This window comes from Stenotrophomonas sp. NRRL B-14846, assembly GCF_050473585.1.
Taxonomy (GTDB): domain Bacteria; phylum Pseudomonadota; class Gammaproteobacteria; order Xanthomonadales; family Xanthomonadaceae; genus Stenotrophomonas.
Genome location: NZ_JBFLUN010000023.1, coordinates 408795 through 463760, shown reverse-complemented (window position 1 = coordinate 463760; position 54966 = coordinate 408795). Strand labels below are relative to the sequence as shown.

Sequence of the window (54966 nt, the reverse complement as noted above, 5' to 3'; positions counted from 1 at the left end):
TGGCCTCGGCGGTGCGCGTGCCCGACCACGGCAAGCGCGTGCCGTTCCGCTTCCTGAAAATCGCCGGCGATGCACGTCACACTCTGGGCGACTTCCTGGCCGAACGCAGCCGCCAGCGCGACCCGCATGCCGGCGAGGCCGTGTTCGAGAAGGACCGCCAGCGTTTCAGCCATGCGCCGCTGGTGATCGTGGTGGTCGCCAGCCCGCGCCCGGACCCGAAGGTGCCCGAACAGGAACAGCTGATGACCGCCGGCTGCGTCTGCTTCGCCCTGCTGCAGGCCGCGCAGGCGCTGGGCTTCGGCGCGCAGTGGCTGACCGCCTGGATGGCCTTCGATCCGGCCGTGCACGCCTATCTGGGGCTGTCCGAGGGCGAAGGCATTGCCGGTTTCATCCATATCGGCACGCCGAAGGCCGCCGTCCCCGAACGCGAGCGCCCCGACCCGGCGGCCCTGCTGCGCGACTGGACGCCGCCGGCATGACCCTGCCGGCTCCGCCGCCGTCGCTGTACCTGGTCGACGCCAGCATCTACGTGTTCCGCGCCTGGCACTCGCTGCCGGACCAGTTCCAGGACGCCCAGGGCTGGCCGACCAATGCAGTGCACGGCTTCGCCCGCTTCCTGCTGGACCTGCTGGAGCGCGAGCGCCCGCGGCACATCGCCATCGCCTTCGACGAAGCGCTCGACAGCGGCTTCCGCCACCGGCTGTATCCGGCCTACAAGGCCAATCGTGATCCGGCGCCGGAAGCGCTCAAGCGCCAGTTCGTGCATTGCAAGGCCCTGTGCGCGGCATTGGGCCTTGCGGTGCTGGCCCACCACGAATACGAGGCCGACGACCTGATCGGCAGCGCCCTGCACGTGCACCGCGGCAGCCATCGCGGGGTGATCATCTCCGCCGACAAGGACCTGTCGCAGTTGCTGCTCGACCACGACGAACAGTGGGACTACGCCCGCAACCAGCGCTGGGACGTGGCCGGCGTGAAGGCGCGGCACGGCGTGCACGCGCACCAGATCGCCGACTACCTGGCGCTGTGCGGCGATGCGGTGGACAACATTCCGGGTGTCAGTGGCGTCGGCAGCAAGTCCGCCGCCGTGCTGCTGGCCCACTTCGGCAGCATGGATGCGCTGTACGAACGCCTGGACGAAGTGCCATTCCTGCGCCTGCGCGGCGCTGCACAGATGGCAGTGCGCCTGCGCGAACAGCGCGAGCACGCCCAGCTCTGGCGCCAGCTGACCACCATCGCGCTGGACGCGCCGCTGGAGGGCAGCCAGCCCGGGCTGCTGCGCCAGGCAGCCGATCCGGAGCTGCTCGGTGGCCTGTGCCAGACCCTGCGCTTCGGCCCGATGACCCGCCGCCGGCTGTTCGATGCCGCTGGCGTGGCCGATCCCGTTCCCACTCCATCCTTTTCCAATTCCAGCGAGCCCGCATGAGCCAGCGCAACACCGAAGCCCCGCGCGTCGTCTATGAAGGCAAGTACCAGCGCATGCTGGTGCGCGGCACCTGGGAATACAGCGAACGTACCCATGCCGGTGGCCTGGCCGCGATCATCATCGCCGTCACCCCGGAGGACAAGGTGCTGTTCGTCGAGCAGTTCCGCGTACCGCTGCAGGCCCCCACCATCGAAATGCCGGCCGGCCTGGTCGGCGACATCGATGCGGGCGAATCGATCGAAGTCTCGGCCGTGCGCGAGCTGGAAGAAGAAACCGGCTGGACCGCCGACCACGCCGAAGTGCTGATGATCGGCCCGACGTCCTCCGGCGCCAGCAGCGAGAAGATTGCCTTCGTGCGTGCCACCGGCCTGCGCCGGATCGGCGAAGGTGGCGGCGATGACAGCGAAGACATCACCGTGCACGAGATTCCGCGCGCGCAGGCAGCGGCGTGGCTGGTGCAGAAGATGGGCGAAGGCTACGAGCTGGATGCCAAGCTGTGGGCCGGCCTGTGGATGATCGAGCACCACCTGGACGGGCGCCCGCGTGGCTGACGCCGGCCTGCACGCACTGCCGGCGCTGTTGGACGCTGACGATCCGGCGCTCTACACGGTCCACCAGCCGCAGGGCGCCTCGCCGTTCCTGCTGCTGGCCGACCACGCCGGCCAGCAGGTGCCGCGTGCCCTCGCCGGCCTGGGCTTGCCGCAGGCCGAACTGGACCGCCATATCGGCTGGGACATCGGCATTGCCGGCACCACCCGTGCACTGGCCGAACGTCTGGATGCCTGGGCGATCGAACAGACCTATTCGCGGCTGCTGATCGACTGCAACCGTCCGCTGGCCTCGCCGACGCTGATTCCGGAAGTAAGCGACCACACCGTGGTGCCGGGCAATGCCGGACTGTCAGTGGCGCAGCGGCAGCAGCGCATCGATGCGATCCACGCGCCGTACCACGCACGCATCGACGCGGAACTGGATGCCCGCCGTGAAGCCGGCCGCCCCACCCTGCTGGTGATGATGCACAGCTTCACCCCGGCGATGAACGGCATGCAGCGGCCGTGGCATGCCGGCGTGCTGTACCACCAGGACACGCGCTTTGCGCACGCACTGCTGCAGGCACTGCGCGACGAAGGCGACCTGGTGGTGGGTGACAACGAACCGTATTCGGTCAGCAGTACCAGCGACTATGCGGTGCCGGTGCATGGCGAAGGGCGCAACCTGGTGCATGTGGAACTGGAAATCCGCCAGGACCTGATCGCCGATGCCGCCGGGCAGCAGGCATGGGCGGAGCGGCTGGCGCGGATCTTCGCCGCGTTGCAGCCGCAGTTGCTGGCCTTGGCGTGATCCGATCCACGCATGGCGTGGATCTACCCAGGATCGGTAGTGCCGGCCGCTGGCCGGCAACGTCAGGGTAGTGAGATCAATGGGTTTGCCGGCCAGCGGCCGGCACTACCGCTACCGGTGCCGGGCGCAGGCCCAGCGCGATCACCACGCCGAACGCGGCGAACAGCGCGGCGCCGTACTGTGCATTGACCATGCCCTGCAGCGCATCAGGACTGGTTGCCGCCTGCGTGCCGCGCGCGGCGTTGGCCACCATCACCAGTACCGCCAGTCCCAACGCACCACCGATCTGCTGTGCGGTGGCGGCCATGCCGGACGCCACACCCTGCTGCGGCCCCGGCACGCCCTGCCCGGCCACGATCCACATCGCCGTCCAGCTCATGCCCTGGCCCACGCTGAGCACCACGATGCCCGGCAGCAGCGGCCAATAGCTGGCGCCATGCGGCATCGCCAGCGCCACCGCGCTGATGCCGATGGCACCGGCCGCGAAGCCCCAGGCCAGCACCTGCCGTGGCGAACGGCGCCGCAGCATGCGTTCGGCAATGCGGATGCCGAAGGTGCACACCAATGTCGGCAGCAGGAAGGCCAGGCCGGCCTGCAGCGGGCTCCAGCCATAGCCATCCTGGAAGTAGAGCGCCAGGAAGTAGTACTGCACGCCATAGCTGCTCATGAAGGCGAAGGTCAGGCCGAGAGCCGCGCGCAGGCCAGGCAGGCGCAGCAGCGCGAACTGCATCAGCGGGTCACGGCTGCGCTTTTCGATCTGTACGAACACCGTCAACAGTACGGCTGAAAGCAGCAGGCAGATGAGCGTGGCCCGCGCCGTCCAGCCCCACTCCGGGCCCTGCACCAGGGTGGTGACCAGCAGGCTGCCGCCGGCGGTGACGGTGAGGCAACCGGCCAGATCGAAGGAACGGCCCTGCACGCGCGGGCCATCGGCCGGCAACCATGCACCGGCTGCGACCGCACACGCCGTGGCCAACGGCACGATCACCGCCAGCACCGCCGGCCAGCCGAACGCCTGGGTCAGCACGCCACCGAGCAGCGTGCCCAGCGCCAGGCCGACCGCGCTGGCCATGCTCCAGATCGCCAGCGCGCGGTTACGCACCGGGCCTTCGGCGTACAGCGTGTTGATCAGCGCCAGCGTGGCCGGGAACAACAACGCGGCACCGACGCCCTGCGCCGCGCGCGCGATGATCAGCAGGGTGGCATTCGGCGCCAACGCACCGAGCAGCGACGCCAGCGCGAACAGCAGCATGCCCAGCCGGTAGAAGCGGCGGCGGCCGATCAGGTCGGCGGCGCGCCCGCCCAGCAGCAGGCTGCCGCCGAAGGCCACGGTGTAGGCACTGACCACCCATTGCAGCTGCTGCGCGTTGATCTGCAGCGCGCGGCCCATGTCGTGCAGGGCGACGAAAATGATGGTGGCGTCCAGGGCGATGATCAGCTGGGCGGTGGCCAACAGGGTCAGCGCCCAGCGCGGGTACTTGAGGGGAGGCATCGGCGGTCTGGCGCGGTGGGGAGCGCAGTCTCATTGATGCGGAGCCATCAATAAACCCCCTTCCAGCCATATCTGTCATGATTTTCGGCATGAATGGAACTTCGATGGACCTCAATGCGGTACGCATGCTGGTGCAGGTTGCCGAAGCCCGCAGTTTCACGGTGGCCGCCGGGCAGCTGGGCCTGAGCCAGTCCGGCCTGTCACGCGCGATCGGTCGGCTGGAGGCCACGCTGGGGGTGAAGCTGCTGCAGCGGAACACCCGCAACGTGGCGCTGACCCCGGATGGCCGCCAGTTCGTCGACCAGGTCGCGCCCCTGCTGTGTGGTTTCGAGGATGCCGAACGCCAGTTGGCCGACCGTCCCTGCACGCCCGCGGGCACCCTGAAGATCAGCGCGCCATCGATGTTCGGACGCAAGGTGCTGGTGCCGATGCTGGCGCCGTTGCTGCAACAGCATCCGCAGCTGCAGGTGGAAGCCGTGCTCAGCGACCGCCTGGTCGATCTGGTCGAGGAAGGCTTCGATGCCGCGCTGCGCACCGGCGTCATCGCCGACCAGCGCATCGTCGCGCGCCCCCTGCGTCCGCTGCGCTGGGTGACGGTGGCCAGCCCCGCCTATCTGGCGCGCTGTGGCGCACCGGACGATGTGGCCGCACTGCAGGACCACGCGTGCCTCGCGGTACGCAACCTGCGCAGTGGCCGGCTGGTGGACTGGCAGTTCCTGCAGGACGGACACCTGCGCGAGTTCACCCCACCGACGCGGATGGTGTTCGACAGCGGCGATCCGCTGGTGGAAGCGGCCATCGCCGGCATCGGCATCGTGCAGGTGATGGATTTCGCGGTGGCCGACGCGCTGGCCGATGGCCGCCTGCAGCGCGTGCTGCAGCCCTTCGAAGGCCGCAGCCGCGCGCTGTCGTTGATCTACCCGCCGTCGCGCCAGCACTCGCCGAAGCTGCAGGTGCTGGCCGACGCGTTGCTGGCCGGGGAGTGGTAGCGCCGGCCGCTGGCCGGCGCCTCCAGGAATCCAACCGTCTCAGGATTGCCAGCCAGCGGCCGGCACTACCGCAGCCAGGCGTGGCCTGGCTCTACTGATCAGTGCACCGAACCCGGTCTGGAGCAGAGCCCCCTTGTTGTTCAAGGGGGCGCGCCGACAGGCGCGGGGATAAGGTGGAATGCGTGGATAGTTTTGCCTCAAGCAAAACTGTCGGTGGCGCGCACCAGTGCGTCCACGTTTTCGGCTTCGAACGCCGAGTGGCCCGAGGCCGGGGTGATCTCCAGCTTCGCCTTCGGCCACACCTTGGTCAGGTCCCAGGCGTTGGCCAGCGGGCAGACCACGTCGTAACGACCGTGCACGATCACGCCCGGGATGTCGGCGATGCGGTGCGCATCGCGCAGCAGCTGGTCTTCCACTTCGAAGAAACCACCGTTGACGAAGTAGTGGTTCTCGATGCGGGCAAAGGCCAGGGCGAAGTGCGGGTCTTCGTGGCTGTTGATGAAGTCATCATCGACGTGCAGGAAGCTGGTCGCGCCTTCCCACACCGCCCACGCCTTGGCCGCTTCCAGGCGGGTGGTTTCGTCGTCGCTGGTCAGGCGGCGGTGGAAGGCCGAGATCAGGTCGTGGCGCTCGACGGCCGGAATCGGCTTCAGGTAGTGCTCCCACGCATCCGGGAACAGGCGGTTGGCGCCTTCCTGGTAGAACCATTCCAGCTCCCAGCGGCGCAGCATGAAGATGCCGCGCAGGACCAGTTCGGTCACGCGCTGCGGGTGGGTCTCGGCATAGGCCAGCGCCAGGGTCGAGCCCCAGCTGCCGCCGAACACCTGCCAGCGATCAACCTTCAGATGCTCACGCAGCTTCTCGATATCGGCGACGAGGTCCCAGGTGGTGTTGTCCACCAGGTCCGCGTGCGGGGTGGAACGGCCGGCGCCGCGCTGGTCGAACAGGATGATGCGGTACTTGGACGGGTCGTGGAACTGGCGCATCTTGTCGCTGCAACCACCACCCGGGCCACCGTGCAGCATCACCACCGGCTTGCCGTCCGGGTTGCCGCACTGTTCGAAGTACAGCGTGTGGCGGTCGTCGACCTTCAGGGTACCGACGTCGTAGGGGGTGATGGCGGGGTACAGCGTACGCATGCTTGCAGCTCCAGGGTGATGCCCTGCCGGGGCAGGAGAACCCCCATTCTAGGCCGGACGCCGGCCCAGGGTGATGCGGTCGCGCTGCTCCAGGTCCTGCACGGTCTGCACCTCCGCAAAACCCGCGGCGTCGAACAGCGCGCGGATCGCCGCGCCCTGGTCCCAACCATGCTCGATCAGCAGCCAACCGCCGGGCAGCAGGTGGGCCTGGCCGCCGTCGACGATGCGGCGGATGTCATCCAGCCCGTCCACGCCGGAGGCCAGTGCGGTGGCTGGTTCGAAGCGCAGGTCGCCCTGTGCCAGGTGCGGGTCGTCGCTGGCGATGTACGGCGGGTTGCTGGCGATCAGGTCGAACCGCGCGCCCTGCAGCGGCGCATACCAGTCGTGCCCGCCCTCGGCGAAGCGGACGTTGCGCAGTTCATGGCGGGCGGCATTGCGCGCGGCCACGGCCAGCGCGCCCGGGCTGGCATCGGTGGCCAGCACCTGCGCCTGTGGCCGCTCGCTGGCCAGCGCCAGCGCGATGGCGCCGCTGCCGGTGCCCAGGTCGGCCAGCCGCAGCGCACGGTCCTGCGGCAGGCGCTCCAGCGCCAGCTCGACCAGCAGTTCGGTCTCCGGGCGCGGGATCAACGTGGCCGGGTCGACGTCCAGGTCCAGCGTCCAGAAACCGCGGCGGCCGGTCAGGTAGGCCACCGGCTCGCCGGCTACGCGGCGGGCCAACAGCGCTTCGAAGGCGGCCTGGTCGGCGGCGGCGAGCGGATCGGTGGCATGCGCGAACAGCCAGCTGCGTGGGCGTTCCAGCACGTGCAGCAGCAGCAGCTCGGCCTCGTGGCGGGCTTCGACACCGCCGAGGCGGGCACTGGCCTCGGCCACGACCTGGCGCAGGGAGGGTTCGGGTTGGAAAGACATCCCGCAATTGTAGAGCCGAGCCCATGCTCGGCTGCTTCTGGCGCAGTCGAGCATGGCTCGACGCTACAGAAAGCTGCAATCCGTTCAGGTTCCGTCGAAGGGGATAAGGAGGGGCTATCGGCCCCATTCAGCCGTCCCGGAAGATTTTCCTTGTCACACAGGCAGTTGCAGGATGAAAGCGGCCGGGTTCAGTGCCTGCTCATCGGCTTTTGATAGTCTGCATCTATCAAATAGATGCAATCAATGGATTGTTCTTATCGCGAGCGAATCGGTAACCTAGCTCCTGTCGATTCACCCACTCCCCTTCACCAGAGGAAAAATGATGTCCCTCATCAACACCCAGATCCAGCCGTTCGAAGCCAACGCTTACCACAATGGCGAGTTCATCAAGGTTTCCGACAACAGCCTGAAGGGCCAGTGGTCCGTCCTGATCTTCATGCCGGCCGCCTTCACCTTCAACTGCCCGACCGAGATCGAAGACGCCGCTGACCACTACGCCGAGTTCAAGAAGGCCGGCGCCGAGGTCTACATCGTCACCACCGACACCCACTTCTCGCACAAGGTGTGGCACGAAACCTCGCCGGCCGTCGGCAAGGCCCAGTTCCCGCTGGTCGGCGACCCGACCCACCAGCTGACCCGCGCCTTCGGCGTGCACATTGAAGAAGAAGGCCTGGCCCTGCGCGGCACCTTCATCATCAACCCGGAAGGCGTGATCAAGACCCTGGAGATCCACTCCAACGAGATCGCCCGTGACGTCGCCGAGACCCTGCGCAAGCTGAAGGCTGCCCAGTTCACCGCCGCCAACCCGAACCAGGTCTGCCCGGCCAAGTGGAAGGAAGGCGAGAAGACCCTGACCCCGTCGCTGGACCTGGTCGGCAAGATCTAAGGCAGTACCGGCCTGCCGTGGCCCCACGCCACGGCGCGCCCTTCATCCCCGTGCCGGTCCCCCCGCCGGCGTGGGGGTGAACCCAAGACAGCCAACGCTCGCCCGCCTTGGCCAGCCAGCCCCTTCCACGGTCGCTGTCTTGGGTTCACCCCTACCCCCTGCTGGTCCGCTACCTTCTACAGCGGTGCCACGCCCCCTGTTTGCCTGAAGCCAGGAGATGACCCGATGTTGGACGCCAACCTGCAGTCGCAGCTGAAGACCTATCTGGAGCGCGTGACCCGCCCGATCCAGATCACCGCGCACGCCGACGACGGCGCCAAGTCGCAGGAAATGCTGGAACTGCTGCAGACCCTGGAAAGCCTGTCGGACAAGATCACGCTGCAGGTGCTGCGCGATGGCCAGGGCCGCGTGCCGTCCTTCGACCTGGGCACCCCGGGCCAGGACATCCACCTGACCTTCGCCGGCCTGCCGATGGGCCACGAGTTCACCTCGCTGGTGCTGGCGCTGCTGCAGGTCGGCGGCCATCCGTCCAAGGCCACCGCCGAGCTGATCGAGCAGGTGCAGAACCTGGAAGGTGAATACAAGTTCGAAACCTACTTCTCGCTGTCCTGCCAGAACTGCCCGGACGTGGTGCAGGCGCTGAACCTGGCCGCGGTGCTCAACCCACGCATCCAGCACGTGGCCATCGACGGCGCCCTGTTCCAGGACGAAGTCGAGCAGCGCGAGATCATGTCGGTGCCGACCGTGTACCTCAACGGTGAAGTGTTCGACCAGGGCCGCATGACCCTGGAGCAGATCGTGGCCAAGCTGGACACCAATGCCAGCAAGCGCGATGCCGAGAAGATCGCCGCCAAGGACGCTTTCGACGTGCTGGTGGTCGGCGGTGGCCCGGCCGGCGCTGCAGCGGCGATCTATGCCGCACGCAAGGGCATCCGCACCGGTATCGCCGCCGAGCGTTTCGGTGGCCAGGTGCTGGACACGATGGCGATCGAGAACTTCATCTCGGTGAAGGAGACCGAAGGCCCGAAGCTGGCCACGGCGCTGGAACAGCACGTGCGCGAGTACGAGGTGGACATCATGAACCTGCAGCGCGCCAGTGCGCTGGTGCCGGCCGGTGAAGACGGCCTGGTGCAGGTGCAGCTGGAGAACGGCGCGGTGCTGAAGTCGCGCTCGGTGATCCTGTCCACCGGCGCGCGCTGGCGGCAGATGAACGTGCCGGGCGAAGACCAGTACCGCAACAAGGGCGTGGCCTACTGCCCGCATTGCGATGGCCCGCTGTTCAAGGGCAAGCGCGTGGCGGTGATCGGCGGCGGCAACTCCGGCGTGGAAGCGGCCATCGACCTGGCCGGCATCGTGTCGCATGTAACCCTGCTGGAGTTCGATTCCAGCCTGCGCGCCGATGAAGTGCTGCAGAAGAAGCTGCGCAGCCTGGGCAACGTCACCGTGCTGACCAGCGCGCAGACCACCGAAGTGCTGGGCGACGGCAGCCGCGTCACCGGCCTGGTCTACAAGGACCGCGTCGGCGGCGATGCCCACCGCGTCGAGCTGGAAGGCATCTTCGTGCAGATCGGCCTGCTGCCCAACACCGAGTGGCTGAAGGATGTGGTGGCGCTGTCGCCGCGTGGCGAGGTCGTCATCGACGACCGCGGCCAGACCAACCTGCCGGGCGTGTTCGCTGCTGGCGATTGCACGACGGTGCCCTACAAGCAGATCATCATCGCCATGGGCGCCGGTTCGACCGCCGCACTGAGCGCGTTCGACCACCTGATCCGCTCGTCGGTGAGCAACAGCAGCGGTGCCGTTGCTGAAGCAGCCTGATCCATCGTTCCCAGATCACCGGGAACATTGTCTGCCTGTCGGGTAACCACGCCGTCAGCCGGTCCGTTACCCCTGGGGTGTAAGGATGAACCTACGTGATCTGAAGTACCTGGTAGCCCTGGCCGACCACAAGCATTTCGGCCGGGCTGCCGCCTCCTGCTTCGTCAGCCAGCCCACGCTGTCGACGCAGATCCGCAAGCTGGAAGAAGAGCTGGGCCTGCCGCTGGTGGAACGCGCACCGCGCAAGGTGATGCTGACCCCGGCCGGGCAGGAAGCGGCGGCACGGGCGCGGGTGATCGTGTCCGAAGTGGAACAGCTGAAGGAAGCGGCGCGACGCAGCCGCGATCCGGAAGCCGGTACGGTGCGCCTGGGGATCTTCCCGACCCTCGGCCCGTACCTGCTGCCGCATGTGATCCCGCGCATCCGCGAGCGCTTCCCGGAGCTGGAACTGCTGCTGGTCGAGGAAAAGAGCGACGTGCTGCTGGACCGCCTGCGCGAAGGCAAGCTCGACGCCGCGTTGCTGGCCCTGCCGGTGATCGACGACCAGCTGCATGCCGAATTCCTGTTCGAGGAACCGTTCCTGCTGGCCGTGTCCGGACGCCACCCGCTGGCCCGCCGCGAACACCTGGACGTGCAGGAACTGGCCACGCAGAAGCTGCTGCTGCTGGAAGACGGCCATTGCCTGCGCGACCAGGCGCTGGAAGTCTGCCGCCTGTTCGGCGCCAACGAGAAGTCCGAGTTCCGCGCCACCAGCCTGGAAACGCTGCGGCAGATGGTCGCCGCCGACGTCGGCATCACCCTGCTGCCGAGCCTGTCGGTGCAGCCGCCGGTGCCGCGCTCGAACAACATCCGCCTGCTCGATTTCACCGGCGAAGGCCGTCCCAGCCGCCGCATCGCCATGATCTGGCGCCGCAGCTCGGCCATGAACGACTTCCTGATGGAGCTGGCCGACCAGTTCAAGCGCCTGCCGCAGGCGCTGTTCACCCTGGAGGCGCTCGATGCCGGCAGCGATGCACCGGCCCTGCCCGGCCCCGCGCTGAACGGCTGAGCCCCCGCAGTACCGGCCCGGAATCGGCAGGAGTCGATTCCGGCCGCATTTGTCCCCACAATACAGACAGGCGGCGCCAGCAGGTGCCGCCTTTTGCATGGCTTTCAACCAAGGAGCTTCACCATGAACACCGCCAGCGGCCTGCCGCCGTCGATCACCGTTTCTACCTTCGACATGGACCGCCTGGACGCCATGCTCGAATCCCCTGCGCTGAGCCAGACGCCTGCCGCGCTCGCGCTTGCTGAAGAACTCAACCGGGCCACCGTGCTGGCGCCGGACCAGATTCCCGAAGGCATCGTCATGATGCATTCGCGCGTGGAGTGCGAAGATGAAGTGTCGGGCGAGAAGCACGTCCTGACCCTGGTCTTCCCCCGCGAAGCCAACGTCGATGAAGGCAAGGTGTCCGTGCTGGCCCCGGTCGGCAGTGCCCTGCTTGGCCTGGCCATCGGCCAGAGCATCGACTGGAACGCGCCCGGCGGCCGCAAGCTGCGCCTGCGCGTGACCGCGGTCCACAACGACCGCCCCTGATTACCGCTGCGCACCGCGCGCGATTCGATCCCCCTGCACCAGGAGCCGTAATGAGTACCCCGTCCAAACTGTCCCAGCTGCGCGAACTGTCCGTGGTCGTTGCCGATACCGGTGACTACGACGCCATCAAGCGCCTGCAGCCGGTGGACTGCACCACCAACCCGACCCTGGTGAAGAAGGCGCTGGACCTGCCGGTCTACGCCGAGCTGATCGAACGCGAACTGGCCTGGGGCCGCCAGCAGGCGGGCGACCGCGAAGCCGTGGTGCACGCCGTGGCCGACCGCCTGACCATCGGCGTCGGCGCGCTGCTGAGCACGCTGGTGCCGGGCCGCGTGTCCACCGAAGTGGACGCCGACCAGGCCCACGACACCGCCGCCACCGTGGCCAAGGCTCGCCAGTTCATCCAGATGTACGCCGATGCCGGCGTGCCGCGCGAGAAGATCCTGATCAAGATTGCCGCGACCTGGGAAGGCGTGGAAGCGGCGCGCATCCTGCAGGCTGAAGGCATCGACTGCAACCTGACGCTGATCTTCAACCCGACCCAGGCGCTGGCCTGCAGCGAAGCCGGCGCGTTCCTGATCTCGCCGTTCGTCGGCCGCATCCTGGACTGGTACGTTGCCAACGGCCAGGCCCCGGACAGCATCGACGAAGACCCGGGCGTGAAGTTCGTGCGCGGCGTGTACGCCGAATTCAAGCGCCGCGGTTCGCCGACGGTGGTGATGGGCGCTTCGTTCCGTTCGACCGCGCAGATCGAAGCGCTGGCCGGCTGCGACCGCCTGACGATCTCGCCGGACCTGCTGGAGAAGCTGGACGCCGACCACGGCGAGCTGCCGCGCAAGCTGGTGGCCGGTGCGGCGGATGGCGTGGCGGTGACCCCGATCGATGCGGCGAAGTTCGCAGCCGACCTGGCGGCCGATCCGATGGCCACCGAGAAGCTGGCGACCGGTATCGATGCATTTGCCAAGGATCTGCAGGCGCTGCGCGAGCGCATTCGTTCGGAACTGTGAGGATTCCGGCCAACGGCTGAGCCCCTCGTGGCGGGGGCTTGGCCGCGAAGAGCGGGTCATGCGGTTGGCAGGGTGGGTAGGCCGTGCAGGGGACGCTGCAAGTACGTCCATGTAAGCTCGGTCGCCGCATCCATGCGGCTCACGCCCCTGCACGGCCTACCCACCCTGCCTTCGACAGTTTCCGGCGGCCGCCCGCCACGGATGAAAGAAAGAAGAGCAACAGCGGGTCGCGCGCTTCGCTTGCTTGGAGCGGAGCATGGCTCCGCTCTACAGGAAGCACTGCATACAAACAGAAAGGACGCGGCGAAAGCCGCGTCCTCTTTGTTTTCTTTCAGTTCGTCAGTAACCCATGCTCTTGCCCACCGTCACCGGGAAATGATCGGAGGCGGGACGGGTGCAGATGGCGGGACCGTCCACGGCATGGATGCCGTGGCCGAGCCCCCAAGGACGGGTTTACGGCGTGTCCCGCCATCTGCACCCGTCCCGCTCAACTCACAACAACCCAGAGCCGCTTTGGCTTTGGCAGTTGCTTTCAGCTTCTGCCCGCCGCAGGCGGACCACCGCGCGTCAGCGCGGCGCCTCCACATCCAACCCGATGGGGCAGCTCACGCCGGTGCCGCCGATGCCGCAGTAGCCGTTCGGGTTCTTCGCCAGGTACTGCTGGTGATAGTCCTCGGCGTAGTAGTACGCCGGTGCCGGGTACACGATCTCGGTGGTGATCGGCCCGTAGCCAGCCGCATCCAGCTGCGCCTGGTAGGCCTCGCGGCTGGCCAGCGCAGCGGCGTACTGTGCCTCGTCGGTGGCGTGGATCGCCGAACGGTACTGGGTGCCGGTGTCGTTGCCCTGGCGCATGCCCTGGGTCGGGTCGTGGCTTTCCCAGAACAGCTGCAGCAGCCGCTCCAGGCTCACCACCGCCGGGTCGAACACCACCTGCACCACTTCGGTGTGGCCGGTCAGCCCCGAGCAGACCTCTTCATAGGTCGGATTCGGGGTGATGCCGCCGGCATAGCCGACCGAGGTGCTGTACACGCCCGGTTCGGTCCAGAACTTGCGCTCGGCGCCCCAGAAGCAGCCCAGCGCGAAGCGGATCTGCTGCAGGCCGGCGAAACGGTCCTTCAGCGGATGGCTGTTCACGAAGTGCTGGTTGCTGTGCAGCGGCAGCGGTTGCTCGCGCCCCGCCAGTGCTTCTTCCGGGCGCGGCAGGCGCTGCTTGAAGGCGCCGATGCCGAGGATGCCCTGGCCAATTCCCAACATGATGCGCTCCTACGCCGGAAGGCCGGCTATGTCGTCTGCATCGGAAATGGGGTCGGCGGCGGCCTGGCCCAAGTCCAGCGCCGCGATGATCTCCTCTGCCTGCGGCCGCGCCGCGTCGGGGATGCCGACCCGCAGCACGCCGAACAACGGCAGCTCGCCCATCCCGCCCAGCAGCTGCTCGCCGAACACGAAGGCCGGGATGCCGGCGTTTTCCAGCGCGTGCTTGACCAAGTGGGCGTCGAACAGGTTGTCGGCCTTGTACACGATGTGCATGCGGCGGCTCCGTGGGACAGGGATCCAGCATACGCCCCGGGACTGAATGGTGGCGCTGTGCTCGCCGGCCAGCGGCCGGCACTACCGGAAGCGGAGTTGGTAGTGTCGGCCGCTGGCCGGCATTCCCACACCCCGCCAGGCAACCCCGCCCCTTACGCGCTAAACTGTTGGTCTTTCTGCCTTTCTCTTCGCCGACTTATGTCCGAGCACACCCCCGCCAGCCCCGAGACCCCCGCCGACAGCCACGAAAAGCGCGATTTCATCCGCCAGATCGTGCGCGAGGACCTGGCCAGCGGAAAGCACCAGGCGATCAAGACCCGTTTCCCGCCGGAGCCGAACGGCTACCTGCACATCGGTCATGCCAAGTCGATCTGCCTGAACTTCGGCATCGCCGTTGAGTTCAGCGGCGTCTGCAACCTGCGCTTCGACGACACCAACCCGGCCAAGGAAGATCCGGAATACGTCGCCGCGATCCAGGACGACGTGCGCTGGCTGGGCTTCAGCTGGAACGAGCTGCGCCACGCTTCGGATTACTTCCAGACCTATTACCTGGCCGCCGAGAAACTGATCGAACAGGGCAAGGCCTATGTCTGCGACCTGTCGGCCGAGGAAGTGCGCGCCTACCGCGGCACCCTGACCGAGCCGGGCCGCCCGTCGCCGTGGCGCGACCGCAGCGTCGAGGAAAACCTCGACCTGTTGCGCCGCATGCGCGCCGGTGAATTCCCGGATGGCGCGCGCACCCTGCGCGCGAAGATCGACATGGCCAGTGGCAACATCAACCTGCGCGATCCGGCGCTGTACCGCATCAAGCACGTCGAGCACCAGAACACCGGCAACGCGTGGCCGATCTACCCGATGTACGACTTCGCGCATGCGCTGGGCGACTCCATCGAAGGCATCACCCACTCGCTGTGCACGCTGGAATTCGAAGACCATCGCCCGCTGTACGACTGGTGCGTGGACAACGTCGATTTCGCCCACGACGACGCGCTGACCCAGCCGCTGGTCGACGCCGGCCTGCCGCGCGAAGCGGCCAAGCCGCGCCAGATCGAGTTCTCGCGCCTGAACATCAACTACACGGTGATGAGCAAGCGCAAGCTGATGGCGCTGGTCACCGAACAGCTGGTGGACGGCTGGGAAGACCCGCGCATGCCGACCCTGCAGGGCCTGCGCCGCCGTGGCTACACCCCGGCCGCGATGCGCCTGTTCGCCGAGCGCGTGGGCATCAGCAAGCAGAATTCGCTGATCGATTTCAGCGTGCTGGAAGGCGCGCTGCGCGAAGACCTGGACAGCGCCGCACCGCGCCGCATGGCCGTGGTCGACCCGGTCAAGCTGGTGCTGACCAACCTGCCGGAAGGCCACGAAGAACAGCTGACCTTCAGCAACCACCCGAAGGACGAGAGCTTCGGCAGCCGCGAAGTGCCGTTCGCACGTGAAGTGTGGATCGACCGCGAGGACTTCGCAGAAGTGCCGCCGAAGGGCTGGAAGCGCCTGGTGCCGGGTGGCGAAGTGCGCCTGCGCGGCGCCGGCATCATCCGCTGCGACGAAGTGATCAAGGACGCCGACGGCACCATCACCGAGCTGCGCGGCTGGCTGGATCCGGAATCGCGTCCGGGCATGGAAGGCGCCAACCGCAAGGTCAAGGGCACCATCCACTGGGTCAGCGCCGTACATGGCGTGCCGGCCGAGATCCGCCTGTACGACCGCCTGTTCTCGGTGCCGAACCCGGACGACGAATCGGAAGGCAAGACCTACCGTGATTACCTCAATCCGGAATCGCGCCGCACCGTCACCGGCTATGTCGAGCCGGCCGCGGCCAGCGCCGCCCCGGAGCAGTCGTTCCAGTTCGAGCGCACCGGCTACTTCGTCGCCGACCGCCGCGACCACACCGAGGCCAAGCCGGTGTTCAACCGCAGCGTGACCCTGCGCGACACCTGGTCGGCCTGAGGACCTGCGCGGGCGCCGGGAAGGCGCCCGCACGAATCCGACGATGATCACCGTCCTCTCCGCCCTGCTCTGGTTCATCTCGCAGCATCCGCTGCTGACGTTCTTTGCAGCGATGGTGCTGGCCGGTCTTGTCTCGTGGTGGCGGCGCTTTCCGGGCTACGCCATCGTGGTGTTCCCGCTGGCGATGCTCAACATCTTCCTCGGCCACTTCCTCAACGCCGCTTTCCTCAACGTGGTGGGCGAGCGCGGTGAAGCGGTGATCGTCAAGGCCGAGGAAACCAGCTCCACGCTCAACGAGCAGTCCATCTGGCGCTACGAGGCGGTGCTTCGCACGGCCGAAGGGCGCGATGTGGAAGTGGTGTTCCACACCAACACCGCCTCGCTGTGGCCGCTGGAAAACGCCATCCGCATCCCGGCGCAGAACCAGCCATTCGTGGTGAAGTACACGCCGGGCTTCCCGCGCAACTTCGTCATCCTCACCAACGAATCGCCGCACGGCATCGCGCAGGCCCGGGCCAGTGCGCGCGAGCGCGTGGAGGTGGCGGCGCGCAAGCTGCATTTCAGCCCGGGCAATGCCGATTTCCGCGCGGACTATCGCCGCGAACTGGAAACCTGGCTGCGCGATCATGGCAGCGACCCGCAGCAGCAATCCGACGCGCAGCGATATCGCGCCGAACTCGACGCGCTCGAGCGCTAGTTCCAGGCCCTGCCTGGATGTTCCGCCCCATCCATCCACAGGCCTGACATGACCACGACCTCCACCGCCCTCCTCCCGCTGCTGCAGCAGGTCCTGCAGGACGCCGGCATCGCCAGCCGCGCCGACGGTGGCGCGCTGCTGCTGGACAGCGGCCTGCGCCTGACCCCGCATGCGATGGCCGCGCACGCGCGCGACAACGGCGGCTGGCAGACCTCCACCGTCATCGAGGCCCAACATCCGGTGTTGTTCGCCGATGGCCTGTTCGAGTACCAGCACGCCAACGGTGCCGATGAGCAGGCGTCGCTGTTGTCCGGCTTCCAGGCCTGGGTGCGGGTGGACCTGGCGACCCTGCAGACCGCGATCGGCGCCGAAGATGCACAGGGCCTGCCGATGATGGGCCTGACCTATCCGGCCGGTGACGATGGCGAGGAACATCAGCGCACCGTGGTGCTGGGGCCGTTGGCGCACTACCGTGCGCAGGAAGTGGATGCATCCACCTGCAGCGAGGACGACCACGGCTCCTGCCCCTGCTGCCTGTTCACGCGCAGCATGGAGGCCTTCGATGAGCTGCTGAAAGCCCGCCAGTTCCTCGCCATCCGCCTGTTCGCCTCGCGCGATGCCGACGGCCTGTGCGAGGCCGATTGCCGGGTCAACGGTCACGACTTTGCCGCCGCCCTGCCCCTGCTGCGCGCCTATGCCGCCAGCTGGCCGCAGGCCGGGCTCGAGTTCCGCAAGCAGTACGTGGTGATCCGCACCGGCTCGCCGGACTGACCCACCGCCACACCCGATACAGGCCGGTGCAGCTACACTGCGCGCCGGTTTCCCAAGCAACCGCACCTTCTTCCATCCCATTACGAGGCACCCCCGCGATGCTGTACGCGCAAGTCCACCTGACCCTTCCCGCCTGGATCCACGACCAGATCGACCTGGATCGTCGATATCCGGGCGATGAGGCCAAGGTCGCGCTGGCGATCGAGCTGTCGCGGCTGAATGTCGAACACGCCAGTGGCGGCCCTTTCGGCGCGGTGGTGTTCGGCCCGGATGACAAGGTCATCGCCGCCGGCGTGAACCGGGTGATGCCGCACGCGACCTCGCTGGCGCACGCCGAGAACATGGCCTACATGCTGGCCCAGCAGCGCCTGCAGACGCCGCGCCTGAACGCAGTGCTGTCGCCGGTCACCCTGGCCACCAGCTCGCAGCCGTGCTGCCAGTGCTACGGCGCCACCGTGTGGGCCGGCATCGACCGCCTGCTGATCGGTGCCAACTCGGCCGACGTCGAGGAACTGACCCCGTTCGATGAAGGCCCGCTGCCGGCCGACTGGGTGGGCGAACTCAACAAGCGCGGCATCGAAGTGGTGCAGGGCCTGAACCGCGACGCCGCACGCAGCGTGCTGCGTGCCTATGGGGAAAGCGATGGCGCCCGTTACTGAGGCCGGCATCGGCTTGCTGTGCCTGTGCCGGCAGGGCTTCGAGCCCGAGCTGGCCGGCGAACTGCAGTTCCGCGCCGGTGAAGCCGGTTTCGCCGGCTACGCGCGCACCCAGCGCAATGACGGCTACGTGCTTTTCATGTGCGACGAAGCCGCCGCCCTGGCGCCGCGCCTGCGCTGGCGCGAGCTGATCTTCGCGCGGCAGAAGCTGGTGGTGCTGGCCGAGCTGCCGCAGCTGGACCCGGCCGACCGCATCACCCCGATGCTGGAGGTGCTGGCCGATGCGCCGCGCTTCGGCGACCTGTGGGTGGAGCACCCCGATTCGGACGCCGGCAAGCCGCTGTCCGGTCTGGCGCGCGCCTTCGGCAACGCGCTGCGCCCGGCGCTGCGCAAGGCCGGCAAGCTCACTGACAAGCCAAACAATCGCCTGCCGCGCCTGCACGTGGTGTTTGTCGACGGCACCCACGCCTTCGTCTGCGTGGCCGACCCGGCCGACAGCGCGCCGTGGGCACTGGGCATCCCACGCCTGAAGCTGCTGCCCGAAGCACCTTCGCGTTCAGCGCTGAAGCTGGACGAAGCGTTGCTGACCCTGCTGACCCCGGAAGAGCGCGAGACGCTGGCCAGGCCAGGCATGCGCGCGGCCGACCTCGGCGCCGCACCGGGCGGCTGGACCTGGGTACTGACCCGCCAGCACATGCACGTGCTGAGCATCGACAACGGCCCGTTGCGCCAGCACGTGCTGGACACCGGCCTGGTCGAGCACCTGCGCGCCGATGGCTTCCACTGGCACCCGGAACAGCCGCTGGACTGGATGGTCTGCGACATGGTCGAGCAGCCTCGCCGCGTGGCCGAACGCATGGCCACCTGGTTCCGCGAGGGCTGGTGCCGGCACGCGATCTTCAATCTGAAACTGCCGATGAAGAAGCGCTGGGACGAGACCCGGTTGTGCCTGGACCTGTTCCAGGACCAGGCCGGCAAGCCACTGATGGTCCGCGCCAAGCAGCTCTATCACGATCGTGAAGAGATCACCGTACTGGCTTCGCCGCTGCGCTGACCCGTCATCGGCGGCACAGGTTGCCGGGAGTACGCTCCCGGTACCCTCTGGCAAGGAGCCTGTCATGAACATTCCGCGTTCCGCCCTGCTGTTGGCCGCCCTGCTGGCAACCGTGCCGGCCATGGCCCAGCACGGCCCGTCCACGCCGGCGCAGAGCCAGCCGCTGGGCCCGACCGGCGGCGCCATCCGCCAGCAGCCGCTGGGCGCCGGCCAGGTCACCGGCAGTGTCGAGATTCCGCAGCCCGCCGGCGAAGCACACGTCACCGTTCGCTCGCTGGAGCCGAGCAGCGTGATCGGCCAGTACCGCATCCGCTTCAGCGACCTCGACGTGAACGGCGATGGCTTCATCAGCCGCCAGGAAGCACAGGCCAACCCGGCACTGGCCGATGAATTCAATTCACTGGACCGCAGGCACCGCGGCAAGCTGGACCGTGCCGACCTGGCCGGTTGGCTGGTTGATTGATCCGCCGTCGCGATCCTCATCCACGCATGGCGTGGATCTACTGAATCAACGCCGGTAGCGCAGCCCGCTTTGGAACTGAAAAAGGGGACGGAGGGGATTAAGTCGTATGTGCACATACGACTTAATCCCCTCCGTCCCCTTTTTGTGTCAGACGCCGGCGGCGCGCTTCCAGAACGCCTGCACCAGCGGCGGCCATCTGCCGACGCAGCCCAGCGCGCGGCCGCGGGCCAGGGTCAGGTGCATTTCGTCGTTGGAGAACAGGCGGTTGATCGCATCAAAGCTGTAGGCGGCGATCTGGTTGTCGCTGCGCCGTTCGCGTGCCCAGCGCTGCAGGCGCTGCGGCGACAGCCGCGGCTGGCCGCGGCGTTCGGCCGACGGCGCCAGCCACTGCTGCAGGGCGGCGACATCGCGCAGGCCCAGGTTCACGCCCTGCCCGGCCAGCGGATGCACCACATGCGCGGCATCACCCAGCGCCAGCACGCGGCCGGCCACGTAGTGACGGGCCAGTTGGCGACGCAGCGGGAAGGCCGCACGCGGTGACGCCAGCCGCAGTTCGCCCAGGCGCGCAGCGAAGGCGCGGGTCAGTTCGCGGTTGAACGCATCTTCGTCCAACGCCAGCACGCGCGCCGCTTCGTCTTCGGGCAGGGTCCAGACGATCGAACTGCGGCGCTCGGCCACCGGCAGCAACGCCAGCGGCCCGGTCGGCAGGAAGCGCTGCCAGGCCGTGGCCTGGTTCGGCAGCTCACTGTCCACGTAGGCCACCACGCCACGCTGGTGGTAGTCATGCCGCTCGACCTCGATCCCGGCCAGCTGGCGCAGGGTCGATTCGGCGCCGTCGGCCGCCACGGCCAGCGCCGCTTCCAGGCGGCGCCCGTCGTCCAGCCGCAGGCGCACGCCGTCCTCGTCCTGCTCCAGCGCTTCCACCCGTGCCGGGCAATGCAGCTGCACGCCCGCCGCCGGCAGCGCCGACCACAGGCGATCCTGCAGCAGGCCGTTCTCGACGATGTAGCCCAGCTCACGCCGACCGAAGCGGTCAGCGTCGAACAACAGATCCTCGCCACCGGCCGCATCCCATACCTGCATGCGCCGGTAGGGCCACGCGCGGGCCTGCGCGATGGCCGGCCATACACCCAGGCGGTTCAACAACTGTACGTTGTCGGCGGCGAAGGCGAACACCCGCAGGTCCGGCTGCGCGGCCTGCCACGGTGCCGGTTCACGGCCCTCCACCAGCGCAACCGACAGACCGGCATCGGCCAGCGCCAGCGCACAGGCGGCACCGACCACGCCGCCGCCGACAATGGCCACGTCCAGGCGCGTGCGCCGGCTCATGCGGCTTCTCCACGGCACAGGCGCGGCACTTCACCACGGAAGCCCATCGCACCACCGACCAGCATCGACTGCACCGAGGCGCGTTGTGCGGCCACCAGGCCAAGGCTGCGCAGCGGCCGCATCAGCGGTGCCGGATTGCTGGTCAGGCGTGCCAGGCCACCCGAGAACGCCACCGTCTGCCGGCGGTCTTCCTCGCGGCGCGCGACATAGGCCTGCAGCAGCGCATCGCTGCCGGCATCCTCATGCGCATCCTCCAGCAGCTCGGCCAGGGTCAGCGCATCGCGCAGGCCCAGGTTGAAGCCCTGCGCACCCAGCGGATGGATGGTCTGCGCGGCATTGCCCAGCAGCACCGTGCGTTCACCGGCCAGCGCGCGCGCCAGCACCTGGATGAGCGGGTACGCGCTGCGCGGACCGGATTCGAGCAGGCGGCCGGCACGCCAGCCGATCGCATCCTGCAGCCGCTGCAGCCAGGCCGCGTCGTCCAGCGCCATCACCGCATCGGCCTGGTCGCGCGCCACGCCATGCACGGTGCCGAAGTGGCGGTCGCCGCGCGGCAGCAGGGCGGTCGGGCCGGTATCGGTGAAGCGCTCCCAGGCCATGCCATCCGGCGCGCGCTGGCTGCGCACGCGGGCCACGAACAGGGTCTGCTGGAAATCATGCCGGTCGACCTCGATGCCCAGTGCGCCGCGCACACCGCTGGTCGTGCCATCGGCACCGACCACCAGCCGTGCCAGCAGCACGCGCTCGCCGGCCTCGTCGGCCACCCGCACCTGGCGGTAGCCGTCAACCACCTCGCCCAGGCCCAGGAACCGCATCGGCCGGTAACGGCGCAGCTGCGGCAGCTCCTGCAGGCGCGCTTCCAGCGCCTGGCCGAAGTCACGCGCCACCACCACCTGGCCGAACCACGGCCGGTCGTAGTCGGCCGCCTCCAGCTGCACGCGGCCGAAATCACCGGCGCGGCTGACGTGGATGCGACGGATCGGGCCCGGCGCCATCGCCAGCTTCTGCATGACCCCCAGCGCGGTCAGCGCGTTGACGGTGGCCGCGGCGAAACTGAGGTTGCGCTGGTCGAACACCGCCGGCAGCTCGCCGGCCGGGCTGGCTTCGAGCAGGCCCACATCGCGGCCCAGCCGGTCCAGGGCGATGGCCAGGCTGGCACCGACCAGGCCGCCACCGACGATCAGCACGTCATGTCGTTCACTCATGGTGTTCATGATACGCGCTCGCCCCGCCCGAACACCCAACGCCCCCCGACCTGCGCCAACCGGCGTGGCGGGCTAGAATGAAACCTGAATCCGCTCCGGGCCCGCTGCCATGTCCGCCACCGCCAACCGTGCCTTCGTCCTGTCCGTACTCGTGCTGTTGCTGGCGGCGACCCGGGTCAACCACTTCGCGGCGATCCCCGATGCCTCCTGGGCGGTGTTCTTCATCGGTGGCTTCTACCTGGCCGGCTGGACCCGCTGGGCGTTCCCGCTGCTGATGCTGTTCGCGGTGCTGGTGGACTGGATCGTGATCCGCAGCAGCGGCCTGGATTTCTGGCAGCACTACTGCGTGTCGCCGGGCTACTGGCTGCTGCTGCCGGCCTACTTCTCGCTGTGGGCCGGCGGCATGCTGCTGGGCCGCAACTACCAGGGGGCACGCTGGCCGGTGCTGGCCAAGGGCGCACTGCTGCTGGTGGCCTCGGTGGCGGTCTGCCACCTGCTGGCGCAGGGCGGCTTCTACTGGACCAGCCGCAACGTGGCCGAACCGACGCTGGCCGGCTGGGCACAGAACTACGCACAGTGGTTCGGGCCGTACCTGCGCACCACCGCGATCTACGTGGCGCTCGGCGCCGCCCTGCAGCTGGCCGTGGAGCAGGTACTGAAGCTCCAGCAGGCCCGCCGCGACATCCGCCACTGAGCCGCGCCATGGGTCATCGCCTCTCGCGCATCTACACCCGCACCGGCGACGACGGCAGTACCGGCCTTGGCGACGGCCAGCGCGTGGCCAAGGACGACGCCCGCGTGGCGTCCTACGGTACCGTCGACGAAGCCAATGCCGCGCTCGGCCTGCTGCTGGCCACGGCGCTGCCCGAGGATGTCCGCGCGCTGGTGGTGCATCTGCAGCACCAGCTGTTCGACCTGGGCGCCGAACTGTGCATCCCCGGCCACGCCGCGATCCACGCCGCCGATGTCTCGGCGCTGGAACAGCAGCTGGACCACTACAACGCCAGCCTGCCGATGTTGAAGGAATTCATCCTGCCGGCCGGGGGCGAGGCCGCCGCACGCTGCCACCTGGCCCGCACCATCGTCCGCCGCGCCGAGCGCGAGACGGTCACCCTGGCCCGCCACGAGGCCGTGCGCAGCGAGGCGCTGCAGTACCTCAACCGGCTGTCGGACCTGCTGTTCGTGCTGGCCCGGGTGCTGGCCCGTGCCGATGGCCACGGCGAAGCGCTGTGGCAGCCACAGCAGCGCCAGCGCTGAGTCGGCACGATGCTGGTCTTCACCCATCCGTCCTGCCTGCTGCATGACCCCGGCCCCGGCCATCCGGAGTGCCCGCAGCGCCTGCAACATGTGCTGGATGCCCTGCACGCCGCATTCCCCGGCCAGCTGGACTGGCGCGAGGCGCCGCCGGCCAAGTTCGGCGAACTGACCCGGGTCCACGACAGTGCCCTGCTCGACTTCGTGCTGCAGCCGCAGACCGTGCCGCTGCGCCAGCTGGACATGGACACCTGGACCTCGCCCGGCTCGGCCAGTGCCGCCGTGCATGCCGCCGGCGCCGGCGTGGCGGCGGTAGATGCGGTGATGCTGGGCGAAGACCCGCTGGCGTTCTGCGCGGTGCGGCCGCCGGGCCACCACGCCACCAGCAGCACCGCGATGGGCTTCTGCCTGCTCAACAACATCGCCATCGCCGCCGCCTACGCCCGTGACCGTCATGGGCTGGAGCGCATCGCGGTGGTCGATTTCGATGTCCACCATGGCAACGGCACCCAGGACATCTTCCAGCACGACGCCCGGGTCTCGTACTACAGCACCCACCAGGCCGGGCTGTTCCCCAACTCGGGCCTGCGCCGCGACCGCGGTGCCGGCAACCTGATGAACATCCTGCTGCCACCCGGCAGTGGCGGTTTCCGCTTCCGTAATGTGTGGGCCGACGAGATGCTGCCGGCCATCGACGACTTCCGGCCGCAGCTGCTGCTGATCTCGGCCGGCTTCGATGCCCACCTGCGCGACCCGCAGGCCGACCTGATGCTGGAAACCGACGATTTCGCCTGGATCACCCGCGAACTGCATGCGCTGGCGCGCCGCCATGCGGCCGGCCGGGTGGTCTCGATGCTGGAAGGCGGCTATGACCTGCAGGCCCTTGCCGAGTGCAGCGTGGCCCATGTCCGGGCCCTGATGACGGCCCCTCCAGGCAACGTCTCCGGATGAACCCGAACCGGCAGGATCCGACGCCCTTCATTGCCCCTATGCAAGGGATGGGGCAAGCTACCGTCCGTTTTCGCCCGAATCCGAACCGCGTGCGCCGAGCCCTCCGCCTGCTTCCCCTGCCTCTGAGCATCGCCATCTGCCTGCCGGCAATGGCCGATGAAAAGCCGCTCAACTGGGGCCTGTGCCCGGCTACCGACGTGATTCCCGCGTTCACCGATGCCCCTGTTCCGGTCCCGGGGCAGGACAAGGCCGCCGCCAGCGCCGCGCGCGAGCAGCAGCCGACCGACATCGAGGGCGACCAGCTGCTGGGCACCACCACCGTGCCGCAGTACGAAGGCAACGTGGCCCTGCGCCGCGGCGACCAGTTCGTCGGCACCGACAAGCTCAGCTTCGATACCGAGACCGGCAACTACATCGCCGACGGCAATGTCCGCTACCAGGACTCCTCGATCCGCATGGTCGCCAAGCGCGCCGAGGGCAACCAGGAAAGCGACACCCACAAGATCACCGACATCAAGTACCAGTTGGTGTCGCGCCGCGGCAACGGCGATGCCGAATCGGTCGACCTGCAGGGCGCGGTCGGCCAGATGCACCGCTCCACCTACACCACCTGCGACCCGTCGCAGCCGGTGTGGAAGCTGTCGGCGCCGCAGATCGAAGTGGACAACGACGAAGGCTTCGGTACCGCCCGCAACGCCGTGCTGCGCATCGGCAAGGTGCCGGTGCTGTGGGCGCCGTACTTCAAGTTCCCGATCGACGACCGCCGCAAGACCGGCCTGCTGTTCCCACAGCTGGGCATGTCCGGCCGCAACGGCTTCGACTACACCCAGCCGATCTACCTGAACCTGGCGCCGAACTACGACGACACGCTGATGCCGCGCTACATGAGCCGGCGCGGCCTGATGCTCGACAACGAGTTCCGCTACCTCTACAACGGCGGCCGCGGCGAGCTGCTGACCGCCTACATCCCCAACGACAAGCTGCGCGACCGCGACCGCGGCCGGGTGATGTTCAGCGGTTACCACAACGTGGACAGCCACTGGCAGGCCCGCGCCAACCTGGCCTGGGTCAGCGACGAGCGCTATGTCGAAGACTTCGCCAACCGCCTGGTCGGCGTGACCGCCTCGAACCTGCAGAGCACCGTGGGCCTGTACGGCACCGGCAAGAACTGGACGGCCGGCATCATGGCCGACCGCTGGCAGCTGACCGACTACACGCTCAATGAAAGCGCGCTGCCCTACAACCGCCAGCCGCGCCTGTACTTCAACTGGGACAAGCCGGTCCTGCCGTGGCTGGAAACCGGCATCTACGCCGAAGCCGTGCGCTTCACCCACGACGACATCAACTACAAGTACGACGCCAGTGCCGGCCCGGACCTGCAGTACACGCGCAATGGCCAGACCCTGCGCATGTACGGCGGCTCGCGCCTGGACGTGAAGCCGTATGTGTCGTTCCCGATCAGCGGCGCGGCCTGGTACGTCACCCCGACCCTGGCCTACCGCTACACCGGCTACGACCTGGACCAGGGCCTGGCCGACAGCGTCCGCCGCAACGTGCTGGTTTCGCAGGGCATCGACCCGAACACGGCCACGCCGGAGCAGCTGCGCGGCAACAAATCGCCCAGCCGCAGCCTGCCGATCGGCAGCATCGACGCCGGCCTGTTCTTCGATCGCGAGACCACCATCGGTGGCAAGTCGTTCCTGCATACGCTGGAGCCGCGCCTGTTCTACCTGCGCACGCCCTACCGCAACCAGGACGACCTGCCGATCTTCGATACCCGTGACTTCACTTTCAGCTGGGGCCAGCTGTTCCGCGACTCGCGCTATACCGGCGCCGATCGCCAGAACGATGCCAACCAGCTGACCCTGGCACTGGGTACCCGCTTCATAGACCAGACCACCGGCAAGGAACGCTTCTCGGCCTCGATCGGCCAGATCCAGTACTTCGACGAATCGCGGGTGACCGTCACCCCGGGCGGCGCGCCGGTGGAAAAGGGCAAGTCGGCCTGGATCGCCGACGGCAACTACATGATCAACGACCGCTGGACCCTGGGCGCCACCTACCAGTGGGACCCGAAGTACAAGCGCGAGGATCTGGCCAGCGTCCGTGCCCGCTACCTGATGCCCAACGATGGCGTGATCAACCTCAGCTACCGCTACCGCATCAACTCCGGCGCCCCGGCCACCGCCAACAAGCATGACCGGACGCTGCTGGAACAGGCCGACCTGTCGTTCCTGTATCCGCTGAATGCGCGCTGGAGCCTGGTCGGCCGCTACTACTACTCGCTGCAGGACAAGGAACCGCTGGAAATCATCGCCGGCGTCCAGTGGGACAGCTGCTGCCTGGCCGTGCGTGTGGTCGGCCGCCGCTACGTCCGCAACCGCGAAGGCGAGATGAACAACGCCATCCAGCTGGAGTTCGTGCTCAAGGGCCTGAGCTCCCTGGGGCAGGACACGGACCGCACCCTGCGCCGTGCTATCCTCGGCTACAACCGCGACGACCTCTATCTCGTGCCGCCGAGCAACACCGGGGCGACCCGGGATGACTACGATCCGAACCTGATCCCATGACCAAGCGCTTCCCCGTTCTTCTCGCCTCGCTGCTGGCGGTGTCCAGCGTGTCCGCCCCCCTGCAGGTGCTTGCCCAGGAGGCGCAGCCGCTTGACCGCATCGCCGCCGTCGTCGATGAGGACGTGATCCTGCAGAGCGAGCTCCAGCGTGCGATCGCCAACATCAAGGCGCAGTACGCCGGCCGTGAAAACCAGCTGCCGCCGGAAGACGTGCTCAGCCGCCAGGTGCTCGAACGCCTGGTGCTGGTCAAGCTGCAGGTGGCCCGCGCCCAGGGCAGCGGCATCCGTGTCAGCGACCAGGAGCTGAACCAGGCGATGAATTCCATCGCCCAGCAGAATGGTTCGAACCTGGATGCCCTGCGCCAGCGCCTGGCCCATGACGGCATCGACTTCAACGATTTCCGTGCTTCGGTGCGTGACGAGATCACCGTGCAGCGCCTGCGCCAGAGCTTCGCGCAGAGCCGCATCAGCGTCAGCGAGGGTGAAGTCGACGCCGCGCTGAAGCAGCAGGCCACGGTGGGCAACCAGTACCACCTGGCGCACATCCTGATCGCCCTGCCCGACGGCGCCAACGCCGACCAGATCGCCACCGGCCAGAAGAAGGCCGATGGTGTGAAGGCCCTGCTGGACAAGGGCGAGCTGGACTTCAACGCGGCGGCCGTGCGCTATTCGGACAGCCCGAATGCACTGGAAGGCGGCGACCTGGGCTGGCGCAGCCTGGATGAAATCCCGCAGGCCTTCGCCCAGATGATGGAAAAGATGAAGCCGGGCGAAGTGGTCGGCCCGATCCGTGGCCCGAGCGGCTTCCAGTTGCTGAAGCTGGTGGAAGTGCGTGACAGCAGCTCCGCCGCCGCCGGCGAGCACACGGTCACCGAGTTCCACGGCCGCCACATCCTGGTGCGCGTGGACGATCACCAGACCGACGCCGCCGCCAAGGCCAAGATCGACACCCTGCGTGCCCGCATTGCTGGTGGTGCCGAGTTCCAGACCGTTGCCAAGGAGTCCTCCGAGGACAACAACAGCAAGGGCCAGGGCGGTGACCTGGGCTGGTTCCCGGCCGACGCGTTCGGTCCGGCCTTCGGCCAGCAGGTGGAAGGCCTCCAGGACGGTGGCGTCAGCCAGCCGTTCCGCACCGATGCCGGTTGGCACATCGTGCAGCGCGTGGCGACCCGCCAGACCGACGTGACCACCGACAACCAGCGTGCCCAGGTCCGCGAGACCATCGGCCGCCGCAAGCTGGAAGACGAGTACAACCGCTTCCTGCAGGAACTGCGTGGCGAAGCCTACGTCAGCTTCCGCAGTGGCGACCGCGCGGAAAACACCGCCACCCCGCCGCAGTCCTGACCGATGCGCCCCGAGCTCGCTCTGGTACCGGGCGAGCCCGCCGGGATCGGCCCGGAGCTGTGTGTCCGCCTCGTCCAGCAGCCGCGTGAAGATTGCCGGCTGCTGGCCTTCGCCGATCCGGACACCCTGCACGCGGCCGCGGCCGCGCTGAACCTGCCCCTGCAACTGCTGCCCGAGGACGCCGAAGCCCGCGTCCCCGGCGATCTGCGCCTGCGTGCCGTCCGCAACGCCGCGCCCAGCCGCTTCGGCCAGGCCGATCCGGCCAATGCCGGCGCGGTCATCGGTGCCCTGCTCGGCGCCGGCCAGGCCTGCCTGTCCGGCGAACTGCACGGCGTGGTGACCGGCCCGGTGCACAAGGCGGTCATCAACGAAGGCGGCATCGCCTACAGCGGCACCACTGAACTGCTGGCCGACCAGGCCGGGGTAAAGGTGGTGATGATGCTGGCCAACCACATCGTGCGCGTGGCCCTGGCCACCACCCACCTGCCGCTGCGCGAGGTGGCCGATGCGATCACCGCTCCCGGCCTGGAGCACACGCTGCGCACCGTGCATGCCGCACTGCGCCGTGAGTTCGGCCTGGCTGCGCCGCGCATCGCCGTGCTCGGCCTGAACCCGCACGCCGGCGAAGACGGCCACCTGGGCCGCGAAGAACTGGATCTGGTCATCCCGCTGCTGCAGCGCCTGCGCGCGGAGGGCATGGACCTGGTCGGGCCGCTGCCGGCCGATACCGCCTTCCTGCCCGCCAAGCTGGCCGGCTTCGACACCGTGCTGGCGATGTACCACGACCAGGGCCTGCCGGTACTGAAGTATTCCGGCTTCGAACAGGCGGTGAACCTGACCCTGGGCCTGCCCTACCCGCGCGTGGCGGTGGACCATGGCACCGCGCTGGACCTGGCCGGCCGCGGCATCGCCGATCCCTCCAGCCTGCAGGCGGCAACGACGCTGTGTGCGCAGCTTGCGCGGCAACGTACACTGGGCGCATGAATTCCCCGCATTCCCCCTCCGGCCCGGTGTTCACCGCACCGGCCAAGAAGCAGCTTGGCCAGCATTTCCTGGCCGACCGCCACTACATCGACAAGATCGTGATGGCGGTCAATCCGAAAGACGGCGACCGCCTGGTCGAGATCGGCCCCGGCCAGGGCGCGATCACGCTGCCGCTGCTGCGCGTGCACCCGAAGCTGACGGTGATCGAGTTCGACCGCGACCTGATCGCGCCGCTGACCGCCGCCGCCGAGCCGCTGGGCGAGCTGACCATCGTCCATCGCGATGTGCTGCGCGTGGACTTCACCGAACTGGCCGCCGGCCAGCCGATCCGCCTGGTCGGCAACCTGCCCTACAACATCTCCTCGCCGATCCTGTTCCATGCGCTGGAGCATGCTGCGGTCATCCGCGACATGCACTTCATGCTGCAGAAGGAAGTGGTCGACCGCATGGCCGCCGGGCCCGGCAGCAAGGTGTATGGCCGCCTCAGCGTGATGCTGCAGGCCTACTGCCAGGTGACCTCGCTGTTCGTGGTGCCGCCGGGCGCGTTCCGGCCGCCGCCGAAGGTCGATTCGGCCGTGGTGCGGCTGGTGCCGCGTGACCCGGCCTCGATCAACATCAACGACCACAAGCGCTTTGCCGAAGTGGTCAAGGCCGCCTTCGGGCAGCGCCGCAAGACCCTGCGCAATGCCCTGAACAACGTGGTGTCCGCCGAGCAGTTCATCGCCGCCGGCGTGCGTCCCGATGCCCGCGCCGAACAGCTGGACGTGGCCGAATTCATCGCTTTGGCCAATGCCTCCTGATTACACTGCCGGTATGGAAGACGCTGACGTTTATGCCATCTCCGTCGAAGTCGCGCCGCGCTTCCTCGACGATCAATCCGCGCCGGAAGACGGTCGCTTTGCGTTCGCCTACACGATCCGCATCCACAACCAGGGGCGGGTCGCGGCACGCCTGGTCGCACGCCACTGGCGCATCACCGATGCCAATGGCCGTGTCGAGCATGTCGATGGCGACGGGGTGATCGGCGAGCAGCCGCGGCTGCGCCCCGGTGAAGACTTCCGTTACACGTCCGGTGTCATGCTGGGGACCGATCACGGGACCATGCAGGGGCACTACGACATGGTCGCCGACGATGGCACCGAATTTGCCGCGCCGGTCGCACCGTTCGTGCTGGCCGTCCCGCGTACCCTGCACTGACACGGAGGCCGAACGATGAGTGTGTGGGCGATCGGCGACCTGCAGGGCTGCTATGACGTCACCCAGCGATTGCTGGAGAAGATCCGCTTCGACCCGGCGCAGGACACCCTGTGGTTCTGTGGCGACCTGGTCAATCGCGGCGGCCAGTCGCTGGAAACGCTGCGGCTGGTGCATTCGCTGCGCGAGCACAGCGTGGTGGTGCTGGGCAACCATGATCTTTCGCTGCTGGCCGTCGGTGCACGCACCGAAGAGGAACAGCGCAAGGTCAACCCGGACCTGCTGCGCATCGTGCAGGCCGAGGACCGCGACGAACTGCTGGACTGGTTGCGCCTGCAGAAGCTGGTGCACGTGGACCGCGAGCTGGGCTGGATGATGGTGCACGCCGGCCTGGCGCCGAAGTGGACCACGCAGATGGCCGAGAAGCATGCCGCCGAGGTCGAGGTGCAGCTGCACGGCGCCGGCTACCGCAAGCTGTTCCGCAACATGTACGGCGACAAGCCGAGCTGGGCCCCGAACCTGTCCGGCTACGACCGCTCGCGCGCGATCATCAACGTGCTCACCCGCATGCGCTACTGCACCCCGCGGGGGCGCATCGGCATCGAGGACAAGGGCACGCCGGGCACGCAGGAACAGGGGCTGTATCCCTGGTTCGAAGTGCCGGGCCGGGTCGAGCGCGACCTCAAGGTCGTCTGCGGCCACTGGTCGGCGCTGGGCCTGACCATCACCCAGGGCGTGCACGCCATCGACACCGGCGCGGTGTGGGGCGGCAAGCTGACGGCGATCCAGCTCGACACCGACGAGCTGCGCGTGGTGCAGGTGCCGGGCCGCGATGTACCGGCACCGGTGCCCAACGCCCGCCCGCCGGCGCGACCGGCACACGAGCGCCCCGCCGCTGCGGCGCAGGGCAAGGAACAGGGCGGTGGCAACGCCGCTGCTGCCAACCCGGGCAACCGTGGCCCGCGCCGTCGTCGCCGTCGTGGTGGCGGTGGCGGTGGCACGGGTGGCGGCAACAACAACAGCACCCCGCCGCAGGCATGACGCGGCGCGGCTGGGCACCATGGACGGTGCTGCTGCTGACGCTGGCCCTGGCCAGCGGCTGCCAGCCCGGCTCGCCGCCTGCTTCCACCGCTGCGGATAGTGCTGCACATGCGCCGACGCAGCCGCAGGCCCCTTCGCCGCCACTGGTGGCCGCAGCGCGCGCGCAGATCGGCGTCACCACCCGTTACGATCCCGCCTACCAGGTGCTGGCCTATCCCGGCGGCGACGTGCCACTGGATCGCGGCGTGTGCACCGACGTGGTGGTGCGCGCCCTGCGCAGCCAAGGCCTGGACCTGCAGGCACGCGTGCACGAGGACATGCGCGGCAACTTCAGTGCCTATCCGGCGATCTGGGGCCTGTCACGGCCTGACCGCAACATCGATCATCGTCGTGTACCGAACCTGATGCGCTGGTTCGAACGGCAGGGCTGGCAGCAACCGATCACCGCCCTCGCCACCGACTATGCGGCCGGTGACATCGTTGCCTGGAAGCTCAACGGCAACGGCCTGCTGCACGTGGGCATCGTCTCCGACCGGCAGCTGGCCGATGGCACGCCGCTGGTGCTGCACAACATCGCGCGCGGCACCCGCGAAGAGAACCTGCTGTTCCAGCACGCGATCATCGGGCATTACCGGATGCCGTAGGCAATCCTGTAGCGCCGAGCCATGCTCGGCTATGGGATGTGTCCGCGGAAAGCCGCCGAGCATGGCTCGGCTCTACAGGTGCGTTGCGATCAGCGGCGCACGTAGTGCACGAAGCGGAACGCGTACGCATGGCGTTCGTCGGCCGGGTGCGGCTCGCTGCTCACTTCCTGCCAGTCCTGCGCATCCACTTCGGGGAAATGCGTGTCAGCGGGGACTTCGGCATCGACCCAGGTCAGGTACAGATCGCTGGCCTGGTCGAGCAGCTGGCGGAAGATCTCGCCGCCGCCGATGATGCACAGCTCGCTGGCGCCCTCGCCTTCGGCAATCGCCTTCGCCTCGTCCAGCGACGCCACCGCGCGCATGCCCTCGAACGGCACCTGGCCGCTGCGGGTCAGCACCAGGTTGGTCCGCCCCGGCAGCACGCGGCCGATCGATTCGGCGGTCTTGCGCCCCATCAGGATCGGCTTGCCGAGGGTCAGCGCCTTGAAGTGCTTGAAGTCGTCCGGCAGGTGCCAGGGCATGGCATTGCCCTGGCCGATGCCGCGGTTGCGGTCCAGCGCCACGATCATCGAGAGCTTCATTGCGCTCACACCGCCACCGGCGCCTTGATGGCCGGGTGCGGGTCGTAGCCGTCGATGCGGATGTCGTCGAACTGGAAGCCGAACAGGTCGGTCACCTCCGGGTTCAACCACAGCTTCGGCAGCGCGCGCGGCTCACGCGACAACTGCTCGCGGGCCTGCTCGAAGTGGTTCGAGTACAGGTGCGCGTCACCCAGCGTATGCACGAAGTCGCCCACGCCCAGCCCGGTGGCCTGCGCCACCATGTGGGTCAGCAGCGCGTAGCTGGCGATGTTGAACGGCACGCCGAGGAAGATGTCGCCGCTGCGCTGGTAGAGCTGGCAGCTGAGCTTGCCGTCCACCACGTAGAACTGGAACAGGTTGTGGCACGGCATCAGCGCCATCTGCGAAAGCTCGCCCACGTTCCAGGCGCTGACCACCAGCCGGCGCGAATCGGGGTTGCGCCTGATCTCGTCCACCAGCCACTGCATCTGGTCGATCTCGCCGCCGTCGGCGGTGGCCCAGCTGCGCCACTGCTTGCCGTAGACCGGGCCGAGGTCGCCGTTCTCGTCGGCCCACTCGTCCCAGATCCGAACCTGGTTGTCCTTCAGGTAGCCGATGTTGGTGTCGCCCTTCAGGAACCACAGCAGCTCGTGGATGATCGAGCGCAGGTGCAGCTTCTTGGTGGTGACCAGCGGGAAGCCTTCGTTGAGGTCGAAGCGCATCTGCCAGCCGAACACGCTGCGGGTGCCGGTACCGGTGCGATCGCTCTTCTCCGCACCGTGTTCCAGCACGTGCGAGAGCAGGTCCAGGTAGGGCTTCATGCCTTGCCCTCGGCAGCCACCGGCAGCTGCGGCTGCAGTACCGGCGCACGACGCGACATCACCAGCAGCACCAGGCCGAAGGCGATCAGCGGCAGGCTGAGGATCTGGCCACGGGTCAGCCAGTCGAAGGCCACGTAGACGCCGTTGTCGGGCATGCGCACGAACTCGACGGCGAAGCGGAACAGGCCGTACATCAGCGCGAACAGGCCACCGACCAGATAGCGATGACGCGGCTTGGCCGACACCGTCCACAGCACCACGAACATCACCAGGCCTTCCAGGAACGCTTCATACAGCTGGGAGGGATGGCGGGCGAACTGATTCAGCGCGCCGGTCGCGAACTGCGCCTGCAGCGTTGCGTGGTCGAGCTGGTTCAGCGGGGCCGGCAGGCCGGACGGGAACACCACGCCCCAGGTACCGTCGGTGTACTTGCCCCACAGCTCGGCACCGATGAAGTTGCCGATACGGCCGAAGCCCAGGCCCAGCGGCACCAGCGGCGCCATGAAATCCATGGTGTCGAAGAAATGCAGCTTGTGCTTGCGCGACCACCACCAACAGGCGGCGATCACGCCCAGCAGGCCGCCGTGGAAGCTCATGCCGCCGTCCCATACCTTGAACAGCAGCAGCGGGTTGTGCAGGAAATCGCCCAGCGCGTAGAACAGCATGTAGCCGATGCGCCCGCCCAGCACCACGCCGAGCATGGCGTAGAACAGCAGGTCGGAGAAGCCGTTGGCATCGACGCCCGGCAGGCGCCCGTCGGCGATGCGCTTGCGGCCCAGCAGCCAGGCCGCAGTGAAGCCGAGCAGGTACATGATGCCGTACCAATGCACCTTGATCGGCCCCAGCGAGAGGGCGATGGGGTCGATGTCGTGGAAATAGATCATGGAAGGTGCCTTGCGGTTGAACGCCTATTCTCGGGCCAGTGCGGCCCCGGCTCAACCAAGGAGCTGGGGCGTGTTGGGCAGGCCGTCATCGTCCGACCGCATCGAGGCCGGAAAGTGCCCCTCCACCAGGGTCGAGACCTCTTCGATGGCCCCACGCAGCGCCTCGACCGGGTTCGGCCCGCGCAGCCCCTCGCGCAGGTGGGTGCAGACCCGCTGCCACTGCGCCTGGCTGACCCGGCCGTGCAGGCCACGGTCGGCGACGATCTCGATCGCGTGATCGGCCAGCAGCAGGTAGATCAGTACACCGTTGTTGTGGGTGGTATCCCAGGTGCGCAGGCGCGCGAAGGCATGCTCGGCGGCCTGGCGCGGGGTCACCCTGTGCCACAGCGCACCCAGCGGCAGGTCCGCTTCCACTGCGAACATCACCTGCCCGCCATGGCGCTGCTCACCGGCCGCGATGGCCTCGGTGATCGCCTGCAGCGTGGCGGGTGGGAACGCGCGCCGCACCGATGGCGAAAACACGTGGCGACACAGACGTTGGATCATCACCAGCCTCCCGAAGCACCGCCGCCGCCGGAACGGCCACCACCGCCGCCCCAGCCACCACCACCGAATCCACCGCCGCCGCCGAAACCGCCTCCCCCGCCCCAGCTGCCGCCGCCCCAGCCGCCGCCACCGGCGAAACGGCCCGGGTGGCCAGAGAGCATCGCCACGATCAGGCCGACGATGCCGGCCAGGCCACTGGCCAGCAGCGTGGAGGTGAACAGGAACGCCGCCAGCGCCGCACCCGCACCGCCGAGCAGGCCGCGCAGCGGACGTGGCACGCGCGAGAACACGCCGCGCAGGATGCTGCCGGCGAACACGCCGATGAACAGCGCCAGGAACCAGGTATCGCCACCACCGCCGGGTTCCCGCCCGCGATGGCCGCTGACCGGTGCCGGCAGCGTTTCGCCGTCGATCAGCTTGACCAGCACCGCCGTGGCATCGGTGATGCCGCCGGCGTAGTCGCCACTGCGGAAACGCGGCACCAGGTATTCCTGGATGACCCGGTTGGCGATGGCATCGGGGATGGCGCCTTCAAGACCATAGCCCGGCTCGATGCGCACGCGCCGGTCATCCTTGGCCACCACCAGCAGCACGCCGTCATCCACGCCCTTGCGGCCGATCTGCCATTGGTCGAAGACCCGCGTGGTGTACTGCGCGATGTCCTCCGGCTGGGTGGTCGGCACCACCAGCACCTGCAGCTGGCTGCCCTTGCGCTGCTGCAGGTCAGTCGCCTGCTGCACCAGCGCCTGCTTCTGCGTGGCGTCCAGCGTGCCGGTGGTGTCGACCACCGGCGAATCCAGCGCCGGAATCGGCGCCAGCTGCTGCGCCTGCGACGCCAGCGGCAGCCACAGCAGCAGGGCCAGCAGCGCAGTGGCCAGGCGCATCGGTCAGTGGCCCGGCTGCGGTGCCGGCTGCTGCTGCGGCGCGTTGCCGAAATCGACCGCCGGCGCATTGGAGATCTGCGCTTCGTTGTCCACGGTGAAGTTCGGCTTGGTCTTGTAACCGAAGATCTTGGCGGTGATCACCTGCGGGAACGAGCGGATGTAGGTGTTGTAGTCCTGCACCTGCTGGATGTAGCGGCCGCGCGCGACGGTGACGCGGTTCTCGGTGCCTTCCAGCTGCGCCTGCAGGTCGCGGAAGTTCTGGTCGGACTTCAGCTGCGGATAGTTCTCGCTGACCACCAGCAGCCGCGACAGCGCGCTGCCGAGTTCACCCTGGGCCTGCTGGAACTGCTTGAGCGAGGCTTCGTCGTCGGCGTTGACGTTGATCTGGCCGACACGCGAACGGGCATTGGTGACTTCGGTCAGCACGCGCTCTTCCTGGCTGGCGAAGCCCTTCACGGTCTGCACCAGGTTGGGCACCAGGTCGGCGCGGCGCTTGTACTGGTTGATGACCTCCGACCAGCTGGCCTTGACCGCTTCATCCTTCTGCTGGATGGCGTTGTAGCCGCAGCCGGACAGCAGGGAGGCCAACAGCATCAGGGGCAGGACGCGGGTGAACAGGCGCATGGCGGAGGTTCCGGGTGGGCTTGGCGCCGAGCATGCCATGGTTCGGGTGAAAGACCGGCCATCGGGCGCCGCCCCCTCCGCGGTGGCCATGCCCACGAATCGCCTGAGTAGTCCGGGCGGGTGGGCATGGCGGGGGACGCCGTGAATCCGTCCCTGGAGGCTTAGCCGCGCCATCCATGGCGCGGATACCCCCGCCACGCCCACCCGCCCGGCCTCATACGGTTTCCTGCGCACCGCGGGAAGATCAAAAGAAAAAATCAAAAGCAAAAGCCGGTTCTTCAGGCATTCGTGTCGACCAAGGTCGACACCTACCGGAGCAGGACGCCGTTCCGGCAGACCGCGGGAAACTGTCGAAGGCGGGGTGGGTCAGTTTGCGGGGGCGTGAGCGCCATGGATGGCGCGACCGAGCCTACACGGACGTACTTGCGGCGTCCCCCGCAAACTGACCCACCCCGCCATCCCACGGAATGCACGCTCTTGCTGTTGCAGTGGCCTCGGCGGGTGCAGGGCTGCAAGCCCTGCCGGAAACCCTCCCCCCTCAGCAGGCTTCAGCCACCGCAGTGCGAGGACGCCCCAGCCACGCCAGCAGCAACCCGGACGCCGCCAGCAGGCCACCGGCCACCGGAATCGCGGCGTAGCCCAGGCCCGAGCTGATCACCGCACCGCCCAGCGCCGCACCCACGGCATTGCCCAGGTTGAACGCACCGACGTTGATCGACGACGCCAGGCCCGGCGCCTCGCTGGCCGCCTGCATCACCCGGATCTGCAGCGGCGGTACGAGGGCGAAGGTCGCCGCGCCGAACAGCAGTACACCGAGCGCCGCGGTGGCGTGGCTCATGAAGGCCAACGGCAGCACGAACATCAGCACCGCCAGGACGGCCAGCAGGATCCGTGTGGCGCCATCCAGCGACCAGTCGGCCATGCGCCCACCGATGCCGTTGCCGAGGGTGAAGCCGATACCGATCAGTGCCAGCGACATCGCGATGAAGCCGTTGGAGGCACCGGTCAGTTCGGTCAGCACCGGCGCTACGTAGGTGTAAAGGGTGAACATGGCACCGGCGCCGAGCACGGTGGTGGCCATCGCCAGCAGCACCGGCGGTTGCAGGATCGCCTTCAGTTCGCGGCGCACGTCCGGGCGCGGCCCCGGTGCGGACGCCGGCAGCGCAAAGCCCAGCGCGGTGATCGCGACCAGGCCCAGCGCCGCCGTACCGGCGAAGGACAGGCGCCAGCCGAGCTGCTGGCCCACCCAGGTGGCCAGCGGTACACCGCCGATGTTGGCGATGGTCAGGCCCATGAACATGGTGGCCACGGCTGCGGCCTGCTTTTCCTTCGGCACCAGGCTGGCGGCGACCACCGCACCGATGCCGAAGAAGGCACCGTGGTTGAGGCTGGTGACCAGGCGCGACAACAACAGCAGCCCGTAGTTCGGGGCCAGCGCCGACAGCAGGTTGCCGACCACGAAGATCGACATCAGCAGCATCAGCGCGGTGCGCTTGCCGAAACGGCCCATCAGCAGGGTCATCACCGGTGCGCCCAGCATCACGCCCACGGCGTAGGCAGTGATCAGCATGCCGGCGGTGGGAATGCCGACACCCACGCCGTCGGCGATGACCGGCAGCAGGCCCATCGGGGCAAACTCGGTGGTACCGATGGCGAAGGCGCCGACGGCAAGCGCCAGCAAGGCGGCTCTGGAATTCATGAAGGTTTCCTGGGGGGCGGGAATCGGGAGTGCGTAGCCTGCGCGCTTTGCCACACCGGATTAAGCCTCGCCCCGGGAAAACACTGTTGATCCTGGTTCACAAGTGGAGGCCGGAACCCCGCTACAAGTGCAAAAACCGCAGTGCCGTTGTAGAACCGGGCCCCACAACGCAGAACCCCCGGCCAGGCCGGGGGTTCTGGGTGACACACGTGCCAGTGGCGCGCTTACCAGTTGCCGGCGCCCGGCACGTTGTGTTCGCGGGCGCGGCGGCGCATCAGCAGGTTCAGCCACTCCACCAGCACCGAGAAGCCCATCGCGGCGTAGATGTAGGGCTTGGGCACGTGCACGTCCAGGCCGTCCAGGATCAGCACCGCACCGATCATCAGGATGAAGGCCAGGGCCAGCATCTTCACGGTCGGGTTGGCGTCGATGAAGCGGCCCAGCGGGTTGGCGGCCAGCAGCATCACCAGCACCGACAGCAGGATGGCGGCGACCATCACCGGGATGTGGTCGGCGATGCCGACGGCGGTGATCACCGAGTCCAGCGAGAACACGATGTCGATCACCGCGATCTGCGCGATCACGTAGCCGAACACGGCCGAGGCCTTGGTGGTGCTGGGATCTTCGTCCTCGCCACCGCTGATCAGTTCCTTGATCTCCATGCAGCCCTTGATGATCAGGAACAGGCCACCGACGATCAGCACCAGGTCGCGGATCGAAATGCCCATGCCGGCCACGGTGAACAGGTTGGCCGCCATGTGCGCCAGGTAAGCCAGCGACACCAGCAGGCCGATGCGGGTGATGCAGGCCACCGCGATGCCGAGCTTGCGTGCGAACGGGCGACGCTCTTCCGGCAGCTTGCTGACCGCGATGGAAATGAACACCAGGTTGTCGATGCCGAGCACGATTTCCAGCGCACTGAGGGTGAACAGGGTCACCCAGGCATTGGGGTCGGCGAGGAACTCAAAGGACATGGAAACTCTTCAAGGCAGTGGGGGAATGGGGTTTCAGCCGTAGTTGCCGGCCAGCGCGTGCGGAACCACGACCAGCGCCCAGCACAGCAGCACGTTCATCATCAGCACGAACACCGCCGCCGAGCCCATGTCCTTGGCGCGGCCGGCCAGCTCGTGGATCTCGCTGCCGTAGCGTTCGATCACCGCTTCGATGGCCGAGTTGGCCAGCTCCATCGCCAGCACCAGCAGCATCGAGCCGATCAGCAGCGCGCGTTCGACCGGGGTCTGGCCCAGCCAGATCGCGACCGGAGTCAGCATCACCAGCAGGTACACCTCCAGCCGGAACGAGGACTCGTGCAGCCAGGCGGCGCGCAGGCCCTGCCAGGACCAGCGGGCGGCCTGGAAGATGCGGCGCGGGCCGCGGGGCATGTGGCCGAACTGATCAGCCACGGGTGGAACATCCAGCAACAGGGGCGCGGCGCAGCGACCGCTCAGACGCACGGCAGGGAATCATGGGTGCACAGGAATAGGCAGATGGCCGCCATTTTGCCACAAGGCCGCCAACCGCACCCCGCACCGGCCCGCTGAACGGCCTGCCAGGGGCAAGCGCCGGGCTGGGCCGTGCTCCTATGATGGAAGCCCCCCTTGCCTGCTGGAGCGCCTGATGTCCCGTCGCCGTACCTGCCTGCTGATGCTGGGCCTGCTGACTGCCGCACCGTTGGCCCAGGCCCTGAGCCCGGCCAAGCCGCCGCAGGTGCCCGAACAGGTATCCAACGTGGCCTGGGCCGGCGACATGGCCCGCTTCGCCAGCGCCGACCAGTCCAACCCGCCGCCGCGCGGTGGCATCGAGTTCATCGGCAGCTCATCGATCCGCTTCTGGGAGAACCTGGCCACCGACTTCCCCGGCCAGCCGGTGTTCAACCGCGGCTTCGGCGGTTCGGAAGTGCGCGACAGCACCTGGTATGCAGACCGCATCGTGGTGCCCTATGCGCCGTGCAAGGTGTTCTTCTACGCCGGTGACAACGACCTCAACAGCGGCCGCAGCGCCGTGCAGGTGCGCGACGACGTGGTCGCCTTCGTGCAGCGCGTGCATCGCGACCTGCCGAAGACGAAGGTGGAGTACCTGTCGATCAAGCCGAGCCCGTCGCGCGCGCACCTGCTGCCGGCGATCAACGAAGCCAACACGCTGATCAAGGCCGCACTGGCCAAGCTGCCCAATACCGGCTTCACCGACATCTACACGCCGATGCTCGGCGCCGATGGACAGCCGGACGCGACGCTGTTCCGCGAGGACATGCTGCACATGACCCCGGCCGGGTATGCGATCTGGACCAGGGCGCTGGCGCCGAAGGTGAAGTGCGATTGAAGCAGGCGTGCGTCGGGCATGGCCCGGCGCTACCGCAACACTATCCACGCATGGCGTGGATCTACTGAATTCATCCACGCATGGCGTGGATCCACTGCGGATCGCGGGGAACTGTCGAAGGCGGGGCGGTGTGGGTGTGCAGGACCGTTGGCGCCATGGATGGCGCCATCGAGCCCCCATGGATGGGTTTACGGCGTGTCCTGCACACCCACGCCGCCCCGCCACTCCTCGGAATGCCCGCTTTTGATATTGATGTTGCCTCGGCGGGTGCCGGGCGCAGCCCGGCCAAAGCCCTCTACCGGAAGATCACCGTCGCTTCGGTGCCCTTGCCCGGCTCGCTGGCCAGGCTGACTTTCCAGCCGAAGCGGTCGCACAGCCGGCGCACGATCGACAGGCCCAGGCCGGTGCCCTGCGGGCGGCTTGGCTCAGCGCGGTAGAACGGCTCGAACGCGCGCGACAGCGCCTCGGCGGACATGCCGATGCCGGTATCGCGCACCACCACCCGGTCATTGAGCACGTGCACGTCGATACGCCCTTCGTCGGTGTAGCTGCAGGCGTTGCGCACCAGGTTGCTGACCACCACCTGCAGCACCCGCGGCGGTGCGTGCAGCTGCACCGGGCCTTCGCTGTGCAGGTGCACAGATACCGGCCGGTTGCCCAGCAGCTCGTTGGCGTTGTCCACCTCGTAGCGGACGATGTCGTTGACGTCGAACAGCTCGATCTGCGGTTCGACGTCGGCCTCGCGGGCCAGGATCAGGAACGCATCGATCACCGCCTCCATGTCACGGCCGGCACGCTGGATGCGCTGCAGGCTGCGGCGCAGGCGCGGCTGCAGGGTTTCATCGCCCAGGGCCATGTCGCTGGCCACGCGGATGACGGTCAACGGCGTGCGCAGCTCGTGGCTGGCATCACGGGTGAAGTTGCGCTCGCGGGCCACATGCGCGCTGACCCGGTTGGCCAGCGAATGCAGCGCGGCCGCCAGCTGCCGGGTCTCGCCCTGCATGTCCGCCGGCAGCTTGTTCGGCTCCAGGTCGGCCGCCTCCGGATGGCCAGGGTCCCAGCGCGAGACGCGCCGCGCCAGCCAGTTCACCGGCGACACAAGGCGCTTGGAGGCCCGGTAGGTGACCCAGCTGGCGCCATACACCGCCAGCAAGGTCAGCAGCACCGGCACGATGCCGAACCAGAAGGCCAGCATCTCCGCGCGCGAACGCAGGAATACCAGGTACAGGCGGCCGGCCGGGCGCACATCGACCAGCACCAGCTGGTCATCCTTGGGCAGTTCGTGGAAACCGGGTTCCAGGTTGCGCAGGTTGGCCGGCAACGACAGCGCAGACTGCCCGCTTTCCAGCAGGTAGCCGCGGATGTTCTGGGTGTTGGGTGGCGGCTGCACCGGCGAGGCCTCGTGCAGCGTCCAGTAATACGCCGCTTCCTCGCGCAGGGCCGCGCCGACCAGGCTGTGCTTGATCACCAGCGAAACCAGCCAGGCACCGAGCAGGATGCCCAGGCTGGCCAGAACTGCCTGCAGGATGAAGGCGATACGGATCTTGCGCGGCAGGCCGTGCGGCATTGCGGGGTCCCGGTCAGAGCGCTGCGATTATAGGCAGCGCACTGCGCCGTAGTCGTGCACGGGCGATGACCGGCGGTAACGCCGGCCGGTCATCCCCTGCTCCGTGCATGGCCGTTGCCCGGCCGGGCCTGCAGCTGCACCGGCACGGGCCTCGATCAGGCCATCGGCTGGGCGATATCGGCAATGCGGTAGCCGGCGCTCTGCACGGTGTGCAGCAGCGGACGGTCGAACGGCTTGTCGATGATCTTGCGCAGGTTGTACAGATGGCTGCGCAGGGTGTCCGAATCCGGCAGGCCGTTGCCCCAGATCTCGCGTTCGATCTCCTGGCGGGTGACCACGCGCGGCGATTCGCGCATCAGGATGGTCAGCAGGCGCAGGCCGATCGGCGACAGCTGCAGCTCGGTGCCGGCACGGGTCGCCCGCATGCTGACCGGGTCGAGCACCAGATCGGCCACCTTCAGCACCTCCGAACCGACCTGGCGACGTTCGCGACGGATCAGCGCGCGCAGGCGGGCTTCCAGCTCCTGGATCGCGAACGGCTTGGTCAGGTAGTCATCGGCGCCGAAACCCAGGCCGGTGAGCTTGTCGTCCAGGGTGTCGCGTGCCGTGAGCATCAGCACCGGTGTGGACTTGCGCGCATCGTTGCGCAGGCGACGGCATACTTCGATGCCATCCAGGCGCGGCAACATCAGGTCGAGCACCACGACGTCATAGCTGTTCTCCGCCGCGAGGCGGTAGCCATCCAGGCCGTCCTGTGCATAGTCGACTTCGAAGCCGCGACCTTCCAGGTATTCCCCGATCATCTCGGAGATATTGCGGTTGTCTTCGACCACCAGCACCAAGCCGGAAGTCTCCTTCGTCTGACGCATGTGATTCCCTCTAACTTCAGCTTTGTGAAACATGCCGGATCGACGGTGGACGTGATGTGAAGTTCCGTCAAGAGGAAATCAAAACGATTCAGAGCAGCGGCCTGAGCAGCGGCCAGACATTGTCCAGCACCTTCGGCTGCGCCTGTGCCGTGGGGTGCAGGCCATCGGCCTGCATCATGCCCGGCTGCAGGGCCACGCCCTCCAGCAGGAACGGCAGCAGCGGCACCTTGTACTGCGTGGCCAGCGCCTTGTAGGCCGCTGCCAGGCGCTGGCGATACGCCGGCCCATAGTTGGGCGGTACGTCGATGCCCAGCAGCAGCACCTTGGCACCGGCCTTCTGGCTGGCCTGCACCATCTTCTCCAGGTTGCCCTGCACCTGCGCCGGGGTCAGCCCGCGCAGCGCGTCATTGCCGCCCAGCGCGATCACCACCACGGTCGGCTTTTCCCTCGCCAGCAGGCCCGGCAGGCGGGTCAGCGCGCCGGCAGTGGTTTCCCCGCTCATGCTGGCATTGACGATGCGCGCCGGGGTTTTCGACTGCTGCCTGACCCGCTGCTGCAGCAGGCTGACCCAGCCGGCGTCGACAGGGATATTGTGGGCAGCACTGAGGCTGTCGCCGAGCACCAGCACGGTGCCGGCCGGACCTTTGGCACAGGCCAGCCCGGGCAGCAGCAGGAACCCTAGCAGCAGCACCATCATCGCGCCGGCTCGCCGGCTCCATCCCGTCTTGCGCATTGGAGTCTCCTCATCGACAGCCTGTCCCCCCGCAGCGCGTCCGTCGCCATCGCCGTCGACCAGGTCGGCAAATCCGTGCAGGGCCCGGAGGGTGAAGTCCACATACTGGACAACATCACCCTGACCGTCCATGAAGGGACCAGCGCGGCCATCGTCGGCGCCTCCGGTTCCGGCAAGACCACCCTGCTCGGCCTGCTGGCCGGGCTGGACCTGCCCAGCCGCGGCCGCATCGCCCTGTCCGGCCAGGATCTGGGCGATCTCGATGAAGAGGCGCGCGCCCAGCTGCGCGCGCGCGAAGTCGGCTTCGTGTTCCAGAGCTTCCACCTGCTGCCGGCACTGACCGCCGCCGAGAACGTCGCACTGCCGCTGGAACTGGCCGGGCGCGAGGACCGCGCGCGGGTGGACGAGGTGCTGGCGCAGGTCGGCCTGGCCCATCGCGCCCGCCACTACCCGCGCCAGCTGTCCGGCGGCGAGCAGCAGCGCGTGGCGTTGGCACGTGCCTTCGTCACCCGCCCGCGCATCCTGTTCGCCGACGAACCGACCGGCTCGCTGGACCACGCCACCGGCCAGCACATCAGCGACCTGCTGTTCGAGCTCAATGCCGGCAGCGGCACCACCCTGGTGCTGGTCACCCACGACCTGCGCCTGGCCCAGCGCTGCCAGTACATCCACCGCATCGACGACGGCCGCCTGTTGCCGGTCGAGCGTGGGGCACAGGCATGAACGTGCTGCGGCACGCGTGGCGCGCGCTGCGCCGCGAGGCCCTGGCCGGCGACCTGCTGACCGTGTTCGCCGCGCTGGTGCTGGGCGTGGCGGTGATGACCGCGGTGGGCACGCTGGTGAACCGGGTCAACCTGGCGCTGACCGGCAGCGCGGCGGAAATGCTCGGCGGCGACCTCGGCATTGCCGGCCGCGACGACCCGCCGCAGGCGTTCGCCGACGAGGCACAACGGCGTGGACTGGCCTACACCCGTATCGCCAGTTTCGGCAGCGTGCTGTTCAACGGCGATGCCAGCCAGATGGCCAGCATCAAGGCCGTGCAGGCGGGCTATCCGCTGCGCGGCACGCTGCGGGTACGGGCCACGCCCGGCGGTGCATTGATCGCCGATGCCGGCATGCCGCCCAAGGGCCAGGCCTATGCCGACCCACGCCTGCTGCAGGGGCTGGGGCTGAAGGCCGGCGATGACCTCGAATTCGGCGCCGGCACGCTGCGCATCGCTGGCATCATCGAGGCCGAGCCGGACAGCGGCGGCGACCTGCTGACGCTCTCGCCGACCCTGCTGGTCAACCGCGCCGATGTGGAAGGCACGGGACTGCTCGGCCCCGGCAGCCGCATCAACTACCGGCTGATGTTCGCCGGCGCGGCGGAGCCGATCGCGGCGCTGCGCCAGTGGCTGCTGCCGCAGGTGAAAGGCCTGCGCCTGCTGAGCGTGGACGACACCCAGCGTGGCGTGCGCCAGGCCTTCGACCTCGCCGGGCGCTTCCTCGGCCTGAGTGCACTGCTGGCCGTGCTGCTGGCCGGTGTGGCCACGGCGCTGGCGGCCAACCGCTTCGCACTGCGCCGCATCGACCAGGTGGCGATCCTGCGCTGCCTCGGCGCGCGCCAGCGCGACATCCTGCTGGGCCTGGCGCTGCAGTTGCTGATGCTGGCGGTACCGGCCTGTGCGCTCGGCATCGGCCTGGGCATGGCCGCGCAGGAAGGCCTGGTGCAGGTGCTGGGCAGCCTGGTGCCGCAGCGGCTGCCGCTGCCGGAAGCGATGCCTGCGCTGACCGGCGCCGGCATCGGCCTGTTGCTGCTGTTCGGCTTCGGCCTGCCGCCGCTGCTGCGCCTGCGCGGGGTGCCGCCGATGCGCGTGCTCAACCGTTCCTTCGCCGCGCTGCCGCCGGCCTCGTTGCTGGCCTATGTGGCGGCGTTGGCCGCCAGCCTGCTGCTGGCGGTGCAGGTCACCGGCGACCTGAAACTGGCACTGTGGGTGCTGGGCGGCCTGGCCGCACTGGCGGTGGCGGCCGGTGGGGCCGGCTTCGTGCTGCTGCAGCTGCTGCGCGGCCTGCAGCACCGCCTGCATGGCAACTGGCGGCTGGGCCTGGCCGCGCTGACCCGGCGCCGGCTGCTGGCGGTGATGCAGCTGGTCGGGCTGTCGCTGTCGCTGTGCGCGCTGTTGCTGCTGGCAGTGACCGGCCCCGGCCTGCTGCAGCAGTGGCGCGAGCGCCTGCCTGCGGATACCCCCAACTACTTTCTGATCAACATCCAGCCCGAGCAGCGCGACAGCGTGCTGGCCACGCTGCGTGGACTGGGCGCCAGCGACGCCAGCATCGAACCGATGGCCACCGGCCGCCTGATCGCGATCAACGGCAAGCCGCCGCTGCGCGTGGACCGCTCGCCTGAACAGAACGGGCAGCCGGCGTCCAGCGAGGCCCAGCGCGACGACGATGACGAGAACCGGCCGTTGAACTTCAGCTGGCGCAGCACCTTCCCGCCCGCCAACACGCTGGTCAACGGCGCCTTCTGGAAGGCCGACAGCACCGCGGCAGAGGCGTCGGTGGAAATCGGCTGGGCCAAGCGCTACGGCGTGTACCCGGGCGACCGCATCAGCATTGCAGTGGGCGAGCAGGAACGCGAATTCACCGTGACCAGCGTGCGCAAGGCCGACTGGAACACCTTCCGGCCGAACTTCTTCGTGCTGCTTAACCCGAATGCGGTGGGCGACACCCCGCACAACCTGCTGTCGGCGTTCCATCTGCCGGCCGGCAAGGCGGCCGGACTGGGCGAGCTGGTACGCGCGCAGCCGAACCTGTCGCTGCTGGACGTGGACGCGGTGATCTCGCAGGTGCGCGATGTGATGGAACGGGTGGCGCAGGCGGTGCAGCTGGTGATGGTGTTCAGCCTGCTGGCGGGCGTGCTGGTGCTGCTGGCCGCGCTGCAGGCCACGGCCGGCGAACGCCGCTACGACAGCGCGGTGCTGCGCACGCTGGGCGCGACCCGGCGCCAGCTGCGCGGCGCGGTGCTGGTCGAGTTCGGCGCGCTGGGCACGCTGGCGGCGTTGCTGGCGGTGGGCGCCGCCGCGGCCATCGGCGTGGCGGTCTCGCAGAAAGTGTTCGAGCTGCCGTTGCTGCCGCCGTGGCCGGGCCTGCTGATGGGCGGCGTGGTCGGCATCGCGTTGAGCCTGCTGGCCGGCTGGTGGGGCACGCGGGCGATCCTGCATACGCCGCCGGCACTGGCGCTGCGCGAGGCCTGACGCGGCCGTGACACGCATCGGGGGGCGCCAGCGCTATGCTGCGCGCCCCACCCCCACGAGATCGCCCGGATGCCCGGCACGTCGTTCGCCGCTTACCTCTACCCGGTGTTGCTGCTGCTCGGCAGCAACATCTTCATGACCTTCGCCTGGTACGGCCACCTGAAATACAAGAGCGCGCCGCTGATGATGGTCATCATGGTCAGCTGGGGCATCGCCTTCTTCGAGTACTGCCTGCAGGTGCCCGGCAACCGGCTGGGCAGCGCGGTGTATTCGGCGCCGCAGCTGAAGGGCATGCAGGAAGTGATCACGCTGCTGGTGTTCGCGGTGTTCTCCGCGTTCTACCTGGGCCAGCCGCTGAAGTGGAACCACTACGCCGCGTTCGGGTTGATCGTGGCGGCGGCGTTTCTGATGTTCAAGGAATAGCAATGAGACACGGCTTCTGCCTGCGCGCGCTTCTCGTCGGCGTGCCGCTGCTGTTGGCGATGCTGCCCGCGTGTGCCCGCACTGCGGTGGGCCATGTCCCGGACCCGGTACAGGCCTTCGTGCTGGAAACGGTACTGGCCGATGAGGTGCGCGCCTTCCATGAGGGCCGCCAGACCTATCTGGTTCCGGCCGATGCAGCGCACGCGCGTGGTGATGCCGAGGTGCTGGCCGACCTGCGCGCGGAGTTCGACCGGTTCTACCGGGGGCAACCAACGCCGAGAAAGGAAGTGGCGCACATGGCGATCCTGGTCGCGCAGACCGCGCTGCTGCTGCCCGACCCGCAGGCGTGCAGCACGGACCGCGCGCGCTGCAGCGACGCCATCATGGGCGTCCGCACGCGCGATGACGAGGCGAGCCTGCAGGCCACCCTGCGTACGTTCCAGGACGCCGGGGTGGACCTCACCACGCTGGGTGGACCGGCGTCCTGAGTGCGAGGCAAAGGTCAGTAGATCCACGCCATGCGTGGATGCGGTTCACAACGCCTGCTGCTTCGCCCAAGCCACGGTCGTATCCATCGCACGCTGCATTCCCGAAAGCGATATGAACACGCAGATCTCGTCCTTGGCATTGTCATCCCCTACCCGGTTGTGGACTTCGGTGTAGTACGGGTGACTTTCGAAAATGACGCTACGGACGATGTTGCCGCTGGTCAGATGCTTTGCGGAGAAAATGGGGTTGGCTTCGCGGTCTTTTGTGCCATCGACGAAGAACACGTTGCAATGCGGGCTGCGGAAGTCTTCAGCACGCAAATTGGCCGCGTGGATGCCAGCCGTGAACGCGTCGAGGAAATGCTGTTCGAGACGATCATAGACCTGCGGATCGGACAGGTAGGTTTCGAACGCCTGGCGCTCTTGCACGAGCATCAGCGAACCCCATTCTCGGATAATGGAATCGCAAAGACACGAACCACGTCGTGACCTGTGGGACCATCAGCGCGGCTCTCGCAGAAGCGAAAGCCAGCGAGCATGCCAGCGTCTTCGAACACGGAGCGCACAACGTCGATCTCAGCCGAAGCCACCCTGCTGGATTCGTGCCGACGGCGGTTCCCGAACGCAAGGCCCTCGGGGCCTGGATAGTAGAAGACGCTTGGAAGCAGGATGCCTTCTTGCGCGTGCAACTCGAAGTCGTTGAAGCTCAATGCGAGGAACATCTCCGAGCCCGTGCCACCGCGCACCTTGCCAGCAATGCGGACGATTGAAAGGACGTGACTGCAAAGACTGAGCAGATAGGCCGATGTCCATCGAGGCCCAAGGCGCTCCAGCACTCCATCGATCCGACTCAAGCGCGAGACAAGTTCCACCTCCTCGAAGTCGTCGATTTCAAGATAGAAACTGTCGATGTCGTCGCAGGCTTCACCGGACAACAGTTGACTGCAGAGCTCGGAGAGTTTCATCGACCGGCATGATCATGGGTGGAATGAACCACCTACCCTATCGCACACCCAACCTACGATCAGAGGTTTCGAGGAAATTTGGCCAATTGCGTCAAAGCAATACGCATCAGGCGCCATGTAACGCAACCGCAAGCATGGATGCCACGTGCAATCGCCGGCGAAGAGCGTGCCGAGCAAGCTCGGCACCTACCAAAGCAGAGGTCCGCCCAGTAGATCCACGCCATGCGTGGATGCGGTGCCGAGCAAACCCGGCACCCGCCGGCGCCGTGGCGATCAGCCTTCCTTCGGCGCCTTCTCAACGTACTTGGCAAACACGTCGTCGATCTGCGTGTCCTTCACCTTCTTGCCGGACTGGATCTCTTCAGCCTGGGTGAACAGCGGGATGATCATCGCCATGCCGTCGAGCTTGGTCTTCAGGTGCACGCCCGGGGCCTGGCCGAGGAAGCCGTCCCAGCGCTGGCGCACCTTGGCCCAGTAACCGGCGGTGGCCTTCCAGTAGTCGCGGGCGGGGGTGAAGTCGATCTCGGTGGTCTTCACGTAGTCGTTGAAGCCGAACTCGCGGGCGATCTCCACCTGGCTGCCGTCGGCGTTGCGCTGCACCTTGGTGTTGAACTGCTCGTGGGTCCAGCCATTGGGCGTGAGCGTGTGGCGGTTGACCACGGCCAGCGCGTTGTAGTCGCTGCGCTTGGTGTATTCACGACGCGGCAACGGGCGCCAGCTGAGGTCGCTGGTCCAGGTCGGCACGTTGTTGGTGTAGGTCCAGGTGCCGGTGCCGCAGTAGCGCGGTGCATCGCTCACTTCGTACACGCACTGGGTCCAGGCGCCCTTGTTCACGGCTGCCGGGATGCTGCGCACCTGCCAGGTCTGGTCGGCACTGAACTCGAAGCGGTTCGGCGCTTCGTAGACCCAGTCCTGGCGCCAGTGCTTGGTGATGTGGCCGCTCTTCTCGTCCAGCAGCAGGTGCTGCAGCACGATGCGCCTGGGGGTGTCCTCGACCACGATGACCAGCTCGTTGCCGCCGCTGCGCATCGCCGGCGCACGCTCGTAGCCGGGCTTGAGCAGCACGGTCTCGTCGAAGGCGAAATCGACGGTGTACTCGCCCTGCATGGCAAGGATGCTGTCATGGTCGCGGGCGATGTCGGAGGGCTGCGCGCTGGCCACGCCGCTGGCGGCGAGCAGCAGCATGACGCTGGCTGTCTGGAACTTCATCGGGGTCTTCCTTCGGGGTTGCAGATGTAGTGAGAGGCCGTCCGTGGCCGACAGGCGTTCCATCAGGAAAGGGTCACAGCCGGATCAGCGGCAGGTCGCCGGGAACCCGCGGCGCCGGCCGGCGCGCGGCGTCGGCGCAGCAGCAGTCGTCGATCGCCAGCTCGCCTTCGGCACCTTCCAGCCGCGCGATGCGACGCGCGGTGGCTGCGCCCAGCGAGGACAACGTCGACAGGCTTGCAGCGAGGGTGCGGCCATCGTCGGCGGCATGCAGGCGCAACGTGCACAGGCGCCAGCGCTGGCCGCCGAGGTGCCCGGCCAGGCGCCGCCACAGGCGTTCGCCGACACTGCCATCGCTGTCATGTTCTGGGCCCGGCGGCAACGCCGCGACCAGCCGGTCCCAGGCCAGGAAATCGCTGTCGGGCAGCAGGTACAGGCGCCACACGCAGCGTCCGCGGGCATCGAGGAAACACAGGCTTTCGCGCACGCCCTCGCTGTCCACGCCCTGGCAGGCATGCACGCGTACTGCCTGGCGCCAGCCACCGAGCTCGTTGCCGTCAGCGCGGTACAGGCACAACACGGTGCCGAGCGTGGCCAGCTGTGCCGGCGTCGGCCAGGCCGCGCTGCCCTGCGCGGCGATGGCGTCGTTCCTGCGTGCGGACAAGGCTCGGCTCATGAGGTCACCAGGAAACGGCAAGGCTTGCGGAGAGGGTGCGGCCCGGGCTGGTATAGCGATCCAGCACGCGGCTGGTCGGCGACAGCGTCGAACCCACGTTGGACCAGTCGATGTAGCGCTTGTCGCCCAGGTTGAACACGCCGACGTTGAAGGTCGCGCCCGGGGCGAAGTTCCAGTGCGCCATCAGGTCGGCCACGCCGTAGCCGGCCGGGCGGTACACCGTGGCCGCAGTGACGCGGTCCTTGCGCTTGACGAAGGTACCGGCCAGTTCGACGCCCCAGGTATCGGTGTCGTACATCAGGCCGACGGTGCCACGCAGCGGGTCGACCGAATCCAGCGGCGTGTCTTCGGTCTTGTTGTCACCGCGCGACCACGCCACCGAACTGCGCAGCGCCCAGCCCTGCAGCGCCGGGCTGATCTGGCCGAAGTCGACGCCGGCCTTCATCTCGGCACCGTAGATGCGCGCATCGGCGATGTTGCGCGACTGGAACACCATCAGGCCCTGGGCGTTGGTACCGACCAGCGACTGCGACTCGATGAAGTCCTTGTACTCGTTGTAGTAGCCGCTGAGGCTGACGTAGGCCGCCGGCGACAGGAAGCGCAGGCCCAGCTCCATGCCGTCACTGGTTTCCGGCTTCAGGTCCGGATTGGGAATGGCGGTGTAACCGAAGGCGAAGTTGGTGAAGCCCAGGTTGACGTCGTTGTACGGCGGCGAGCGGAAGCCATGCGAGTAACCCGCGAACAGCGACCATTCGTCGGTGAAGCGATAGACCATGCCCAGCTTCGGCGACACGCTGGTCTTGGTCAGCTTCGCCACCGCAACGCCGGGATTGTCTTCGGCGAAGATGCTGTCCACCTCCGGCTTCAGTTCGTAGCGGTCCACGCGCACGCCCGGCACCAGCGACAGCTTGCCGTTGGCCATGCGCATTTCATCCTGTGCGTACAGGCCCAGCTCGGTGGTCTTGCTGATCGGGAAATCGCGCACCGGGAAGGCGTCGGGCAGGATGGTGGTGCTGGTCTGGCCATTGGCCAGCACCTGGTAGCCGTCGCGCTTCTGGCGGATCTCGGTGCGCGCGCCCTCGAAGCCGTAGGTCAACGCGTGCTCGACGCTGCCGGTGCTGAACGCCTTGTTGAACTGCGCCTGCAGGCCGTACACGCGCTGGTCGAAGTTGAACTCGCGGTGGCGGCGGCTGCGGTTGGCGCGGTCCTCATCGGTGATCTGGGTGGTTTCACTGTGCTGGGTATACAGCTGCCAATGCAGGCTGTCGGCGAAGCCCTTGTCCAGCGCATCCATTTCATGGGCGAACGACACGCGGGTGCGGTTCTGCGTGTCGCGTGCCTTCATGCCAGTGGTGGTGGTGCGGTCGATCGAGGACAGCACGTTGGTATCGGTGTTGTCTTCGTTGCCTTCCACGGTCAGCCGGAAGCGCTGGTCCTCGCTGGGTGCATAGACCAGCTTGGCCAGGCCACTGCGGCCATCGCGGTCCTGCGGGTTGGGCGCGGTGCGGGTGTTGTCGAGGCTGCGCACGTCGCCCTTGTTGTCGGTTTCCTGGCCCTGGCGATGGTTGATGTTGACCATGCCGCTCCAGTGTTCGCCGCCGAACGCACTGGTGACGCCGCCGAGCAGGCCTTTCCACTCGCCGTCATAGCCGAACTTCAGGCCGACGTAGCTGTCCTTGCCATCCTTCAGGTAATCGGCCGGATCCTTGGTGACGAAGGCAACCACACCACCGAGCGCATCGGACCCGTACAGCGAGCTGGCCGGGCCGCGCACGATCTCCACGCGCTTGAGCGTGTCCAGGTCGGTGAAGTTGCGGTTGGCGTTGGAGAACGAGCCGATGTTGAAGCTGGTCGGCATGGCGATGCCATCGGTCTGCACACGCACGCGGTTGCCGTCCAGGCCACGGATGCGGATGCTGCCGAGGCCGAAGCGCGCGGCGCTGCGGCTGACCGACAGGCCCGGCTCATAGCGCAGCAGATCCTTGATGTCCTGCACCAGGTGCCGGTCCATCTGCTCGCGGTCGATGACGTCCACGGTGGCCGCCACATCGCTCACCGCCCGCTCGGTACGGGTGGCGGTGACCTGCACGCGGTCGAATTCGCGCGCGTCGGGTGCGGCGGTGGCCACGGCAGCAGCATGGGCGGACAGCGGCAGGGCCATCCAGACGGCAAGGCAAAGGGCGGTTTGGCGGGTCATCGGGTTCGTTCGGTCAGGCAGGGGAACCCCCGGTTACCGGCACACCCGGAGGGTGCACGCGGTAGACCGAGGGGGAGAGAGCGGGAGCGGACGGGTCGCCCACCCTGTCGGCGCAGCCGGCAGGAGGGAGGGGGGCGGGCGACCAGGCCGCGATTACTTGGTCAGGATCAGCTTGTCGTTGCTGGTGTGCCGCAGGCGATAGAAGCGGTCGCCGTGCTGGATCAGGATTTCACGACGGCCCTTGAGCAGGGCTTCGCTGTCGATGACCTCTTCCGGCGGAACGACACGGACCGGACGATCGCGGAGGGTCAGCGTTTCGGGGCGCAGCAGTACAGGTTGAGCATTCATGAGCATCTGGACTCGTGCGAGGGACGAGTTAAATGATAATGATTCTCAGTTGACAATCAACAACCATTCTCAATTTCATTGATGAGATTAATGATCGAATTCGAAAATTCGATAGACCTCATCAATCAGAATGGCGTGGCGCCCTTGTAGCGTCGAGCCATGCTCGACTGCTCTAGGCGCCGTCGCCTGGGAACTCCCGCGCTGCGCGCGGAGTCGAGCATGGCTCGACTCTACAGGGAGCTGTCAGGCGAAGACGGCTTCGACCTGCGCCCAGCCGGCGGCGTCAACCTGCTCCAGCACGTCCAGCGCCTGCAGGTTCTGCAGCAGCTGGCTGACCCGGCTGGCACCGAGGATCACGCTGGAGACGTTCGGGTTGCGCAGGCACCAGGCGATGGCCAGCGTGGCCGGGGCGTGCCCCAGTGCGCGCGCCACCTCGCTGAAACGGCGCACCTGGGCCAGGCGGGTCCCGGCGTCGTCACCCAGCACCAGCGCCTGCAACCATTCCATGCCCTCGCGGCCCAGCCGCGCGTCGGCCGGAATGCCCTGGTCGTACTTGCCGCTCAGCAGGCCCGAGGCCAGCGGCGAGAAGATGGTGGTGCCCAGGCCGGCACCGGCATACAGCGGCGCGTACTCGACCTCGACCCGTTCGCGGTGCAGCAGGTTGTACTGCGGCTGTTCCATCGACGGGCCCTGCAGGTTGCGCGCCTCGGCGATGTCCAGCGCCTGCTGGATCTGCACCGCCGACCACTCCGAGGTCCCCCAGTAGAGGATCTTGCCCTGCCGCACCAGGGTATCCATGGCATGCACGGTCTCGGCGATCGGCGCGTCCGGATCCGGGCGATGGCAGTAATAAAGGTCCAGGTAATCCACCCGCAGGCGCTTGAGCGCAGCGTGGCAGGCGTCGGTCACATGCTTGCGCGACAGGCCGCGCTGGGTCGGCCGCGGGTCCTTGGCGCTGCCGAAGAACACCTTGCTGGAGACGCAGATGCCATCGCGCGGCAGGCGCAGGTCGGCGATCACATCGCCCATCACCTGTTCGGCGCGGCCGTTGGCATAGCCCTCGGCGTTGTCGAAGAAGTTGACGCCATGGTCCCAGGCGGCAGCCACCAGGTTGCGGGCCTCGTCGCGCGGGATCTGGTCACCGAAGGTCACCCAGGCGCCGAAGGACAGGGCGGAAATCGGCAGGCCGGTGGAGCCCAGGCGACGGTATTGCATGCGAATCTCCTGCTGCGGGCCCGCATCCGGGCCGGGATCGAGCCCCATTCTACCTGCCGCCGCCGGCCGCAAGCCCTTGCCGTTGCTGGCCTGATCGGTACCGATGGGTGCGCGCACGCTGCTTTTTCTTGCCCCGGCCCCTGCCCTGCACTAGGCTTCCCGTTTTTCGCGACGCCCCAGGGGAGTCACTCACATGGTCGAAGGTTTGGGCAGGATCGGCTTCGGCCTGTTCGGGTTGGCGGTGCTGATCGGCATCACCTGGTTGTTTTCCAACAACAAGCGTGCGGTTGACTGGAAGCTGGTTGCCACCGGTATCACCCTGCAGATCGCGTTCGCGGCGCTGGTGATCCTGGTGCCGGGCGGGCGCGACGTGTTCGACGCGCTGGGCAAGGGCTTCGTCAAGGTTCTCAGCTTCGTCAACGAGGGCTCGGGCTTCATCTTCGGCTCGTTGATGGACACCAAGAACTACGGCTTCATCTTCGCCTTCCAGGTGCTG

At 67.8% G+C, this 54966-nt stretch carries 58 protein-coding genes (2 of these 58 running past the window's edge); 32 read left to right on the top strand and 26 right to left on the bottom strand.

The window, feature by feature from the left end; genetic code table 11:
- The 4 genes in view from AB1281_RS23915 to AB1281_RS23900 are tightly spaced (each overlapping or abutting the next) and all read left to right on the top strand, a layout consistent with a single transcriptional unit that may run on beyond the window.
- A protein-coding gene (locus tag AB1281_RS23915) for a nitroreductase family protein (protein WP_135967851.1) crosses the window boundary here: on the top strand, positions 1–479 show its 3' portion. 103 nt of this gene lie to the left of the window's left edge; 479 of the gene's 582 nt are visible here — the last part of the coding sequence; the start codon falls outside the window, past its left edge; it ends in the stop codon at positions 477–479.
- Entirely contained in the window at positions 476–1426 is a 951-nt protein-coding gene (locus AB1281_RS23910) for a 5'-3' exonuclease H3TH domain-containing protein (RefSeq protein WP_049443153.1), read from the top strand. Before AB1281_RS23915 ends, AB1281_RS23910 begins: the two co-directional genes overlap by 4 nt.
- Positions 1423–1977 (top strand): NUDIX hydrolase, encoded by a 555-nt coding sequence (locus AB1281_RS23905; RefSeq protein ID WP_075675308.1) that lies wholly within the window; start codon positions 1423–1425, stop codon positions 1975–1977. The genes AB1281_RS23910 and AB1281_RS23905 overlap by 4 nt, the downstream gene beginning before the upstream one ends.
- A complete protein-coding gene (locus AB1281_RS23900; protein WP_430347224.1) occupies positions 1970–2767 on the top strand; it encodes an N-formylglutamate amidohydrolase in 798 nt (265 codons plus the stop codon). The genes AB1281_RS23905 and AB1281_RS23900 overlap by 8 nt, the downstream gene beginning before the upstream one ends.
- 76 nt (positions 2768–2843) lie before the next feature.
- On the opposite strand, the gene AB1281_RS23895 is transcribed toward AB1281_RS23900, so the two are convergent.
- The gene (locus AB1281_RS23895; protein ID WP_430347223.1) at positions 2844–4259 is read right to left on the bottom strand and encodes an MFS transporter; all 1416 of its coding nucleotides are present in this window, start codon (positions 4257–4259) and stop codon (positions 2844–2846) included.
- A gap of 104 nt (positions 4260–4363) precedes the next feature.
- Between AB1281_RS23895 and AB1281_RS23890 the strand changes: the two genes are divergently transcribed.
- Positions 4364–5248, top strand: coding sequence for a LysR family transcriptional regulator (locus AB1281_RS23890; RefSeq protein WP_430347236.1), 885 nt, complete (start codon positions 4364–4366; stop codon positions 5246–5248).
- Positions 5249–5445: 197 nt separating this feature from the next.
- Here the strand turns inward: AB1281_RS23890 and pip are convergent, their stop codons facing one another.
- Both pip and prmC read right to left on the bottom strand, forming a co-directional pair.
- Entirely contained in the window at positions 5446–6387 is a 942-nt protein-coding gene (gene pip / locus AB1281_RS23885) for a prolyl aminopeptidase (protein WP_014036057.1), read from the bottom strand.
- Between the two features lie 48 nt (positions 6388–6435).
- On the bottom strand, positions 6436–7293 hold the full coding sequence (gene prmC / locus AB1281_RS23880) for a peptide chain release factor N(5)-glutamine methyltransferase (protein ID WP_430347222.1): 858 nt from the start codon (positions 7291–7293) through the stop codon (positions 6436–6438).
- Positions 7294–7615: 322 nt separating this feature from the next.
- On the opposite strand from prmC, the gene ahpC reads away from it, so the two are divergent.
- From ahpC to AB1281_RS23855, 5 genes are all read left to right on the top strand, one after another.
- Positions 7616–8179: an alkyl hydroperoxide reductase subunit C gene (ahpC, locus tag AB1281_RS23875; RefSeq protein WP_014036055.1), complete on the top strand. Its 564-nt coding sequence runs from the start codon at positions 7616–7618 to the stop codon at positions 8177–8179.
- Positions 8180–8404: 225 nt separating this feature from the next.
- Positions 8405–9997, top strand: coding sequence for an alkyl hydroperoxide reductase subunit F (ahpF, locus tag AB1281_RS23870; protein ID WP_430347221.1), 1593 nt, complete (start codon positions 8405–8407; stop codon positions 9995–9997).
- 85 nt (positions 9998–10082) lie between these two features.
- Positions 10083–11045, top strand: coding sequence for a LysR substrate-binding domain-containing protein (locus AB1281_RS23865; protein ID WP_014646003.1), 963 nt, complete (start codon positions 10083–10085; stop codon positions 11043–11045).
- 123 nt (positions 11046–11168) lie between these two features.
- Positions 11169–11573, top strand: coding sequence for a nucleoside diphosphate kinase regulator (rnk, locus tag AB1281_RS23860; protein WP_014036052.1), 405 nt, complete (start codon positions 11169–11171; stop codon positions 11571–11573).
- 50 nt (positions 11574–11623) lie between these two features.
- Entirely contained in the window at positions 11624–12580 is a 957-nt protein-coding gene (locus AB1281_RS23855) for a transaldolase (protein WP_430347220.1), read from the top strand.
- A 567-nt stretch (positions 12581–13147) separates the two neighbouring features.
- Here the strand turns inward: AB1281_RS23855 and msrA are convergent.
- The gene (msrA, locus tag AB1281_RS23850) at positions 13148–13813 is read right to left on the bottom strand and encodes a peptide-methionine (S)-S-oxide reductase MsrA (RefSeq protein ID WP_075676626.1); all 666 of its coding nucleotides are present in this window, start codon (positions 13811–13813) and stop codon (positions 13148–13150) included.
- A 30-nt stretch (positions 13814–13843) separates the two neighbouring features.
- Positions 13844–14107 carry a DUF2007 domain-containing protein gene (locus AB1281_RS23845; protein WP_075675316.1) on the bottom strand — a complete coding sequence of 88 codons (264 nt, stop codon included), beginning with the start codon at positions 14105–14107 and terminating at the stop codon, positions 13844–13846.
- 198 nt (positions 14108–14305) lie between these two features.
- On the opposite strand from AB1281_RS23845, the gene AB1281_RS23840 reads away from it, so the two are divergent.
- From AB1281_RS23840 to AB1281_RS23815, 6 genes are all read left to right on the top strand, one after another.
- Positions 14306–16054, top strand: a complete 1749-nt coding sequence (locus AB1281_RS23840; RefSeq protein WP_430347219.1) for a glutamine--tRNA ligase/YqeY domain fusion protein — start codon at positions 14306–14308, stop codon at positions 16052–16054.
- A 43-nt stretch (positions 16055–16097) separates the two neighbouring features.
- On the top strand, positions 16098–16751 hold the full coding sequence (locus AB1281_RS23835) for a hypothetical protein (protein WP_430347218.1): 654 nt from the start codon (positions 16098–16100) through the stop codon (positions 16749–16751).
- A 48-nt stretch (positions 16752–16799) separates the two neighbouring features.
- Positions 16800–17522, top strand: coding sequence for a DUF6348 family protein (locus AB1281_RS23830; RefSeq protein WP_430347217.1), 723 nt, complete (start codon positions 16800–16802; stop codon positions 17520–17522).
- Between the two features lie 98 nt (positions 17523–17620).
- Entirely contained in the window at positions 17621–18181 is a 561-nt protein-coding gene (locus AB1281_RS23825) for a nucleoside deaminase (protein ID WP_004154307.1), read from the top strand.
- Positions 18165–19232, top strand: coding sequence for a 23S rRNA (cytidine(2498)-2'-O)-methyltransferase RlmM (gene rlmM, locus AB1281_RS23820; protein WP_430347216.1), 1068 nt, complete (start codon positions 18165–18167; stop codon positions 19230–19232). The genes AB1281_RS23825 and rlmM overlap by 17 nt, the downstream gene beginning before the upstream one ends.
- Positions 19233–19296: 64 nt before the next feature.
- A complete protein-coding gene (locus AB1281_RS23815) occupies positions 19297–19695 on the top strand; it encodes a hypothetical protein (RefSeq protein ID WP_075675320.1) in 399 nt (132 codons plus the stop codon).
- A 147-nt stretch (positions 19696–19842) separates the two neighbouring features.
- Here the strand turns inward: AB1281_RS23815 and AB1281_RS23810 are convergent, their stop codons facing one another.
- A complete protein-coding gene (locus tag AB1281_RS23810) occupies positions 19843–21024 on the bottom strand; it encodes a UbiH/UbiF family hydroxylase (RefSeq protein WP_430347215.1) in 1182 nt (393 codons plus the stop codon).
- Positions 21021–22229, bottom strand: coding sequence for a 2-octaprenyl-6-methoxyphenyl hydroxylase (gene ubiH / locus AB1281_RS23805; protein WP_430347214.1), 1209 nt, complete (start codon positions 22227–22229; stop codon positions 21021–21023). Before ubiH ends, AB1281_RS23810 begins: the two co-directional genes overlap by 4 nt.
- Positions 22230–22338: 109 nt before the next feature.
- Between ubiH and AB1281_RS23800 the strand changes: the two genes are divergently transcribed.
- The 10 genes from AB1281_RS23800 (at position 22339) to AB1281_RS23755 (ending at position 32210) form a co-directional block, all read left to right on the top strand.
- Complete coding sequence (locus AB1281_RS23800) at positions 22339–22923, top strand: hypothetical protein (RefSeq protein WP_430347213.1); 585 nt, start codon at positions 22339–22341, stop codon at positions 22921–22923.
- Between the two features lie 8 nt (positions 22924–22931).
- Positions 22932–23486, top strand: a complete 555-nt coding sequence (locus tag AB1281_RS23795) for a cob(I)yrinic acid a,c-diamide adenosyltransferase (protein ID WP_014036041.1) — start codon at positions 22932–22934, stop codon at positions 23484–23486.
- A 9-nt stretch (positions 23487–23495) separates the two neighbouring features.
- Positions 23496–24434 carry a histone deacetylase family protein gene (locus AB1281_RS23790; protein ID WP_430347212.1) on the top strand — a complete coding sequence of 313 codons (939 nt, stop codon included), beginning with the start codon at positions 23496–23498 and terminating at the stop codon, positions 24432–24434.
- Positions 24435–24523: 89 nt separating this feature from the next.
- Positions 24524–27004: an LPS-assembly protein LptD gene (gene lptD, locus AB1281_RS23785; protein WP_430347211.1), complete on the top strand. Its 2481-nt coding sequence runs from the start codon at positions 24524–24526 to the stop codon at positions 27002–27004.
- Positions 27001–28347, top strand: a complete 1347-nt coding sequence (locus tag AB1281_RS23780; RefSeq protein ID WP_014036038.1) for a peptidylprolyl isomerase — start codon at positions 27001–27003, stop codon at positions 28345–28347. Before lptD ends, AB1281_RS23780 begins: the two co-directional genes overlap by 4 nt.
- 3 nt (positions 28348–28350) lie before the next feature.
- On the top strand, positions 28351–29331 hold the full coding sequence (gene pdxA / locus AB1281_RS23775) for a 4-hydroxythreonine-4-phosphate dehydrogenase PdxA (protein WP_119007416.1): 981 nt from the start codon (positions 28351–28353) through the stop codon (positions 29329–29331).
- Positions 29328–30131, top strand: coding sequence for a 16S rRNA (adenine(1518)-N(6)/adenine(1519)-N(6))-dimethyltransferase RsmA (gene rsmA, locus AB1281_RS23770; protein ID WP_014036036.1), 804 nt, complete (start codon positions 29328–29330; stop codon positions 30129–30131). The genes pdxA and rsmA overlap by 4 nt, the downstream gene beginning before the upstream one ends.
- Before the next feature lie 13 nt (positions 30132–30144).
- The gene (apaG, locus tag AB1281_RS23765; protein ID WP_008268668.1) at positions 30145–30528 is read left to right on the top strand and encodes a Co2+/Mg2+ efflux protein ApaG; all 384 of its coding nucleotides are present in this window, start codon (positions 30145–30147) and stop codon (positions 30526–30528) included.
- Between the two features lie 15 nt (positions 30529–30543).
- Entirely contained in the window at positions 30544–31566 is a 1023-nt protein-coding gene (locus tag AB1281_RS23760) for a symmetrical bis(5'-nucleosyl)-tetraphosphatase (RefSeq protein ID WP_422347658.1), read from the top strand.
- Complete coding sequence (locus tag AB1281_RS23755; protein ID WP_430347210.1) at positions 31563–32210, top strand: DUF1287 domain-containing protein; 648 nt, start codon at positions 31563–31565, stop codon at positions 32208–32210. Before AB1281_RS23760 ends, AB1281_RS23755 begins: the two co-directional genes overlap by 4 nt.
- A gap of 89 nt (positions 32211–32299) precedes the next feature.
- Here the strand turns inward: AB1281_RS23755 and AB1281_RS23750 are convergent, their stop codons facing one another.
- The 9 genes from AB1281_RS23750 to AB1281_RS23710 all read right to left on the bottom strand — a co-directional run bounded on the left by AB1281_RS23750 (position 32300) and on the right by AB1281_RS23710 (position 39631).
- Complete coding sequence (locus AB1281_RS23750; protein WP_197604999.1) at positions 32300–32791, bottom strand: dihydrofolate reductase; 492 nt, start codon at positions 32789–32791, stop codon at positions 32300–32302.
- 5 nt (positions 32792–32796) lie between these two features.
- The gene (locus AB1281_RS23745; protein WP_430347209.1) at positions 32797–33591 is read right to left on the bottom strand and encodes a thymidylate synthase; all 795 of its coding nucleotides are present in this window, start codon (positions 33589–33591) and stop codon (positions 32797–32799) included.
- On the bottom strand, positions 33588–34475 hold the full coding sequence (lgt, locus tag AB1281_RS23740) for a prolipoprotein diacylglyceryl transferase (protein WP_164119243.1): 888 nt from the start codon (positions 34473–34475) through the stop codon (positions 33588–33590). Before lgt ends, AB1281_RS23745 begins: the two co-directional genes overlap by 4 nt.
- A gap of 51 nt (positions 34476–34526) precedes the next feature.
- Complete coding sequence (locus tag AB1281_RS23735) at positions 34527–35021, bottom strand: TPM domain-containing protein (RefSeq protein WP_430344811.1); 495 nt, start codon at positions 35019–35021, stop codon at positions 34527–34529.
- Positions 35021–35905 (bottom strand): TPM domain-containing protein, encoded by an 885-nt coding sequence (locus AB1281_RS23730; protein WP_430344810.1) that lies wholly within the window; start codon positions 35903–35905, stop codon positions 35021–35023. The genes AB1281_RS23735 and AB1281_RS23730 overlap by 1 nt, the downstream gene beginning before the upstream one ends.
- A gap of 3 nt (positions 35906–35908) precedes the next feature.
- Positions 35909–36529, bottom strand: a complete 621-nt coding sequence (locus AB1281_RS23725; RefSeq protein WP_014036028.1) for a LemA family protein — start codon at positions 36527–36529, stop codon at positions 35909–35911.
- A gap of 538 nt (positions 36530–37067) precedes the next feature.
- Complete coding sequence (locus tag AB1281_RS23720) at positions 37068–38228, bottom strand: MFS transporter (RefSeq protein ID WP_430344809.1); 1161 nt, start codon at positions 38226–38228, stop codon at positions 37068–37070.
- Between the two features lie 224 nt (positions 38229–38452).
- Positions 38453–39202, bottom strand: coding sequence for a TerC family protein (locus AB1281_RS23715; RefSeq protein WP_005408127.1), 750 nt, complete (start codon positions 39200–39202; stop codon positions 38453–38455).
- 33 nt (positions 39203–39235) lie between these two features.
- Positions 39236–39631 carry a diacylglycerol kinase gene (locus AB1281_RS23710; protein WP_049443619.1) on the bottom strand — a complete coding sequence of 132 codons (396 nt, stop codon included), beginning with the start codon at positions 39629–39631 and terminating at the stop codon, positions 39236–39238.
- A gap of 214 nt (positions 39632–39845) precedes the next feature.
- On the opposite strand from AB1281_RS23710, the gene AB1281_RS23705 reads away from it, so the two are divergent.
- Entirely contained in the window at positions 39846–40547 is a 702-nt protein-coding gene (locus AB1281_RS23705; RefSeq protein ID WP_430344808.1) for an SGNH/GDSL hydrolase family protein, read from the top strand.
- Between the two features lie 295 nt (positions 40548–40842).
- Here AB1281_RS23705 and AB1281_RS23700 read toward each other — a convergent pair whose 3' ends face one another.
- The 3 genes from AB1281_RS23700 to AB1281_RS23690 all read right to left on the bottom strand — a co-directional run bounded on the left by AB1281_RS23700 (position 40843) and on the right by AB1281_RS23690 (position 43716).
- The gene (locus tag AB1281_RS23700; protein ID WP_164115831.1) at positions 40843–42114 is read right to left on the bottom strand and encodes a sensor histidine kinase; all 1272 of its coding nucleotides are present in this window, start codon (positions 42112–42114) and stop codon (positions 40843–40845) included.
- 155 nt (positions 42115–42269) lie between these two features.
- The gene (locus AB1281_RS23695; protein WP_002811889.1) at positions 42270–42983 is read right to left on the bottom strand and encodes a response regulator transcription factor; all 714 of its coding nucleotides are present in this window, start codon (positions 42981–42983) and stop codon (positions 42270–42272) included.
- An 88-nt stretch (positions 42984–43071) separates the two neighbouring features.
- Entirely contained in the window at positions 43072–43716 is a 645-nt protein-coding gene (locus AB1281_RS23690) for an arylesterase (protein ID WP_430344807.1), read from the bottom strand.
- A gap of 75 nt (positions 43717–43791) precedes the next feature.
- On the opposite strand from AB1281_RS23690, the gene AB1281_RS23685 reads away from it, so the two are divergent.
- The 4 genes from AB1281_RS23685 to AB1281_RS23670 all read left to right on the top strand — a co-directional run bounded on the left by AB1281_RS23685 (position 43792) and on the right by AB1281_RS23670 (position 47863).
- The gene (locus tag AB1281_RS23685) at positions 43792–44439 is read left to right on the top strand and encodes an ABC transporter ATP-binding protein (protein WP_014036021.1); all 648 of its coding nucleotides are present in this window, start codon (positions 43792–43794) and stop codon (positions 44437–44439) included.
- Positions 44436–46952 (top strand): ABC transporter permease, encoded by a 2517-nt coding sequence (locus tag AB1281_RS23680; protein ID WP_430344806.1) that lies wholly within the window; start codon positions 44436–44438, stop codon positions 46950–46952. The genes AB1281_RS23685 and AB1281_RS23680 overlap by 4 nt, the downstream gene beginning before the upstream one ends.
- 69 nt (positions 46953–47021) lie before the next feature.
- Entirely contained in the window at positions 47022–47375 is a 354-nt protein-coding gene (locus AB1281_RS23675; RefSeq protein WP_138953239.1) for a DMT family protein, read from the top strand.
- A gap of 2 nt (positions 47376–47377) precedes the next feature.
- Positions 47378–47863, top strand: a complete 486-nt coding sequence (locus AB1281_RS23670) for a hypothetical protein (protein ID WP_430344805.1) — start codon at positions 47378–47380, stop codon at positions 47861–47863.
- A 45-nt stretch (positions 47864–47908) separates the two neighbouring features.
- On the opposite strand, the gene AB1281_RS23665 is transcribed toward AB1281_RS23670, so the two are convergent.
- The 7 genes from AB1281_RS23665 to AB1281_RS23635 form a co-directional block, all read right to left on the bottom strand.
- Positions 47909–48298, bottom strand: a complete 390-nt coding sequence (locus tag AB1281_RS23665) for a hypothetical protein (protein WP_430344804.1) — start codon at positions 48296–48298, stop codon at positions 47909–47911.
- Positions 48298–48828, bottom strand: coding sequence for a hypothetical protein (locus AB1281_RS23660; RefSeq protein ID WP_430344803.1), 531 nt, complete (start codon positions 48826–48828; stop codon positions 48298–48300). The genes AB1281_RS23665 and AB1281_RS23660 overlap by 1 nt, the downstream gene beginning before the upstream one ends.
- Positions 48829–49101: 273 nt before the next feature.
- A complete protein-coding gene (locus AB1281_RS23655; RefSeq protein WP_430344802.1) occupies positions 49102–50037 on the bottom strand; it encodes a DUF6607 family protein in 936 nt (311 codons plus the stop codon).
- A gap of 73 nt (positions 50038–50110) precedes the next feature.
- Positions 50111–50710 (bottom strand): Hemin transport protein, encoded by a 600-nt coding sequence (locus AB1281_RS23650; RefSeq protein WP_049444399.1) that lies wholly within the window; start codon positions 50708–50710, stop codon positions 50111–50113.
- Between the two features lie 4 nt (positions 50711–50714).
- Positions 50715–52907 (bottom strand): TonB-dependent hemoglobin/transferrin/lactoferrin family receptor, encoded by a 2193-nt coding sequence (locus AB1281_RS23645; protein WP_430347208.1) that lies wholly within the window; start codon positions 52905–52907, stop codon positions 50715–50717.
- A gap of 153 nt (positions 52908–53060) precedes the next feature.
- Complete coding sequence (hemP, locus tag AB1281_RS23640) at positions 53061–53255, bottom strand: hemin uptake protein HemP (protein WP_005412278.1); 195 nt, start codon at positions 53253–53255, stop codon at positions 53061–53063.
- Positions 53256–53498: 243 nt separating this feature from the next.
- On the bottom strand, positions 53499–54470 hold the full coding sequence (locus AB1281_RS23635; RefSeq protein ID WP_430347207.1) for an aldo/keto reductase: 972 nt from the start codon (positions 54468–54470) through the stop codon (positions 53499–53501).
- Positions 54471–54663: 193 nt separating this feature from the next.
- Between AB1281_RS23635 and AB1281_RS23630 the strand changes: the two genes are divergently transcribed.
- Positions 54664–54966: the start of a NupC/NupG family nucleoside CNT transporter gene (locus AB1281_RS23630; RefSeq protein ID WP_049444396.1), read on the top strand. The gene runs 996 nt beyond the window's last position; 303 of the gene's 1299 nt are visible here — the first part of the coding sequence; it begins with the start codon at positions 54664–54666; the stop codon falls past the right edge of the window.

Excerpts from the sequence above, each read along its gene's own strand:
- AB1281_RS23910 (WP_049443153.1), top strand. The coding sequence starts at position 476 with ATGACCCTGCCGGCTCCGCCGCCGTCGCTGTACCTGGTCGACGCCAGC.
- AB1281_RS23905 (WP_075675308.1), top strand. The coding sequence starts at position 1,423 with ATGAGCCAGCGCAACACCGAAGCCCCGCGCGTCGTCTATGAAGGCAAG.
- AB1281_RS23895 (WP_430347223.1), bottom strand. The coding sequence starts at position 4,259 with ATGCCTCCCCTCAAGTACCCGCGCTGGGCGCTGACCCTGTTGGCCACC.
- AB1281_RS23890 (WP_430347236.1), top strand. The coding sequence starts at position 4,364 with ATGGACCTCAATGCGGTACGCATGCTGGTGCAGGTTGCCGAAGCCCGC.
- pip (WP_014036057.1), bottom strand. The coding sequence starts at position 6,387 with ATGCGTACGCTGTACCCCGCCATCACCCCCTACGACGTCGGTACCCTG.
- prmC (WP_430347222.1), bottom strand. The coding sequence starts at position 7,293 with ATGTCTTTCCAACCCGAACCCTCCCTGCGCCAGGTCGTGGCCGAGGCC.
- ahpC (WP_014036055.1), top strand. The coding sequence starts at position 7,616 with ATGTCCCTCATCAACACCCAGATCCAGCCGTTCGAAGCCAACGCTTAC.
- ahpF (WP_430347221.1), top strand. The coding sequence starts at position 8,405 with ATGTTGGACGCCAACCTGCAGTCGCAGCTGAAGACCTATCTGGAGCGC.
- AB1281_RS23865 (WP_014646003.1), top strand. The coding sequence starts at position 10,083 with ATGAACCTACGTGATCTGAAGTACCTGGTAGCCCTGGCCGACCACAAG.
- rnk (WP_014036052.1), top strand. The coding sequence starts at position 11,169 with ATGAACACCGCCAGCGGCCTGCCGCCGTCGATCACCGTTTCTACCTTC.
- AB1281_RS23855 (WP_430347220.1), top strand. The coding sequence starts at position 11,624 with ATGAGTACCCCGTCCAAACTGTCCCAGCTGCGCGAACTGTCCGTGGTC.
- AB1281_RS23845 (WP_075675316.1), bottom strand. The coding sequence starts at position 14,107 with ATGCACATCGTGTACAAGGCCGACAACCTGTTCGACGCCCACTTGGTC.
- AB1281_RS23840 (WP_430347219.1), top strand. The coding sequence starts at position 14,306 with ATGTCCGAGCACACCCCCGCCAGCCCCGAGACCCCCGCCGACAGCCAC.
- AB1281_RS23835 (WP_430347218.1), top strand. The coding sequence starts at position 16,098 with ATGATCACCGTCCTCTCCGCCCTGCTCTGGTTCATCTCGCAGCATCCG.
- AB1281_RS23830 (WP_430347217.1), top strand. The coding sequence starts at position 16,800 with ATGACCACGACCTCCACCGCCCTCCTCCCGCTGCTGCAGCAGGTCCTG.
- AB1281_RS23825 (WP_004154307.1), top strand. The coding sequence starts at position 17,621 with ATGCTGTACGCGCAAGTCCACCTGACCCTTCCCGCCTGGATCCACGAC.
- rlmM (WP_430347216.1), top strand. The coding sequence starts at position 18,165 with ATGGCGCCCGTTACTGAGGCCGGCATCGGCTTGCTGTGCCTGTGCCGG.
- AB1281_RS23815 (WP_075675320.1), top strand. The coding sequence starts at position 19,297 with ATGAACATTCCGCGTTCCGCCCTGCTGTTGGCCGCCCTGCTGGCAACC.
- AB1281_RS23810 (WP_430347215.1), bottom strand. The coding sequence starts at position 21,024 with ATGAGCCGGCGCACGCGCCTGGACGTGGCCATTGTCGGCGGCGGCGTG.
- ubiH (WP_430347214.1), bottom strand. The coding sequence starts at position 22,229 with ATGAGTGAACGACATGACGTGCTGATCGTCGGTGGCGGCCTGGTCGGT.
- AB1281_RS23800 (WP_430347213.1), top strand. The coding sequence starts at position 22,339 with ATGTCCGCCACCGCCAACCGTGCCTTCGTCCTGTCCGTACTCGTGCTG.
- AB1281_RS23795 (WP_014036041.1), top strand. The coding sequence starts at position 22,932 with ATGGGTCATCGCCTCTCGCGCATCTACACCCGCACCGGCGACGACGGC.
- AB1281_RS23790 (WP_430347212.1), top strand. The coding sequence starts at position 23,496 with ATGCTGGTCTTCACCCATCCGTCCTGCCTGCTGCATGACCCCGGCCCC.
- AB1281_RS23780 (WP_014036038.1), top strand. The coding sequence starts at position 27,001 with ATGACCAAGCGCTTCCCCGTTCTTCTCGCCTCGCTGCTGGCGGTGTCC.
- pdxA (WP_119007416.1), top strand. The coding sequence starts at position 28,351 with ATGCGCCCCGAGCTCGCTCTGGTACCGGGCGAGCCCGCCGGGATCGGC.
- rsmA (WP_014036036.1), top strand. The coding sequence starts at position 29,328 with ATGAATTCCCCGCATTCCCCCTCCGGCCCGGTGTTCACCGCACCGGCC.
- apaG (WP_008268668.1), top strand. The coding sequence starts at position 30,145 with ATGGAAGACGCTGACGTTTATGCCATCTCCGTCGAAGTCGCGCCGCGC.
- AB1281_RS23760 (WP_422347658.1), top strand. The coding sequence starts at position 30,544 with ATGAGTGTGTGGGCGATCGGCGACCTGCAGGGCTGCTATGACGTCACC.
- AB1281_RS23755 (WP_430347210.1), top strand. The coding sequence starts at position 31,563 with ATGACGCGGCGCGGCTGGGCACCATGGACGGTGCTGCTGCTGACGCTG.
- AB1281_RS23750 (WP_197604999.1), bottom strand. The coding sequence starts at position 32,791 with ATGAAGCTCTCGATGATCGTGGCGCTGGACCGCAACCGCGGCATCGGC.
- AB1281_RS23745 (WP_430347209.1), bottom strand. The coding sequence starts at position 33,591 with ATGAAGCCCTACCTGGACCTGCTCTCGCACGTGCTGGAACACGGTGCG.
- lgt (WP_164119243.1), bottom strand. The coding sequence starts at position 34,475 with ATGATCTATTTCCACGACATCGACCCCATCGCCCTCTCGCTGGGGCCG.
- AB1281_RS23735 (WP_430344811.1), bottom strand. The coding sequence starts at position 35,021 with ATGATCCAACGTCTGTGTCGCCACGTGTTTTCGCCATCGGTGCGGCGC.
- AB1281_RS23730 (WP_430344810.1), bottom strand. The coding sequence starts at position 35,905 with ATGCGCCTGGCCACTGCGCTGCTGGCCCTGCTGCTGTGGCTGCCGCTG.
- AB1281_RS23725 (WP_014036028.1), bottom strand. The coding sequence starts at position 36,529 with ATGCGCCTGTTCACCCGCGTCCTGCCCCTGATGCTGTTGGCCTCCCTG.
- AB1281_RS23720 (WP_430344809.1), bottom strand. The coding sequence starts at position 38,228 with ATGAATTCCAGAGCCGCCTTGCTGGCGCTTGCCGTCGGCGCCTTCGCC.
- AB1281_RS23715 (WP_005408127.1), bottom strand. The coding sequence starts at position 39,202 with ATGTCCTTTGAGTTCCTCGCCGACCCCAATGCCTGGGTGACCCTGTTC.
- AB1281_RS23705 (WP_430344808.1), top strand. The coding sequence starts at position 39,846 with ATGTCCCGTCGCCGTACCTGCCTGCTGATGCTGGGCCTGCTGACTGCC.
- AB1281_RS23700 (WP_164115831.1), bottom strand. The coding sequence starts at position 42,114 with ATGCCGCACGGCCTGCCGCGCAAGATCCGTATCGCCTTCATCCTGCAG.
- AB1281_RS23695 (WP_002811889.1), bottom strand. The coding sequence starts at position 42,983 with ATGCGTCAGACGAAGGAGACTTCCGGCTTGGTGCTGGTGGTCGAAGAC.
- AB1281_RS23690 (WP_430344807.1), bottom strand. The coding sequence starts at position 43,716 with ATGCGCAAGACGGGATGGAGCCGGCGAGCCGGCGCGATGATGGTGCTG.
- AB1281_RS23680 (WP_430344806.1), top strand. The coding sequence starts at position 44,436 with ATGAACGTGCTGCGGCACGCGTGGCGCGCGCTGCGCCGCGAGGCCCTG.
- AB1281_RS23675 (WP_138953239.1), top strand. The coding sequence starts at position 47,022 with ATGCCCGGCACGTCGTTCGCCGCTTACCTCTACCCGGTGTTGCTGCTG.
- AB1281_RS23670 (WP_430344805.1), top strand. The coding sequence starts at position 47,378 with ATGAGACACGGCTTCTGCCTGCGCGCGCTTCTCGTCGGCGTGCCGCTG.
- AB1281_RS23665 (WP_430344804.1), bottom strand. The coding sequence starts at position 48,298 with ATGCTCGTGCAAGAGCGCCAGGCGTTCGAAACCTACCTGTCCGATCCG.
- AB1281_RS23660 (WP_430344803.1), bottom strand. The coding sequence starts at position 48,828 with ATGAAACTCTCCGAGCTCTGCAGTCAACTGTTGTCCGGTGAAGCCTGC.
- AB1281_RS23655 (WP_430344802.1), bottom strand. The coding sequence starts at position 50,037 with ATGAAGTTCCAGACAGCCAGCGTCATGCTGCTGCTCGCCGCCAGCGGC.
- AB1281_RS23650 (WP_049444399.1), bottom strand. The coding sequence starts at position 50,710 with ATGAGCCGAGCCTTGTCCGCACGCAGGAACGACGCCATCGCCGCGCAG.
- AB1281_RS23645 (WP_430347208.1), bottom strand. The coding sequence starts at position 52,907 with ATGACCCGCCAAACCGCCCTTTGCCTTGCCGTCTGGATGGCCCTGCCG.
- hemP (WP_005412278.1), bottom strand. The coding sequence starts at position 53,255 with ATGAATGCTCAACCTGTACTGCTGCGCCCCGAAACGCTGACCCTCCGC.
- AB1281_RS23635 (WP_430347207.1), bottom strand. The coding sequence starts at position 54,470 with ATGCAATACCGTCGCCTGGGCTCCACCGGCCTGCCGATTTCCGCCCTG.